The 56,409-nt window shown below is 71.3% G+C and carries 48 protein-coding genes, 1 tRNA gene and 1 pseudogene (2 of these 50 cut by a window edge); 20 read left to right on the forward strand and 30 right to left on the reverse strand.

Going from position 1 to position 56,409, the window contains the following annotated elements; translation table 11 throughout:
- From ACFQ6X_RS19035 to ACFQ6X_RS19060, 6 genes are all read left to right on the forward strand, one after another.
- Positions 1 to 1,442: the 3' portion of a phosphatidylglycerol lysyltransferase domain-containing protein gene (locus ACFQ6X_RS19035; RefSeq protein ID WP_383182870.1), read on the forward strand. It extends 394 nt beyond the left edge of the window; only the last 1,442 of its 1,836 coding nucleotides appear in the window; its start codon lies off the left edge, out of view; the stop codon is at positions 1,440 to 1,442.
- Between the two features lie 93 nt (positions 1,443 to 1,535).
- Positions 1,536 to 2,333, forward strand: coding sequence for a dihydropteroate synthase (gene folP / locus ACFQ6X_RS19040; protein ID WP_383183018.1), 798 nt, complete (start codon positions 1,536 to 1,538; stop codon positions 2,331 to 2,333).
- Positions 2,330 to 2,812: a nuclear transport factor 2 family protein gene (locus ACFQ6X_RS19045; protein ID WP_383182872.1), complete on the forward strand. Its 483-nt coding sequence runs from the start codon at positions 2,330 to 2,332 to the stop codon at positions 2,810 to 2,812. Before folP ends, ACFQ6X_RS19045 begins: the two co-directional genes overlap by 4 nt.
- Before the next feature lie 240 nt (positions 2,813 to 3,052).
- Positions 3,053 to 3,412: a dihydroneopterin aldolase gene (gene folB, locus ACFQ6X_RS19050; RefSeq protein WP_329209760.1), complete on the forward strand. Its 360-nt coding sequence runs from the start codon at positions 3,053 to 3,055 to the stop codon at positions 3,410 to 3,412.
- Positions 3,409 to 4,020 (forward strand): 2-amino-4-hydroxy-6-hydroxymethyldihydropteridine diphosphokinase, encoded by a 612-nt coding sequence (folK, locus tag ACFQ6X_RS19055; protein WP_329209758.1) that lies wholly within the window; start codon positions 3,409 to 3,411, stop codon positions 4,018 to 4,020. The genes folB and folK overlap by 4 nt, the downstream gene beginning before the upstream one ends.
- Positions 4,021 to 4,096: 76 nt before the next feature.
- A complete protein-coding gene (locus tag ACFQ6X_RS19060; protein ID WP_383182874.1) occupies positions 4,097 to 4,579 on the forward strand; it encodes a DUF3180 domain-containing protein in 483 nt (160 codons plus the stop codon).
- Positions 4,580 to 4,599: 20 nt separating this feature from the next.
- Here the strand turns inward: ACFQ6X_RS19060 and ACFQ6X_RS19065 are convergent, their stop codons facing one another.
- The 7 genes from ACFQ6X_RS19065 to dacB all read right to left on the reverse strand — a co-directional run bounded on the left by ACFQ6X_RS19065 (position 4,600) and on the right by dacB (position 12,763).
- Positions 4,600 to 4,956 (reverse strand): VOC family protein, encoded by a 357-nt coding sequence (locus ACFQ6X_RS19065; protein WP_383182876.1) that lies wholly within the window; start codon positions 4,954 to 4,956, stop codon positions 4,600 to 4,602.
- A 125-nt stretch (positions 4,957 to 5,081) separates the two neighbouring features.
- On the reverse strand, positions 5,082 to 5,687 hold the full coding sequence (folE, locus tag ACFQ6X_RS19070) for a GTP cyclohydrolase I FolE (protein ID WP_329209752.1): 606 nt from the start codon (positions 5,685 to 5,687) through the stop codon (positions 5,082 to 5,084).
- A 185-nt stretch (positions 5,688 to 5,872) separates the two neighbouring features.
- On the reverse strand, positions 5,873 to 7,933 hold the full coding sequence (gene ftsH / locus ACFQ6X_RS19075; RefSeq protein ID WP_383182878.1) for an ATP-dependent zinc metalloprotease FtsH: 2,061 nt from the start codon (positions 7,931 to 7,933) through the stop codon (positions 5,873 to 5,875).
- A 254-nt stretch (positions 7,934 to 8,187) separates the two neighbouring features.
- Positions 8,188 to 8,727 carry a hypoxanthine phosphoribosyltransferase gene (gene hpt / locus ACFQ6X_RS19080; protein ID WP_329215242.1) on the reverse strand — a complete coding sequence of 180 codons (540 nt, stop codon included), beginning with the start codon at positions 8,725 to 8,727 and terminating at the stop codon, positions 8,188 to 8,190.
- Positions 8,728 to 8,826: 99 nt separating this feature from the next.
- The gene (gene tilS / locus ACFQ6X_RS19085; RefSeq protein ID WP_383182880.1) at positions 8,827 to 9,900 is read right to left on the reverse strand and encodes a tRNA lysidine(34) synthetase TilS; all 1,074 of its coding nucleotides are present in this window, start codon (positions 9,898 to 9,900) and stop codon (positions 8,827 to 8,829) included.
- 190 nt (positions 9,901 to 10,090) lie between these two features.
- Complete coding sequence (locus ACFQ6X_RS19090) at positions 10,091 to 11,230, reverse strand: zinc-dependent metalloprotease (RefSeq protein ID WP_383182882.1); 1,140 nt, start codon at positions 11,228 to 11,230, stop codon at positions 10,091 to 10,093.
- Between the two features lie 48 nt (positions 11,231 to 11,278).
- Entirely contained in the window at positions 11,279 to 12,763 is a 1,485-nt protein-coding gene (gene dacB, locus ACFQ6X_RS19095; protein WP_383182884.1) for a D-alanyl-D-alanine carboxypeptidase/D-alanyl-D-alanine-endopeptidase, read from the reverse strand.
- Between the two features lie 86 nt (positions 12,764 to 12,849).
- Here dacB and ACFQ6X_RS19100 point away from each other — a divergent pair, with 86 nt between their 5' ends.
- Complete coding sequence (locus ACFQ6X_RS19100) at positions 12,850 to 13,344, forward strand: inorganic diphosphatase (RefSeq protein WP_014155500.1); 495 nt, start codon at positions 12,850 to 12,852, stop codon at positions 13,342 to 13,344.
- 200 nt (positions 13,345 to 13,544) lie between these two features.
- Positions 13,545 to 15,260 (forward strand): threonine/serine exporter ThrE family protein, encoded by a 1,716-nt coding sequence (locus tag ACFQ6X_RS19105; protein ID WP_383182886.1) that lies wholly within the window; start codon positions 13,545 to 13,547, stop codon positions 15,258 to 15,260.
- A gap of 319 nt (positions 15,261 to 15,579) precedes the next feature.
- Here ACFQ6X_RS19105 and ACFQ6X_RS19110 read toward each other — a convergent pair.
- Positions 15,580 to 16,269: pseudogene (locus ACFQ6X_RS19110) on the reverse strand (DedA family protein); the annotation flags it as partial.
- Between the two features lie 147 nt (positions 16,270 to 16,416).
- Between ACFQ6X_RS19110 and ACFQ6X_RS19115 the strand changes: the two are divergent.
- Genes ACFQ6X_RS19115 through ACFQ6X_RS19125 form a run of 3 tightly spaced genes read left to right on the forward strand, consistent with a single transcriptional unit; the run spans position 16,417 to position 18,895 of the window.
- The gene (locus ACFQ6X_RS19115) at positions 16,417 to 16,782 is read left to right on the forward strand and encodes a YbjQ family protein (RefSeq protein ID WP_329209740.1); all 366 of its coding nucleotides are present in this window, start codon (positions 16,417 to 16,419) and stop codon (positions 16,780 to 16,782) included.
- A 52-nt stretch (positions 16,783 to 16,834) separates the two neighbouring features.
- Positions 16,835 to 17,458, forward strand: a complete 624-nt coding sequence (gene wrbA / locus ACFQ6X_RS19120; protein ID WP_383182889.1) for an NAD(P)H:quinone oxidoreductase — start codon at positions 16,835 to 16,837, stop codon at positions 17,456 to 17,458.
- A gap of 15 nt (positions 17,459 to 17,473) precedes the next feature.
- Positions 17,474 to 18,895, forward strand: coding sequence for a glutamate decarboxylase (locus ACFQ6X_RS19125; RefSeq protein WP_383182891.1), 1,422 nt, complete (start codon positions 17,474 to 17,476; stop codon positions 18,893 to 18,895).
- A 12-nt stretch (positions 18,896 to 18,907) separates the two neighbouring features.
- Here the strand turns inward: ACFQ6X_RS19125 and ACFQ6X_RS19130 are convergent, their stop codons facing one another.
- From ACFQ6X_RS19130 to ACFQ6X_RS19155, 6 genes are all read right to left on the reverse strand, one after another.
- A complete protein-coding gene (locus ACFQ6X_RS19130) occupies positions 18,908 to 19,714 on the reverse strand; it encodes an ABC transporter permease (protein ID WP_329209733.1) in 807 nt (268 codons plus the stop codon).
- Complete coding sequence (locus ACFQ6X_RS19135; protein WP_383182894.1) at positions 19,711 to 20,673, reverse strand: ATP-binding cassette domain-containing protein; 963 nt, start codon at positions 20,671 to 20,673, stop codon at positions 19,711 to 19,713. The genes ACFQ6X_RS19130 and ACFQ6X_RS19135 overlap by 4 nt, the downstream gene beginning before the upstream one ends.
- Positions 20,674 to 20,757: 84 nt before the next feature.
- Positions 20,758 to 21,399, reverse strand: a complete 642-nt coding sequence (locus ACFQ6X_RS19140; protein WP_383182896.1) for a PadR family transcriptional regulator — start codon at positions 21,397 to 21,399, stop codon at positions 20,758 to 20,760.
- A gap of 18 nt (positions 21,400 to 21,417) precedes the next feature.
- A complete protein-coding gene (locus ACFQ6X_RS19145; protein ID WP_383182898.1) occupies positions 21,418 to 21,969 on the reverse strand; it encodes a DinB family protein in 552 nt (183 codons plus the stop codon).
- An 89-nt stretch (positions 21,970 to 22,058) separates the two neighbouring features.
- The gene (locus tag ACFQ6X_RS19150; protein WP_383182900.1) at positions 22,059 to 23,516 is read right to left on the reverse strand and encodes an aldehyde dehydrogenase family protein; all 1,458 of its coding nucleotides are present in this window, start codon (positions 23,514 to 23,516) and stop codon (positions 22,059 to 22,061) included.
- A 54-nt stretch (positions 23,517 to 23,570) separates the two neighbouring features.
- Complete coding sequence (locus ACFQ6X_RS19155; protein WP_383182902.1) at positions 23,571 to 24,452, reverse strand: helix-turn-helix domain-containing protein; 882 nt, start codon at positions 24,450 to 24,452, stop codon at positions 23,571 to 23,573.
- 321 nt (positions 24,453 to 24,773) lie between these two features.
- Here ACFQ6X_RS19155 and ACFQ6X_RS19160 point away from each other — a divergent pair, with 321 nt between their 5' ends.
- Positions 24,774 to 25,367, forward strand: coding sequence for an ATP-binding protein (locus ACFQ6X_RS19160; protein ID WP_383182904.1), 594 nt, complete (start codon positions 24,774 to 24,776; stop codon positions 25,365 to 25,367).
- 24 nt (positions 25,368 to 25,391) lie between these two features.
- Here the strand turns inward: ACFQ6X_RS19160 and ACFQ6X_RS19165 are convergent, their stop codons facing one another.
- Positions 25,392 to 25,634, reverse strand: a complete 243-nt coding sequence (locus ACFQ6X_RS19165) for a DUF397 domain-containing protein (RefSeq protein ID WP_056793446.1) — start codon at positions 25,632 to 25,634, stop codon at positions 25,392 to 25,394.
- Positions 25,635 to 25,889: 255 nt separating this feature from the next.
- Here ACFQ6X_RS19165 and ACFQ6X_RS19170 point away from each other — a divergent pair, with 255 nt between their 5' ends.
- Positions 25,890 to 26,378, forward strand: coding sequence for a hypothetical protein (locus tag ACFQ6X_RS19170; protein ID WP_383182906.1), 489 nt, complete (start codon positions 25,890 to 25,892; stop codon positions 26,376 to 26,378).
- A 68-nt stretch (positions 26,379 to 26,446) separates the two neighbouring features.
- On the opposite strand, the gene ACFQ6X_RS19175 is transcribed toward ACFQ6X_RS19170, so the two are convergent.
- The 3 genes from ACFQ6X_RS19175 to ACFQ6X_RS19185 are packed head-to-tail and all read right to left on the reverse strand — an operon-like array spanning position 26,447 to position 30,771.
- On the reverse strand, positions 26,447 to 28,543 hold the full coding sequence (locus tag ACFQ6X_RS19175; protein WP_383182908.1) for an FUSC family protein: 2,097 nt from the start codon (positions 28,541 to 28,543) through the stop codon (positions 26,447 to 26,449).
- A gap of 56 nt (positions 28,544 to 28,599) precedes the next feature.
- A complete protein-coding gene (locus tag ACFQ6X_RS19180; protein WP_383182910.1) occupies positions 28,600 to 29,781 on the reverse strand; it encodes a DUF2786 domain-containing protein in 1,182 nt (393 codons plus the stop codon).
- A 60-nt stretch (positions 29,782 to 29,841) separates the two neighbouring features.
- Entirely contained in the window at positions 29,842 to 30,771 is a 930-nt protein-coding gene (locus ACFQ6X_RS19185) for an NADP-dependent oxidoreductase (protein ID WP_383182912.1), read from the reverse strand.
- Between the two features lie 143 nt (positions 30,772 to 30,914).
- Between ACFQ6X_RS19185 and ACFQ6X_RS19190 the strand changes: the two genes are divergently transcribed.
- Positions 30,915 to 32,621, forward strand: coding sequence for a bifunctional 3'-5' exonuclease/DNA polymerase (locus ACFQ6X_RS19190; protein WP_383182914.1), 1,707 nt, complete (start codon positions 30,915 to 30,917; stop codon positions 32,619 to 32,621).
- A 90-nt stretch (positions 32,622 to 32,711) separates the two neighbouring features.
- Here ACFQ6X_RS19190 and ACFQ6X_RS19195 read toward each other — a convergent pair whose 3' ends face one another.
- The gene (locus tag ACFQ6X_RS19195) at positions 32,712 to 33,551 is read right to left on the reverse strand and encodes a carbohydrate-binding protein (protein WP_383182916.1); all 840 of its coding nucleotides are present in this window, start codon (positions 33,549 to 33,551) and stop codon (positions 32,712 to 32,714) included.
- A 77-nt stretch (positions 33,552 to 33,628) separates the two neighbouring features.
- Entirely contained in the window at positions 33,629 to 35,002 is a 1,374-nt protein-coding gene (locus tag ACFQ6X_RS19200) for an alpha-lytic protease prodomain-containing protein (protein ID WP_383182918.1), read from the reverse strand.
- Between the two features lie 197 nt (positions 35,003 to 35,199).
- On the opposite strand from ACFQ6X_RS19200, the gene ACFQ6X_RS19205 reads away from it, so the two are divergent.
- Together ACFQ6X_RS19205 and ACFQ6X_RS19210 are read left to right on the forward strand one after the other, a co-directional pair.
- Entirely contained in the window at positions 35,200 to 36,273 is a 1,074-nt protein-coding gene (locus tag ACFQ6X_RS19205) for a DUF2804 domain-containing protein (RefSeq protein WP_383182920.1), read from the forward strand.
- A gap of 36 nt (positions 36,274 to 36,309) precedes the next feature.
- Positions 36,310 to 36,990, forward strand: a complete 681-nt coding sequence (locus ACFQ6X_RS19210) for a phosphotransferase (protein WP_383182922.1) — start codon at positions 36,310 to 36,312, stop codon at positions 36,988 to 36,990.
- Positions 36,991 to 37,096: 106 nt separating this feature from the next.
- Here the strand turns inward: ACFQ6X_RS19210 and ACFQ6X_RS19215 are convergent, their stop codons facing one another.
- Entirely contained in the window at positions 37,097 to 37,747 is a 651-nt protein-coding gene (locus ACFQ6X_RS19215) for a response regulator (protein WP_383182923.1), read from the reverse strand.
- A gap of 7 nt (positions 37,748 to 37,754) precedes the next feature.
- Positions 37,755 to 39,044: a sensor histidine kinase gene (locus ACFQ6X_RS19220; RefSeq protein WP_383182925.1), complete on the reverse strand. Its 1,290-nt coding sequence runs from the start codon at positions 39,042 to 39,044 to the stop codon at positions 37,755 to 37,757.
- Between the two features lie 133 nt (positions 39,045 to 39,177).
- Here ACFQ6X_RS19220 and ACFQ6X_RS19225 point away from each other — a divergent pair, with 133 nt between their 5' ends.
- The gene (locus tag ACFQ6X_RS19225; RefSeq protein WP_383182927.1) at positions 39,178 to 39,918 is read left to right on the forward strand and encodes an ABC transporter ATP-binding protein; all 741 of its coding nucleotides are present in this window, start codon (positions 39,178 to 39,180) and stop codon (positions 39,916 to 39,918) included.
- A complete protein-coding gene (locus ACFQ6X_RS19230; RefSeq protein ID WP_383182929.1) occupies positions 39,912 to 42,377 on the forward strand; it encodes an ABC transporter permease in 2,466 nt (821 codons plus the stop codon). The genes ACFQ6X_RS19225 and ACFQ6X_RS19230 overlap by 7 nt, the downstream gene beginning before the upstream one ends.
- 12 nt (positions 42,378 to 42,389) lie before the next feature.
- On the opposite strand, the gene ACFQ6X_RS19235 is transcribed toward ACFQ6X_RS19230, so the two are convergent.
- From ACFQ6X_RS19235 to ACFQ6X_RS19245, 3 genes are all read right to left on the reverse strand, one after another.
- Positions 42,390 to 42,737 (reverse strand): hypothetical protein, encoded by a 348-nt coding sequence (locus tag ACFQ6X_RS19235; RefSeq protein ID WP_383182931.1) that lies wholly within the window; start codon positions 42,735 to 42,737, stop codon positions 42,390 to 42,392.
- A 145-nt stretch (positions 42,738 to 42,882) separates the two neighbouring features.
- Positions 42,883 to 43,803: a sulfurtransferase gene (locus ACFQ6X_RS19240; RefSeq protein WP_383182932.1), complete on the reverse strand. Its 921-nt coding sequence runs from the start codon at positions 43,801 to 43,803 to the stop codon at positions 42,883 to 42,885.
- A gap of 27 nt (positions 43,804 to 43,830) precedes the next feature.
- Positions 43,831 to 44,439 carry a hypothetical protein gene (locus ACFQ6X_RS19245; RefSeq protein WP_383182934.1) on the reverse strand — a complete coding sequence of 203 codons (609 nt, stop codon included), beginning with the start codon at positions 44,437 to 44,439 and terminating at the stop codon, positions 43,831 to 43,833.
- A gap of 278 nt (positions 44,440 to 44,717) precedes the next feature.
- On the opposite strand from ACFQ6X_RS19245, the gene ACFQ6X_RS19250 reads away from it, so the two are divergent.
- Entirely contained in the window at positions 44,718 to 45,992 is a 1,275-nt protein-coding gene (locus ACFQ6X_RS19250; protein ID WP_383182936.1) for a family 16 glycosylhydrolase, read from the forward strand.
- A 117-nt stretch (positions 45,993 to 46,109) separates the two neighbouring features.
- Positions 46,110 to 47,330, forward strand: coding sequence for a beta-1,3-glucanase family protein (locus tag ACFQ6X_RS19255; RefSeq protein WP_383182937.1), 1,221 nt, complete (start codon positions 46,110 to 46,112; stop codon positions 47,328 to 47,330).
- A gap of 173 nt (positions 47,331 to 47,503) precedes the next feature.
- Here ACFQ6X_RS19255 and ACFQ6X_RS19260 read toward each other — a convergent pair.
- From ACFQ6X_RS19260 to topA, 5 genes are all read right to left on the reverse strand, one after another.
- Positions 47,504 to 47,577: transfer RNA gene (locus tag ACFQ6X_RS19260), tRNA-Thr, on the reverse strand.
- A gap of 99 nt (positions 47,578 to 47,676) precedes the next feature.
- Positions 47,677 to 49,206, reverse strand: coding sequence for an alpha/beta hydrolase (locus tag ACFQ6X_RS19265; protein ID WP_383182939.1), 1,530 nt, complete (start codon positions 49,204 to 49,206; stop codon positions 47,677 to 47,679).
- An 85-nt stretch (positions 49,207 to 49,291) separates the two neighbouring features.
- Entirely contained in the window at positions 49,292 to 50,497 is a 1,206-nt protein-coding gene (locus tag ACFQ6X_RS19270) for a DNA polymerase III subunit delta' (RefSeq protein WP_383182941.1), read from the reverse strand.
- A 220-nt stretch (positions 50,498 to 50,717) separates the two neighbouring features.
- On the reverse strand, positions 50,718 to 53,825 hold the full coding sequence (gene tmk / locus ACFQ6X_RS19275; protein WP_383182943.1) for a dTMP kinase: 3,108 nt from the start codon (positions 53,823 to 53,825) through the stop codon (positions 50,718 to 50,720).
- A 220-nt stretch (positions 53,826 to 54,045) separates the two neighbouring features.
- Positions 54,046 to 56,409 carry the 3' portion of a type I DNA topoisomerase gene (gene topA / locus ACFQ6X_RS19280; RefSeq protein WP_383182945.1) on the reverse strand. It continues 486 nt past the right edge of the window, so the window shows 2,364 of its 2,850 coding nt (coding positions 487-2,850); its start codon lies beyond the right edge, outside the window; it ends in the stop codon at positions 54,046 to 54,048.

Genomic DNA, 56,409 nt, shown 5'->3' on the forward strand with positions numbered 1-56,409 from the left:
GCTTCCTGCTGGTACGGCACCGGAGCCAGTTCGCCGCCCTGCCCGACCCGAGGAGCCGCTGGAGGGCGCTGGCCAACTTCGTCCTGCTCGGTGCGGGTTCGCTCGCGCTCGGCCTGGTCGTCGTCAGCGTGCATCCCGGCCGGGTCGTGGGGAACCCGTCCATCGCCGACCGGCTCCAGCACGTGCTCTACGGCCTGTTCGGCCTGGAGGGGCCCGTGGACTACGCCGGGACGACCTCCTGGACGGTGGCGTACTCCCTGGGCGCTCTCGGCCTGCTGACCGCCGTCACCACGATCTACTTCGCCTTCCGCCCCGAGCATCCGGCCGCCCGCCTCAGCGAGGACGACGAGGCCCGGCTGCGTGCCCTGCTGGCCAAGCACGGGGGCCGCGACTCGCTGGGGCACTTCGCGCTCCGCCGTGACAAGGGCGTCGTGTTCTCCCCCAGCGGCAAGGCCGCCGTCTGCTACCGCGTGGTCTCCGGGGTGATGCTCGCCGGGGGCGACCCGATCGGCGACGTGGAGGCCTGGCCGGGTGCCATCGAGCGCTTCATGGACGAGGCCCGGGCGCATTCATGGACCCCTGCGGTGATGGGCTGCAGCGAGACCGGCGGCGAGGTGTGGACCCGGGAGACCGGGCTGACCGCTCTGGAGCTCGGCGACGAGGCGGTGGTGGATGTCGCGGATTTCTCCCTCGCCGGGCGTGCGATGCGCAACGTACGCCAGATGGTGAAACGCATCGAGCGCAACGGTTACGAGACTCGCGTCCGGCGCGTCCGCGACATCGGTGACACCGAACTCGAACGCATCCGCAGGGCCGCCGCCGACTGGCGCGGCACCGACACCGAGCGCGGCTTCTCCATGGCGCTGGGCCGGATCGGCGACCGGGCGGACGGCGACTGCGTCATCGCCACCGCCCATCTGGCGGAAACCGGTGCGGGGGAATCGCCGTACGGCGATCTGAAGGCGGTACTCCACTTCGTGCCGTGGGGCGGGGACGGTCTGTCCCTGGAGCTGATGCGACGCGACCGCTCGGCCGACCCCGGCATGAACGAACTCCTGATCGTCGCCTCCCTGCAGGCCGCCCCCAGGCTGTCCGTCGCACGCGTCTCGCTGAACTTCGCCATGTTCCGCTCCGCCCTCGCCCGCGGCGAGCGGCTGGGGGCAGGGCCCGTGCTGCGCTGCTGGCGCGGCCTGTTGATCTTCCTGTCCCGCTGGTTCCAGATCGAATCGCTGTACAGGTTCAATGCGAAGTTCCAGCCCCGCTGGGAGCCCCGTTTCGTGGTCTTCCGCACCAGCCGCGACCTCCCCCGGATCGGCCTCGCCGCCCTGCAGGCCGAGGGCTTCCTGAGCCTCGCCCTGCCCCGCCCGTTCCGCTCCCGCCGCCCCCGCCCCTGCGGCCACCGGCCCGAGCAGGGCGCGGAGCGCGGCGTCCGTGCGGCCTGACGGACCGCTTCCCGGGCCTAGGCTGGTCGTATGAGTACGTTGCGAGGACGGGGCACAGTGCAGGGACTGCCGGAGTGGGACCGCTGCGCGGTCATGGGGGTCGTCAACGTGACGCCCGACTCCTTCTCCGACGGGGGCCACTGGTTCGACACCACAGCGGCGATCAAGCACGGCCTCGCACTGGTGGCCGAAGGCGCCGACCTGATCGACGTCGGCGGTGAGTCGACCCGCCCCGGCGCGAGCCGGGTGGACGAGTCGGAGGAGCTCCGTCGGGTGATCCCGGTCGTGCGGGAGCTGGCCTCCGAGGGCGTCACGATCTCCGTGGACACCATGCGGGCCCGCGTCGCCGAGCAGGCCGTCGCCGCCGGCGCGGCCCTGGTCAACGATGTGAGCGGCGGCCTCGCCGACCCGGACATGGTCCCGGTCGTCGCCGGGGCCGGTGTGCCCTTCGTCGTCATGCACTGGCGCGGTTTCAGCGAGTCGATGAACAGCAGGGCGGTGTACGAGGACGTCGTCGCCGAAGTGCTCGCGGAACTGCGCACGCGCATGGATGCCGTGATCGCGGGCGGCGTCGCCCCGGAGAAGCTCGTGATCGACCCCGGCCTCGGCTTCGCCAAGGACGCCTCCCACGACCTCTCACTCATGGCGCACCTCGGCGAGCTGCGCGATCTGGGCCGGCCGGTACTCGTCGCCGCCTCCCGCAAACGCTTCCTCGGGCACGTCCTGGCCGGTGAGGGCGCGGCCCCACCGCCCGCCCGAGAGCGCGACGCCGCCACGGCCGCGATCTCCGCCCTCTCCGCCCGTGCGGGCGCCTGGGCGGTCCGGGTGCACGAGGTACGCGCCACGGCCGACGCCGTGCGCGTCGCCCGCGCCGTCGAGGGGGCGGCGTGACCAACCCCCGCGAGGAGCACGAAGAGGCCGCCGCCGACATCGAGTCCGTCGAGCAGGCCAACACGGCGTTCTACGAGGCGATGGAGCGAGGCGACTTCGACGAGCTCTCCGCCCTCTGGCTGCCGGGCGAGGACCTCACCATCTCCTGCGTCCATCCGGGCTGGCCGGTGCTCACCGGGCGCGGCGAGGTGCTGCGCAGCTACGCGCTGATCATGGCGAACACCGAGTACATCCAGTTCTTCCTGACCGACGTCGGGGTCGCGATGACCGGCGACACGGCGCTGGTGACCTGCACCGAGAACATCCTCAGCGGCGGCCCGGCCGAGGAGGGCAACTCGCTCGGCCCGCTCGTCGGCCAGCTCGTCGTCGCCACGAATGTGTTCCGGCGCACGCCGGAAGGCTGGAAGCTCTGGTCCCACCACGGCTCACCGGTGCTGGCCGAAACCGGTGAGGAGGACGACGAGGAGTCGTCCTCCTGAGCGGGTACGCCTCCTCGATGCGGCCTTCTCAAGGCAGCCTCCCGGTGGTCACGTGATCGAGTTCAATTGATTGGGCCCCCGGATCTCGGGGTATACGCGGCTACCGACCTCTGTGCGGTCCGGCCCGCATCCCCCGCGGGCGGGCGCTGTCCGTGCTCGCAGGTAGATTCGAAAGAAGGCACTTCGCCGCCCGCACGCGGCCGGGTGCCCCTAAGACCAACAACAGCAGGAGTGATTCGCGTGGATCGTGTCGCGCTGCGCGGCCTCAAGGCCCGTGGGCACCACGGCGTCTTCCCCCGGGAACGGGAAGAGGGCCAGACCTTCATCGTGGACCTGGTGCTGGGCCTCGACACCCGCCCCGCGGCAGCTGCCGACGACCTGACCAAGACCGTGCACTACGGCGTGGTCGCGGAAGAGGTCGTCGACATCGTCAAGGGTGAGCCGGTCGACCTGATCGAGACCCTCGCTGAACGCATCGCGCAGCAGTGCCTCAAGCACGACGGGGTTCAGGAGGTCGAGGTCGTCGTCCACAAGCCGGACGCCCCAATCACCGTGCCCTTCGACGACGTGACCATCACCATCACCCGGAGCCGAACGTGACTGCATTTTCCACCGAGGGGCAGAGCGATCCGACCGTCCAGCCGGTTCCCGCCGCCGTGGTCGAGCAGGTGGACGCAGCGGACATCACCCTCTCCAATCCCAAACGGGCCGTGATCTCCCTGGGCTCCAACCTCGGCAACCGGCTGGAGACGCTCCAGGGCGCCATCGACGCCCTGGAGGACACTCCGGGCCTGCGGGTCAAGGCGGTCTCCCCCGTGTACGAGACGGAGCCCTGGGGTGTGGACCCCGGCTCCCAGCCGTCGTACTTCAACGCGGTGGTCGTCGTGAAGACCACGCTGCCCCCGTCCTCCCTGCTGGAGCGCGGCCAGGCCATCGAGGAGGCCTTCGACCGGGTCCGCGAGGAGCGCTGGGGACCGCGCACCATCGACGTCGACATCGTGGCGTACGCCGACGTGGTGTCCGACGACCCGCTGCTCACCCTCCCCCACCCGCGCGCCCACGAGCGGGCGTTCGTCCTCGCCCCCTGGCACGACGTGGATCCCGACGCCCAACTTCCCGGCTCCGGCCCGGTCGCCGATCTGCTCGCCGGTGTGGGACGCGACAGCGTGCTTCCCCGGGCCGACCTGGAACTCCGGCTGCCCGAGTAGTCGTTAGGCTCAACGCATACGGACAACCGGTACGGGCGTCCGACAGGGGCAACGGCGGCGAAGGGCGGCACTCTCGGTGAAGCAACTACGGCTCGGGCTACTGGCCGGACTCTTCGCCGGGGCCGGCGTGCTGTCCTGGGGCGCGGCGCGCCTCTGGGACGCCCTGGGGACCTTGCCGAGCGTGCCCCTCGCCGCACCCATCGTGCTCGCGGTGATCGCCGTCGTCCTGCTCGCCACGGCTCTGTCGATCCGTGCGCGCCTGCGGGCGCAGCGGGAGCGCCGCCCCGGCGCGAAGGGCGTCGAACCCTTGATGGCCGCACGCGCGGTGGTCTTCGGCCAGGCGAGCGCACTCGTGGCAGCCCTGGTCTGCGGGCTGTACGGCGGCGTGGGCGTCTTCCTGCTCGGCTCCCTCGACGTCCCGCCCCGCCGCGACCAGGCCATCTACGCGGGCTTCGCGGTCCTGGCCGGCGTGGCCGTCGTCGCTGCCGCCGTCTTCCTGGAGCGCGTCTGCAAGCTCCCGGAGGACGGGGACGACAGCAAGAAGACCGCAGCCGCCTGACGGGCAGGCCTAGGGCCGGGCTACGGCATCCGGGCCACCGGGTTCTCGATCAGGGTGATCCGGTTGCCGTCGGGGTCGTGGACCGCCGCGAACCGCACACTCCCGGAACCCGGCTGCACGTCCCCCGAGGTGATTCCGCGGCCGGCGAGGTCCGACAGTGCCTTGTCCAGGTCGTCGACGACGAGGTTCACCAGCGACCCGCCGGCGTGCTCGGGCGACTGGAAGACCTGGAGCCAGGCGTCCGCCGAGATGTGCCAGTCGGCCAGCCCGTCCATCGGCCTGGTGTCGGCCGGCCGGCCCAGCAGCCGCTCGTACCACTCGACCGCCGGCTCGATGGCCGTCACCGGCGCTACGGCGAGCACGTGTGTGAATGACATGGGGGCGTCCTCTCAGCGCGGATCCGGCCGTATGGCCGCTTCCACTCCTGTCGACTCCGCCCAGGCCGCAAACTCATCGCGAAGCCGCCCCGCCCGTCAGTGCCCCGCCCGTCAGCTCTGAACGCTCAGCGCGCCATGATGAGGCTCATCGCCTCCGCACGGGTCGCCGGATCCCGCAGCTGGCCGCGGACCGCCGAGGTGATCGTCTTGGCGCCGGGCTTGCGGATGCCCCGCATCGACATGCACATGTGCTCGCACTCGACGACCACGATGACCCCGCGCGGCTCCAGGATCGCCATCAGGGAATCGGCGACCTGCGTGGTGAGCCGCTCCTGGACCTGGGGACGCCGGGCATAGACATCGACGAGCCGGGCCAGCTTGGACAGCCCCGTGATCTTGCCGCTGGTCGCCGGGATGTACCCGACGTGGGCAACACCGCGGAAGGGCACCAGGTGGTGCTCACAGGTGCTGAACACCTCGATGTCCTTGACCAGCACCATCTCGTCGTGACCGAGGTCGAACGTCGTCGTCAGGACGTCCTCGGGCTCCTGGTGCAGCCCGGCGAATATCTCCTTGTACGCGCGCGCCACCCGCCCCGGTGTCTCGCGCAGCCCTTCGCGGTCAGGGTCCTCCCCGACGGCGATGAGGAGCTCGCGTACGGCGGACTCGGCCCGCTTCTCGTCGAAAATGCCGATCGAGCCCTGCCCGTCCAGCGTCACCGGGTCGGTCATCTGTGCCTCGTTCCTCTGTGCTGTCGCAAGCGCATGGTCGCCCCGACATCGCAGGCGTGGCCCGGCCATGTCGCAGGCATACGGAAAAGCCGCGCCCCCACAGGCTAGAACCTGGGGGGCACGGCTTCCATTCCGGGCCTGGTGGTGCGTCCGTGACAGGGGCCACACCGGGTCGGACAGGGGTACTAACTTTCGGGACGCTCCTCCGGAACAGCTTCCGTGGAGGTACCGAAGTCCTTCGACGTGATGTCCTTCGGGGCGATCTCCGCCGGGGTGGCCGAACCGTTGGCAGTGCTCGTGCCGTTGGTCAGTGCCAGCTCCTTGGGAGACAGGACCGGCGGACGCGTCGACGGGGTGCGCCGGGCGGAACCGGTCCACGCCGGGCGGGCCGGACGCCTCACGATCGGGGCGAAGATCTCGGCGATCTGGTCCTTGCCGAGCGTCTCCTTCTCGAGAAGCTCGAGAACCAGTGCGTCGAGGATGTCGCGATTCTCTACGAGGATCTCCCACGCGTCGTTGTGCGCGGTCTCGATGAGCTTCTTGACCTCTTCGTCGACGAGCGCCGCGACCTCTTCCGAGTAGTCGCGCTGGTGGCCCATCTCGCGGCCCACGAAGGGCTCGGTGTTGTCTCCGCCGAACTTGATCGCGCCGAGACGCTCCGTCATGCCGTACTGCGTGACCATCGCGCGGGCCGTGGCAGTGGCCTTCTCGATGTCGTTCGCAGCGCCGGTGGTCGGGTCGTGGAAGACCAGCTCCTCGGCCGCGCGCCCGCCCAGCATGTATGCCAGCTGGTCGAGCATCTCGTTGCGCGTCGTGGAGTACTTGTCCTCTTCCGGGAGCACCATCGTGTAACCGAGGGCGCGGCCGCGGGAGAGAATCGTGATCTTGTGGACCGGGTCCGACTGGGGGGAAGCCGCCGCAACCAGGGCGTGGCCGCCCTCGTGGTACGCGGTGATCTTCTTTTCCTTCTCGGACATGATCCGGGTCCGCTTCTGCGGACCCGCCACGACGCGGTCGATGGCCTCGTCGAGCATCTCGTTGTCGATCAGCTTCCTGTTGCTGCGCGCCGTGAGGAGCGCCGCTTCGTTCAGCACGTTCGACAGATCGGCACCGGTGAAGCCGGGCGTACGACGGGCGACCGCGTTGAGATCGACGTCGGGGGCGACCGGCTTGCCCTTCTGGTGCACCTTGAGGATCTCGAGGCGGCCCTGCATGTCGGGCCGGTCGACGGCGATCTGCCGGTCGAACCGTCCCGGGCGCAGGAGCGCCGGGTCCAGGATGTCCGGCCGGTTCGTGGCGGCGATCAGGATGACGCCGCCCTTCACGTCGAAGCCGTCCATCTCGACGAGCAGCTGGTTGAGCGTCTGCTCGCGCTCGTCGTGCCCGCCGCCCATACCGGCACCGCGGTGCCGGCCGACAGCGTCGATCTCGTCGACGAAGACGATCGCCGGAGCGTTCGCCTTGGCCTGCTCGAAGAGGTCACGCACTCGGGAGGCACCGACACCGACGAACATCTCGACGAAGTCGGAACCCGAGATCGAGTAGAACGGCACGCCCGCCTCGCCCGCGACTGCGCGAGCGAGCAGCGTCTTGCCCGTACCGGGCGGCCCGTACAGCAGGACGCCCTTGGGGATCTTGGCGCCGACGGCCTGGAACTTCGCCGGCTCCTGGAGGAATTCCTTGATCTCGTACAGTTCCTCGACGGCCTCGTCCGACCCCGCCACATCGGCGAAGGTCGTCTTCGGCGTGTCCTTGGTGATGAGCTTGGCCTTGGACTTGCCGAACTGCATGACCTTGGAACCGCCGCCCTGCATCTGATTCATCAGAAACAGGAAGACGACGACGATCAGGACGAAGGGCAGCAGCGAGAGAAGGATCGAGACGAACGGGGACTGCTTCGACGGCGAGACGGTGTAACCCTTCTCGATGTCACCGCTCTCGAACTTCTGCTGCAGCGTGTCGGCCAGCTCGACGCCCTGGTTGCCGATATAGCTCGCCTGGAACTTGCTGCCGGACTCACCCTGGAGCTTCTGGCCGTCCTTCAGCTCGATCTTGAGAATCTGTTCGTCACCGGTGGTCAGCTTGGCCTGCTCCACCTGGTCCTTGCTGATCGCCTGGATCACCTTGCCGGTGTCCACCGTCTTGTAGCCGCCGGACGAGCCGACGACCTGCATCAACACGACCACGGCGAGGACGGCCAGCACGATCCACATGACCGGCCCACGGAAGTATCGCTTCACGTCCATCCATACGGAGCGAAGACGCCCCGTCCCTCCTGCCCGTAGGTAAATGCTGCTGTGAGAAAAGACTGTTCTTCGGACGGTACCCCAGCATTGTCACCCGCGACCGCAGGGGACGTCTGACAAACCCGCCTTCGAAGGCTCCAACGGCGGGAAAGCGATGAGGGTTCCCAGGAGTCCGGCCGGGTTCGGCAGGATCCTTGCGCCGCGTCCGTACGACGGGTCGGCACGCCGCCGGTACGCAGCGTCCGGACGGGGACTCAGCCGCCGTAGACGTGCGGGGCGAGCGTGCCGACGAAGGGAAGGTTGCGGTACTTCTCCGCGTAGTCCAGCCCGTAGCCGACGACGAACTCGTTGGGGATGTCGAAGCCGACCCACTTCACGTCGATCGCGACCTTGGCGGCGTCCGGCTTGCGGAGCAGGGTGCAGACCTCCAGGCTCGCCGGTTCGCGCGAGCCGAGGTTGGTCAGCAGCCAGGACAGCGTCAGGCCGGAGTCGATGATGTCCTCGACGATCAGGACGTGCTTGCCCTTGATGTCGGTGTCGAGGTCCTTGAGGATCCGGACGACGCCCGAGGACTGCGTGCCCGCTCCGTACGAGGAGACGGCCATCCAGTCCATGGTGATCGGGGTGGACAGCGCGCGGGCCAGGTCCGCCATCACCATCACCGCGCCCTTGAGCACGCCGACGATGAGCAGGTCCTTGCCCGCGTACTCCGCGTCGATCTTCGCGGCCAGCTCGACGAGCTTCGCGTCGATCTCTTCCTTGGTGAGGAGCACCGACTGAAGGTCGGTGCCCATGTCCTTCTCGTTCACCCGCGTCTCTTTCTTTGCCTTCCGGACCCGGGCTGTTCCCCGGGCCGGACCGGCCGTTTCGCCTGCACTTCAGCCGCTTGCGCTTCAGCTCTGCCGAATCACCAGTCTGCCACCCTGCCGCAGCGCTTCGATGCGGCCGGGCAGGTTGATGGCCCCCTGGCCGCGCCAGCCGGTGATGAGCCGGTCGACTTCCTCGATGTGGCGGGCGAAGAGCGAACCGGCCGGGGATCCGGCGTCGATCACGGCTCGGCGCAGCACCCGGCGGCGCACCGCGGGCGGCAGGACGGAGAGCTTGGCGCAGTCCAGGCGTCCGTCGTCGTCGCGCACCGACCGGTCGGCCTCGGCGGCCCAGGTGTCCAGGGCGTCGGCATCGTCGCGCGAGAGCTGCGCCGTACGGGCGAGGGCTTCGACGACGCCTTTGCCCAGCGCCTTCTCCAGGGCGGGCAGGCCCTCGTGACGCAGCCGGGAGCGGGTGTAGGCGGGGTCGACGTTGTGGGGGTCGTCCCAGACGGGGATCGACTGGACCAGGCAGGCCTTTCGGGCGGTCTGCCGGTCGAGCTGGAGGAAGGGGCGGCGGTAGCGGCCCGCGGGGCCGGACGCGGCGGCCATCCCGGAGAGCGAACGGATGCCGGATCCACGGGCGAGGCCGAGGAGAACGGTCTCGGCCTGGTCGTCGCGGGTGTGGCCGAGGAGGACGGCGGCGGCGCCGAGGCGCTCTGCGGCGGCGTCCAGTGCGGAGTAGCGGGCATCACGGGCGGCGGCCTCGGGTCCGCCGTCGCGGCCGACGTGAACGGCGACGGCCTCGACCGGGTCGAGCTGCATCTCGGCGAGGCGGGTGACGACCTCGGTGGCGCGGAGTCCGGAGCCCGGCTGGAGGTTGTGGTCGACGGTGATGCCGCCGGCCCTGACGGGAAGCTTGCGCGACTCGAAGGCGAGGGCGGAGGCGAGCGCCATCGAATCGGCGCCCCCGGAGCATGCGACGAGCACCAGCGGGGTATCGGGCCGTTCGGGAAGCGCGGCCCGTCGCGGACCCGCTCCGGCTTCGGCGAACTCGGCTCGGCCGGCCTGTTCGGTGTGGCGGTTGTAGTCGGTGACGACGTCGTGGAGTACGCGGCGGACCGCCAGGCGTATCGCCGCGACCGCAGGATGGGGACCCATGTCCGGTGCCCTTCGGTGAGGTTCTGGGAGGGTGCCTCGGAGCGCCGGGACGCAGAGATCCCGTTACTCAGAGTGCGTCGATGGTGACAGAGCCAAGCTGTCCATCGAGCATTGCACGCCTTCCCATGCCCCTATGGTCCCTCGGATGGGTGATTGGAGGGGCAATCTCATGCCATCGGGCGGGCCATGATCACGAATCTGCCTTACGGTGCACCCTCGCGACCCAGTCCGCCGGCTTGGCGATCTCGGCCTTGGTGGGGAGGGTGTTGGGCGAGGTCCAGACGCGGTTGAAACCGTCCATACCGACCTCGTCGACCACGGCCCGGACGAACTTCTCGCCGTCGCGGTACTGCCGCAGCTTGGCGTCGAGGCCCAGGAGCTTGCGCAGCGCCAGGTCCAGACGGCTCGCACCCCGCGCCCTGCGCTGCTGGAACTTCTCCCGGATCTCCGCGACGGAGCCCACCACTTCGGGCCCCACCCCGTCCATCACGAAGTCCGCATGCCCTTCGAGCAGGGACATCACCGCGGTGAGGCGGCCGAGGATCTCGCGCTGGGCGGGCGTCTGGACGATCTCGACGAGGCTGCGCCCGCCTTCGTCCTCCCCCTGCTCGCCCTCGGGGCGACTGCTGCCCGAGAAGGACTGGGCGGCCTCACGGAGGCGCTCCAGAACGGTCATCGGGTCGACGTCGGTCTCGTCGAGGAACGACTGGATCTCGCCCTGCAGATGATCGCGGAGCCAGGGCACCCCGGTGAACTGCGTGCGATGGGTCTCCTCGTGGAGCGCCACCCAGAGCCTGAAGTCGTGCGGGTCGACATCGAGTTCGCGTTCGACGTGGACGATGTTGGGGGCCACGAGCAGCAGCCTGCCGCCGCCCTTGGCGGAGGCGGGCAGCTCCCGGGTGGCGGGCGCGAACGTCTCGTACTGGCCGAGCACCCGGGAGGCAAGGAACGACAGCAGCATGCCGAGTTCGACACCGGTCACCTTGCCGCCGACGGCGCCGAGCACGGCACCGCCCGGGCCGCTGCCACGCCTCTCCTGCATCTTCCCCAGCAGGGGACGCAGCAGTTCACGGAAGCCGGCGACGTTGGCCCTGATCCAGCCCGCCCGGTCGACGACCAGGACCGGGGTGTCCTCGGGTTCGTGCCCCTCCGGGATCATCCGGGTGAACGAACGGACGTGCTCCTCCGACGCCTTGGCATGTCGGCGGAGTTCCGCGACGACGGCGCGGGCCTCCTCGCGACTGATCTCGGGACCCGGCCGCACAAGCCGGGTCGCAGTCGCGACCGCGAGATTCCAGTCGACCATCTCGGCACCACCGATGCTCGTCATGCGTCAACCGTACGTGAGACGGCCCCCCGGTGGTGGGGTGTCAGCCGCTCAACGGGTGCCTTTGGTGAGGGTGGTGGCCAGGGCGTCGAGAGAGGATTCCGCCTCGCGCGGGGACGTGGTGCCCGATGCCAGGAAGGCGAAGGCGAGCAGCCGGCCCTGTGCGTCGACCGCAGTTCCCGCGAGGGCGTTCACCCCGGTGAGCGTGCCCGTCTTGGCCCGGACCAGGCCGGTGCCTCGGGAGGTCGCGGGGTAGCGGCTGCCGAGCGTTCCGCTGAAGCCTGCGATCGGCAGGCCGGTGAGGACGGGCCTCAGTTCGGGGTGGTCCGGGTCGGCGGCGAGTGCCACCAGGGCCGCGAGCAGGCCGGCCGTCACCTTGTCACCGCGGTCCAGGCCGCTGCCGTCGGCCAGATTCGCACCGGCCAGCGGCAGGCCCAGCTTCTTCAGCCGGTCGGTGACGGCACGCCTGCTTCCCGCGAAGGACGCCGGTCGGCCCGCCTTCAGGGCGGTCTGGCGGACGAGGGCCTCGGCGATGTCGTTGTCGCTGTTGGTCAGCGCCCGTTCGACGAGGGCGGAGAGCGGCTTCGAGAGGTGCGTGGCCACGGTCCTGGACCCGGTTCCGGCCCGCCCGGAGGAGGGGGCGGACCGCGTGCCGACACCCGCCTCGTCGAGCAGGTCCGCGAAGGTGCGGGCGGCGTCACCGGCGGGGTCGGAGGTACGCGGGGCGGGGCCGCGGTCGCTGCTGTCGAGCCGGCCCTCGTCGACCATGAGCGCGCTGACGGGCGCGATGTTCTCGTTGGGGCCGATGGGGTGCAGGGCGGGGCCCGAGTAGCGGGACGTGTCGTACGTCAGCTCGACGGCCGTGGTGCCGCCGTCGCGCAGGGCGCGCGCGGTGTCGGCGGCCAGGCCCCGCAGCGCGGCCTTGTCGAGGGTGGGGTCGCCGCCGCCGACAAGGGTGACCGTGCGGGAGTCCGCGGACACCCGGACCGTCGTGGCGATGCGGTGGCCCGGACCGAGGGCGGACAGCGCGGCGACGGTGGAAGCGATCTTCACGGTGGAGGCGGGGGTCATGGGGGTGGCCGCGCCACGCGCGTACAGCTGTTCGCCGGTGGCCGTGTCGACGACGACCGCGGTGCGTACGGTGCCGAGCGCGGGCGCGTCCAGCAGGGGCGTGAGGGCGGCCTTCAGACCGCTCGCGCCCGCCGGGGCCGTCAGTCCGGCCGTGGCACCCAGGGGGGTGAGTACGGCGAGGGCGCTGGGGGCGGGCTCCGGCAGGGCGGGCGTGGTCCGCCCGTGATGTGCGCCACCTGCGCGCTCCTGGGCAACCGCCCGGTCCTGCTCGGCCTTACGCTGACCGGAGTCCCAGGGACCGGCGGCCAGCACGGCTCCGGCGGCGACCACCAGGCCGAGCACCGCGGAGCCTGCGACGAACCGCCAGTCGTTCGGCCCGGTCCCTCGTTTCAGGTACTTCGATTCTTTCCACTTGCCCCACCTGTTCAACGGTTCGTTCGACGGTCTTTCCACCGGCTCGGCCACCGTTGACCAGCCCCTTTCGCGAGCACTCGTCTGCGTGAGGGACACTTAACCACCAGTCGTATGTGTTGATCATGGAGGAGCCACCCGTGGAGTTCGACGTCGTTATCGAGATCCCGAAGGGTTCGCGGAACAAGTACGAGGTGGATCACGAGACCGGCCGGATCCGCCTGGACCGTCGACTCTTCACCTCGACCAGCTACCCGGCGGACTACGGTTTCGTCGAGAACACCCTCGGCGAGGACGGCGACCCGCTGGACGCGCTGGTCATCCTGGAGGAGCCGACCTTCCCCGGCTGCCTCATCAAGTGCCGCGCGATCGGCATGTTCCGGATGACCGACGAGGCCGGCGGCGACGACAAGCTGCTGTGCGTCCCGGCCTCCGACCCCCGGGTGGAGCACCTGCGCGACATCCACCACGTGTCGGAGTTCGACCGCCTGGAGATCCAGCACTTCTTCGAGGTCTACAAGGACCTGGAGCCCGGCAAGTCCGTCGAGGGCGCCGACTGGGTCGGCCGCACCGAGGCCGAGGCCGAGATCGAGGCCTCCTACAAGCGCCTCGAGGCGCAGGGCGGCGCGCACTGACGTGATCCTTCCGGTTCCGCTTCCGGGCGGAGCCGAACGGATCGCGGCGCATCGGGCCGAGCGGCCCCGCTGACCGTACGAGGAATGGGCGGCGCACCTTTCACCGGTGCGCCGCCCTTTCGCGTGGCAGCCCATGTCCGTGCCCATACTGGGCAGAAGCGCAGCCGAGGACACGCGCAGCCGAGGAGGAACGAGGTCGAGTGGTGGCGGAACAGGGCGGTCCGGAGGACCAGAAGCCCCAGTCCGACGAGGCGCGCAGCGCCTTCGTCCCACCTGCCGGGGTGGAGCAGCCTTCGCCCCCGTCGGAGGACGACCACCCCACATCGGAATTCGCCCTTCCGGCCGGTCTGCACACCGATCCGTCGGCGACCCAGGGACCGGGCCAGGGTTCCGCTTCCGGCCAGGGCGGGAGCGCGGCCGCCGAGGCCCTGAGCTCCGCCTTCGTCCCGCCGAGCGGGTACAACGCGCAGCATCAGCCGCCCGCCTTCACCCCGGCGCACGGCATCCCGATGGTCCGGCTGACCAAGGAAGCCCCTTGGCAGGACCGGATGCGCACGATGCTGCGGATGCCCGTGACGGAGCGTCCGGCACCCGAGAGCGTGCAGAGGACCGACGACTCGGGCCCCGCGGTCCCCCGTGTGCTCGACCTGACGCTGCGTATCGGGGAGCTGCTCCTCGCGGGCGGCGAGGGTGCCGAGGACGTCGAGGCGGCCATGTTCGCGGTGACGCGCTCGTACGGGCTCGACCGGTGCGAGCCGACGGTCACCTTCACCCTGCTGTCCATCTCGCACCAGCCGTCGCTGGTCGAGGACCCCGTGACGGCGAGCCGTACCGTGCGCCGCCGGGGTACCGACTACACCCGGCTGGCCGCCGTCTTCCAGCTGATCGACGACATCACCACCGCGGAACACGTCGAGGTCTCGCTGGAGGAGGCCTACCGGCGCCTCGCCGAGATCCGCCGTAACCGGCACCCTTACTCGGGCTGGGTGCTGACGGCCTCGGCCGGCCTGCTCGCCGGTTCGGCATCGGTGCTGGTCGGCGGTGGTGTGCTGGTCTTCATCGTGGCAGCGGCCGGGGCGATGCTCGGGGACCGGCTGGCCTGGCTCTGCGCCGGCCGCGGGCTGCCCGAGTTCTACCAGTTCATGGCCGCGGCCATGCCGCCCGCCGCGATGGGCATCGCGCTGACCCTCACCCATTCGACCGATGTCCGTCCGTCCGCGGTGATCACCGGTGGGCTGTTCGCACTGCTGCCGGGGCGTGCCCTGGTGGCGGGTGTGCAGGACGGCCTGACCGGCTACTACATCACCGCGGGTGCCCGGCTGCTCGAAGTCATGTACTTCTTCATCGGCATCGTCGCCGGGGTGCTGCTGATGCTCTATCTGGGTGTCCAGCTCGGTGCCGAGCTGAACCCGGAAGCGCAGTTCGTGCCCAACGACCGGCCGGTGCTGCAGATCCTGGCCTCGATGGCCCTCAGCCTGGCCTTCGCCATCCTGCTCCAGCAGGAGCGCTCGACGGTGCTCGCCGTGACCCTCAACGGTGGCGTGGCCTGGATCATCTACGGGGCGATGGCCCGTACCGGCGGCATCTCGCCGGTGGCGGCGACAGCGGTGGCGGCCGGTCTGGTCGGACTGTTCGGCCAGCTGTTCTCCCGCTACCGGTACACGTCGTCGTTGCCGTTCATCACGGCGGCGATCGGCCCGCTGCTGCCGGGCTCCGCGACGTACTTCGGGCTGCTGGGTGTGGCCCAGAACGAGCTGGACACCGGGCTCGCCTCGCTCTCCACCGCGGTGGCGACGGCGCTGGCCATCGCCATCGGGGTGAATCTCGGGGGCGAGATCTCCCGGCTCTTCATGCGGGTGCCCGGAGCGGTCGAGGGGCCGACCCGCCGGGCGGCCAAGCGGACACGCGGCTTCTGATACGCGAACGGCGCCCTGGTCCCGTGACGGGACCAGGGCGCCGTGTGCCTCGCCGGACGCGCGGTCAGCGCTTGGCGTGCCGTCCGCGCTGGCCGGAAGCGCCACCCTGCCCGTTGCCCGGACCGTTGCCAGGGCCGTTGTCGTACGGACCCGCGCCCGGGCCACCGTTGTACGGGCCGTTGCCCGGGCCGCTGTACGGGCCCGCACCGGGGCCGCCGCGGTAGGGGCCGTTGTCCGGTCCGCCGCGGTAGGGACCGTTGTCCGGTCCGCCGCCGTACGGTCCGTTGTCCGGTCCGCCGCCGTACGGGCCGTTGCCGTAGGGGTCCGCGCCGGGGCCGTCGTCGCTGGGGCCCCGCTCCTCGCGCCGGGCCTCCGCCGCGGCCTCCTTCTTGGACCTGCTGCGGGCGCGCAGGAACTCGACCGCGATCGGCACCACCGAGATCAGCACGATCAGGATGAGGATCAACTCGATGTGCTCGTGCACGAAGTCGATCTTGCCGAGAGCGGCGCCGAGCACCGTGACCCCGACGCCCCAGAGGATGCCGCCGATGATGTTGAACGTGATGAACGAGCGGTAGTTCATCCGGCTCACACCGGCGATGATCGGCGTGAAGGTCCGGACGACGGGGACGAAGCGGGCCAGCACCAGCGACTTCGGTCCGTACTTCTCGAAGAACTCGTGGGCCTTCTCCACGTTCTCCTGCTTGAAGAGACGGGAGTCCGGGCGTCTGAAGAGGGCCGGGCCCACCTTGCGGCCGAAGAGGTAGCCGACCTGGTCACCGATGATCGCCGCCAGGGCGACCAGGGTGCACACCAGCCAGAGCGGGTACTTCAGGTCACCGGTGGTCACCAGCAGACCCGTGGTGAACAGCAGGGAGTCGCCCGGCAGGAAGAAGCCGATCAGCAGCCCGGACTCGGCGAAGACGATGAGCAGGAGGCCGGGAAGCCCGAACGTGTTGAGCAGGTAATCCGGGTCCAGCCAGCTCGGGCCGAGCGCAAGCGTATTCAAGGGTCCGGGCTCCAGGATCGATCGATGGCGGCTGCGTGGCCGTTCCAAAGCTACCAACGCTGCGGGACGCCTCTGGGTTCCAGTGGCGTAAGCAGGGATGCGTGCGGTACGAACCGGGGCAAAGCTGTCCTCAGGAGGTGCCACCCCATGGGCATTGAGGACTACGGCGGCGGACAGACGGCTCAGGCGGACGTGCTCGTCGTCACCACGAATGACGTACCCGGCCACCAGGTGACGCAAGTCATCGGCGAGGTCTTCGGACTCACCGTCCGCTCCCGCCATCTCGGCAGCCAGATCGGCGCGGGCCTGAAGTCGATGATCGGCGGGGAGCTGAAAGGGCTGACCAAGACCCTGGTCGAGACCCGCAACCAGGCGATGGAGCGGCTCGTCGAGCAGGCCAGGGCGCGCGGCGCCAACGCGGTGCTGATGATGCGGTTCGACGTGAGCGAGGCGGCCGACGTGGGCACGGAGGTCTGCGCCTACGGAACCGCGGCCGTGATCAGCAAAACCTGACCGCCGCCCCACGCCCCCGCTCTCTCCCGACCCGCTTCCCGGAGGTTCCCGCATGCCCACGTCGGTCAACGTCGCCGTCGTCTACTACTCCTCGACCGGCACCGTCGCAGCGATCGCCCAGGCCATCGCCAAGGACGCCGAGAACGCCGGCGCCCAGGTACGGCTGCGCAGAGCCGCCGAGCTCGCCCCGCAGGCCGCCATCGACTCCAACCCGGCGTGGGCCGCGAACGCCGAGGCGACGGCAGACATCCCCGAGGTCGCGCCGGACGACATGATCTGGGCGGACGCGGTGATCCTCGGCACACCCACCCGGTACGGCAACGTCACCGCCCAGCTCAAGCAGTTCCTCGACACCCTGGGCGGCCTGTGGCAGGCGGGAAAGCTCGCCGACAAGGTCTACAGCGGCTTCACCTCCACCAGCACGGCCCACGGCGGCCAGGAGTCCACGCTTCTCGCGCTCTACAACACGGTCCACCACTTCGGCGGCATCCTCGTCACCCCGGGCTACACGGACCCGTCGAAGTTCGTCGACGGCAATCCGTACGGCACCTCGCACGTCGCGGGGCAGGGCGACATCCCGGTCGGTGAGCAGACCCTGACCGCGGCCAGGGTCCAGGCCGAACGCGTCGTGAAGTTCACCCGGGCCCTCAAGGCCGGACTCGCGGCCGAGAACTGAGAGGGATTTCCGCAGATGGCTCTCCACAAGGGTTCCCAGGACAAGGTCCCGTCCGACAAGCAGCGCAGGCTCGCCCTCAACCCCTTCTTCGGGGAGGCGGACCCGACCGCGCCGATGGACACCGCGCCGCCCAGGCACCAGCTGCCGGACGGTCCGCTGCCGCCGTCGACCGCGTACCGGCTCGTCCACGACGAGCTGATGCTCGACGGCAACTCCCGGCTGAACCTCGCCACGTTCGTCACCACCTGGATGGAACCCCAGGCCGATGTGCTGATGAGCGAGTGCCGCGACAAGAACATGATCGACAAGGACGAGTACCCCCGCACCGCCGAACTGGAACGGCGCTGCGTGGCGATGCTCGCGGACCTCTGGCACGCCCCGGACCCGGCGACCGCCGTGGGCTGCTCGACCACCGGTTCCAGCGAGGCCTGCATGCTGGCAGGGATGGCGCTCAAGCGGCGCTGGGCGGCAAGGAACAAGGACCGCTACCCGGCGACCGCACGGCCCAATCTGGTGATGGGCGTCAACGTGCAGGTCTGCTGGGACAAATTCTGTACGTTCTGGGAGGTCGAGCCCCGCCAGGTCCCCATGGAGGGCGAGCGCTTCCACCTGGACCCGCAGGCGGCCGCCGATCTCTGCGACGAGAACACCATCGGCGTGGTGGGCATCCTCGGCTCCACCTTCGACGGCTCGTACGAGCCGATCGCCGAGCTCTGTGCCGCACTGGACGAGCTCCAGGAGCGCACCGGCCTCGACATCCCCGTCCATGTGGACGGGGCGTCCGGAGGAATGGTGGCGCCCTTCCTCGACGAGGACCTGGTGTGGGACTTCCGCCTGCCCCGGGTCTCCTCGATCAACACCTCCGGGCACAAGTACGGTCTGGTCTACCCGGGGGTCGGCTGGGCCCTGTGGCGCTCGCCGGCCGAACTGCCCGAGGACCTCGTCTTCCGGGTCAACTATCTGGGCGGCGACATGCCGACCTTCGCCCTGAACTTCTCCCGGCCCGGCGCGCAGGTGGTGGCCCAGTACTACACGTTCCTGCGGCTGGGCCGGGAGGGCTACCGGGCGGTTCAGCAGGCGTCCCGGGATGTGGCACGCGGGCTGGCCAAGGAGTTCGAGGCACTGGACGGCCTCCGCCTCCTCACCCGGGGCGACGAACTGCCGGTGTTCACGGTGACGACGGAGCCCGGCGTGGACGCGTACGACGTCTTCGACGTGTCGAGGCGGCTGCGTGAGAACGGCTGGCTGGTGCCCGCGTACACCTTCCCCGCCAACCGCCAGGACCTGTCGGTGCTGCGGGTGGTGTGCCGCAACGGGTTCTCCTCGGACCTCGCGGAGCTGCTCCTGGAGGACATGCGCAGACTCCTGCCCGAACTCCGCAGCCAGTCAGGCCCGCTGAGCCGCAAGCACGGGCCGCAGACCGGCTTCCACCACTGAGGGCGGCGCCGGTCAGCGGCTGAGCCGGGCGAACTTCCCTACGGCCAGCGGGAGGAACAGCGCGGTCAGTGCCACCGGCCAGACCACCGCGAGCAGTTCGGCGTGTTCGGCAGCCCAGGATCCCCCGGCCCCGCCCGGGTTGCCGAACAGGTCGCGCACGGCCGTCGCCGTGGCCGACATCGGGTTCCACTCGACGACCGCGCCCAGCCAGCCCGGCATCGACTCCGGCGACGCGAAGACGTTGGAGAGGAAGCCGATCGGCCAGACCAGGATCTGCACCGCCTGCACCATCTCCGGCTTCCCCGCGACCATCGCCAGGTGGATGCCGATCCACAGCATCGCGAACCGCAGGAGGAGCAGCAGTCCCACCGCTCCCAGCGCGGCGGCCGGCCCGTTGTGCCAGCGCCAGCCGACCGCGTAGCCCACACCGATCATCACGGCGAGCGCGGCCACCGACTGGAGCATGTCCGCGACGCTCCGACCGACCAGGACCGTGCCGGAGACCATCGGCATGGAGCGGAACCGGTCGATGACCCCCTTGTTGAGGTCCTGGGTGACGGCGAGCATCGTCCCCTCCAGGCCGAAGGCCATGGTGAGCGCGAGCATGCCGGGCACCAGGAACTCGGTGTTGTCCCCGTTGACGCCCTGGCCGCCGCCGACCAGGTAGTTGAACATCAGGAGCAGCATCACCGGGAAGACCAGGCCGACGACCATCTGCACCGGCTGCCGGGCCCAGTGCGCCAGTTCGCGCCGGGTCATCGTCCAGGAGTCGGTCAGCGCCCAGCCGATGGCGCTCCCTCCCGCCGTTGCCGTACTCATACCGCCACCGCCGCATCCGTTGCCATGTGCACCGCTTCGTCCGTCCCGGTGAGGGACAGGAACACCTCGTCGAGCGTCGGGCGGCGCACCGCGATGTCCTCCGCCTCGATGCCCGCCTCCTCCAGCGCCCGCACCGTCCGGGTCAGGGCCGCCATCCGGTCCGGGGCCGGGGCGCTGAGCAGCCGCCGGTCCGCGTCCACGCTCACGCCCTCCCCCAGGAGTCGCGCGGCGGCACCGAGCAGGGTCACGTCGTGGACGACCACATCGATACGGTCGCCGCCGACCATCGCCTTGAGCTGGTCGGCCGTCCCTTCCGCGATGGCCCTGCCCTTGTCGATCACCGAGATCCGGTCGGCCAGCTGGTCCGCCTCCTCCAGGTACTGCGTGGTCAGCAGGACGGTCGTGCCGCCCGCGGCCAGCGAGCGCACGGCGCTCCACACCTCGGTCCGGCCGCGCGGGTCGAGTCCGGTCGTGGGCTCGTCCAGGAAGAGCACTTCCGGATCCGTGATCAGGGACGCGGCCAGGTCGAGGCGGCGGCGCATGCCTCCGCTGTACTGCTTGACCGCCTTGCGTCCGGTGTCCGCGAGCCCGAACCGCTCGAGGAGCTCGTCGGCCCGCACGCCCGCGCGGCGTGCGCCCAGGTGGTAGAGCCGGCCGAACATCTCCAGGTTCTGCCGACCGCCGAGCTCCTCGTCGACGGCGGCGCTCTGCCCGAGCAGTCCGATCCTCCGGCGGATCTCGGCGGCCTTGTCCCGCACGTCGAACCCCGCCACCTCGGCCCGGCCCTCGTCGGGCCTCAGCAGGGTCGACAGGATGCGAACGGCGGTGGTCTTGCCCGCCCCGTTGGGGCCGAGCACTCCGTGTACGGCGCCGCTGCGGACGGTGAGGTCCAGTCCGTCCAGCGCCCGCTTCTCCCCGTATCGCTTGTGAAGTCCTTCGACGACGATCGCGTCGCTCACGATCCCACCAGCCCTCCGGATCACGTAGTCAAACTTGACTAGCTCGTCGAAGGTAAGCCATCCGGCCACATTCGTCAAACTTGATTAGACGGAGTCCCCCGGGTCGGGAACCCCTGTCGCGTACGGGTTCTCCTGCCCCTCGGACAGCACCCCGACGAAGGGCTCCCCCTCACCCGCGAAGGTGTACGCCCCGCCCTCGATCCGCTCGATCAGACCGCGGGTCCACTCGGCTCCCGCGTCCGCCGAGTGGATCCACAGATGCATGATCTCGCCGATGTGCCCGAGCGACTCGGGGCCGTCCGCCGGCGTGTAGTACTCCGTGACCGAGGTCCGCCAGCCCTCGATGGCGGCGATGCGCTCACGCAGCAGAGCGACCGCCTCGGACCGTTCGAGGTCGACGATGAAGCCGATGCCCGCCGAGAGCACGTCCATGCCCTGGTCGTACGACGTGAGCGCCGCGCGCAGCAGGGAAAGGAACTCCTCGGTGCCCTGCTCGGTGATCTCGTACTCGGTACGGGGCGGGCCGCCGGCCGTGGAGGGGGCGGTCTCGTGCGCGAGGAGCAGGCCTTGCTTCGCCATCTGCTTCAGCGCGTGGTAGATCGAACCCGGCTTGGCGTTGGACCACTCGTGCGCGCCCCAGTACTCGAGGTCGTTGCGGACCTGATAGCCGTGCGCGCGGCCGTGCTGACGTACCGCACCGAGGACCAGCAGCCGGATCGCGGACATACCACCCACCCTTTGTATTCAACTTTGACTAGGGTAGCCCGCCTCCTCGGCGACCAGCTGGAGGGCGGTCCTGCCGTCCAGCGATTCGCGGATGATGTCGGCGTGCCCCGCATGCCGTGCGATCTCCTCGACGAGATGGACCAGCAGCCAGCGCATGGAGCAGCGCTCGTTCTTCGGGTACCAGGGCGCCTCGGGAAGCGGAAAGGTGTCGTTCATGCTGTCGACCCCGTGGATGAAGGCCTCGGTCTCGGCAGCGACCTTCGCCCAGAACTCGACCACTTGCGGAACGGTCTCGTCACCCACGAGGCGGAAGCTGTCGGCCCAGGTCTCCGCGTCGCGCTGCCGCTCGTTCGGCAGCTGCTGGGCCATCCGCAGCCAGTTCAGCTCCGTCTCGGCCACGTGCTTGACCAGCCCGGACAGGGAGAGCTCACTGACACTGGGCCGGCGTGCCGCCTGCTCCTCGGTGAGCCCCAGAACGGAGCGCCGGACCGCGCCGCGCTGCGCCTCGACGAAGGCCAGGAGCGCGCCGCGCTCGTCGCCGGGGGCCTCTGAGGGAACGTGAGTGACCATGATGTCTGCCTTCGGTGGTACGTGACGGTATTGCCTACCCCGTCAACGTACGGACCCGTCAGGCCGGCCCCTGTCCCTGACCGCGGGTGTCAGAAGGGAAAAACCGTTCGCCCGTACTGGATCGAGATCCACCTCTGGGTGGTGAAGGCCTCCACGGCAGCCTCCCCGTTCAGCCGCCCCATGCCGGACATCTTCTCGCCCCCGAACGCGACCAGCGGATCGTCCTGCACGGTGGCGTCGTTGACATGGAACATCCCGCTCGTGATGCGTCGGGCGAACCGCACCCCGCGCTCCGCGTCCGCCGTGTGCACCGCGCCGCTCAGCCCGTAGGGACTGTCGTTGGCGATCCGTACGGCCTCGTCCTCGCCGTCGAACGGCACGAGCAGCGCGACCGGGCCGAATATCTCCTGCTCGAGCAGCGGCGAGTCGTCCGGCAGGCCGGACAGCACGGTGGGCTCGACGAGACTGCCGCGGGTGCGGCCCCGTACGAGCGCGGTCGCTCCCGCCGCGAGCGCCTCGTCGACCAGCGTCTTGAGCGCCTCGGCCTGGAACTCGCTGATGACCGGGCCGATCCTGGTGTCCGGGTCGCGCGGGTCGCCCGTCGTGAGCGCGGCGACCGCCGCGGTGAACCGCTCGGTGAACTCCCGCTCGACCGACCGGTCGACCAGGATGCGGTTGGCGGCCATGCTGACCTGCCCCTGGTACAGGAAGCGGCTGAAGACGGCCGCCCGGACCGCGTAGTCGATGTCCGCGTCCTCCAGCACCACCAGGGCGCTGTTGCCGCTCAGTTCGAGGATCGTCTTCTTGAAGAGTCCGGCGGCGGTGGCCGCGACATGGCGCCCGACCCGGTCCGAGCCGGTGAACGAGATCACCTTGGGCACGGGGTGCTCGATGAACGCGTCGCCGATCTCCGCGCTGTCGGTGATCACGATGTTGAGCAGCCCGGCCGGCAGCCCGGCGTCCTCGAAGATCTTGGCGACCAGCCCCCCGCCGACGATCGGGGCGTTCTGGTGGGGCTTCACCACCACCGCGTTACCGAGCGCGAGAGCGGGGGCGACCGTCTTCATCGTCACCAGGAAGGGGAAGTTGAAGGCGCTGATCACGCCTATGACTCCGACAGGCAGCCGGTAGACCCGGTTCTCCTTGCTGTCGGCGACCGAGGGCAGCAGCCGCGCCGAGGGGCGGAGCGTCTGCCGGACCGCCTCGCGCAGGAACTCCTGGGCGGCATCGGCCTCGTACTCGGCCTTGAACCGCGTGCCGCCGAGCTCGTCGATGATCGCCTCGACGATGTCGTTCCGGCGCTCACCCATCAGGCGTACGGCGTTTTCGAGAACGGCCCTGCGCTCGTACGCCGTGGCCGCCGCCCAGGTCGTCTGGGCGCGCTCGGCAGCCCGGTAGGCCCGGTCGACCTCCGCCGCGGTGGCCACCGTGATGGCACCGAGCTTTTCGCCGTTGTAGGGATTGAAATCAATGATGTCCCACGAGCCGCTGCCGGTCAGCCACTCGCCGTCGATGTACTGGTGGGCCAGTTCATTGAAGAAGGACATGCAATCCCTTACTGCAGGCGCAGACTCCTGTCGGTAGCTCATCGTACGTGTGAATCACGTCAGTTGAAGGAGACCGCGAAGGAGATCCCGGCTCTCTTCGGGCCCCGGGCTCTCCGCGTGCAGCCGGGCCATGGCCTTTTCGTACTGGGCGACTTCCTCGGCCTTGTCCAGATAGAGCGCACTTGTCAGCTGCTCCAAATAGACAATGTCCGACAGATCGGATTCCGGAAAGCTCAGCATGGTGAATGCGCCGCTCTCACCCGCATGGCCGCCGAAACTGAAGGGCATCACCTGAAGGGTGATGTTCGGCTGTTCCGACATGTCGATGAGATGCCGCAACTGGGCACGCATCACGTCGCGCTCACCGTAGGGACGGCGCAGCGCCGCCTCGTCGAGCACGGCGTGGAAGCGGGGCGCCCGCTCGGAGACGAGCACCTTCTGGCGTGCCAGCCGCAGCGCGACCCGCCGGTCGATCTCCGCCGGGGGAGCTCCGCGCATGCCGCGCGAGACGACGGCATGGGCGTACGCCTCGGTCTGCAACAGGCCGTGGACGAACTGGACTTCGTAGATCCGGATGAGCGAGGCCGCCCCCTCCAGACCGATATACGTCTGGAACCAGCCGGGCAGCACATCGCCGTAACTGTGCCACCAGCCCGCCACATTGGCCTCACGGGCCAGACCGAGGAGGGAGTCCCGCTCCGCCTCGTCCGTGACTCCGTACAGCGTGAGCAGGTCCTCGACGTCCCTGGCCTTGAAGCTCACCCGTCCCAACTCCATGCGGCTGATCTTCGATTCGGAGGCGCGGATGGAGTAGCCGGCCGCCTCACGGGTGATGCCGCGCGACTCGCGCAGGCGCCTGAGCTGTGAGCCCAGCAGGATGCGCCGCACCACAGATCCACTCGACTCGCCTGCCGGCACTGGTCCAACCCTCCCCATCGCTTCCCGGACTCCGGGGTCCCCCCGAACCCCGGAGCCGGATTCTGCCACCAAAACGCTTCAGCCCGTACTCATTCGATTACGGAAATGGCAAGAGTTCGGGAAAGCTCCGAAACTTGATGCCGGAAGAAATGAGTAAGAACCGGCACGCTACCGGGCAGGTCCGGCGCGTGCACGTGCATCTGCCCTTGCATCTGCCGTGCGCATTCGGAACCATGGTCCTCGCGCACCTGCGTGCTCGTTCGTGTTGTGCCGCTGTACCCCGCAGTACCGCTACAACCAGCAGTGCCGCTACAGCCGCGAATCCCGGGAGTGCCTCGCATGGGGACGAATGGATCGACGATGCTCGAGCCGTTACGGCAGGGGCTTCCACCCATCGACCCCTCGGCGGTCGCGGGTTCGGCCTCCTGCGCGTTGCCGGCCCGGTTCGAAGCGGTGGGCGGCGCGCGGAAGTTCACCCGTACGACTCTGACCTCGTGGGATCTCGGCGACCGCTTCGACGATGTCGCCCTGGTCGTCTCCGAGCTGGTCACCAACGCGCTGCGGCACGCCCTTCCCGCCGACCTCGCGTGCGAGCGCCAGGACACGTCCGTACGGCTGCATCTGATGCGCTGGACCTCACGGCTGGTGTGCGCGGTGCGCGATCCCAGTGACAAGAGCCCGGTGGCGGGCGAAGCCGCGGACTCGGCCGAATCGGGCCGTGGTCTCTTCCTGGTGGAGTCGTTCAGCGACGGCTGGGGCTGGCACCCCTCCCCCGTGCTGGCCGGCGAGCAGCAGACGGCCGGCGCGCGCCGCGGCAAGGTGGTCTGGGCACTGTTCCGGCTGTCGGACAGGTCCGCGGCGGACGGTGCGGTTCCGGAGCGCCCGCTCCGCGACAGCGCGGTGCCGGCCGAGGCAATTCCCGACAGCGTGTAGGGCAGGGCGGCGGAAGCGACGCTTTCAGCCGCCCGTCGCCAGATGGTCGAACTCCCCGTCCTTGACGCCCAGCAGCAGCGCCTCTATCTCGGCCGGCGTATAGACGAGGGCGGGCCCGTCGGGGTGGCGCGAGTTGCGCATCGCCACATTCCCTCCGGGCAGTTTCGCGAACTCCACGCAGGACCCCTGGGAGTTGCTGTGTCTGCTCTTCTGCCAGACGACTCCGCGAAGCTCTGTGGCCGCCATGCCGTTGTACACGTGGTGCACAGGACGCTCCCCGAGTTGCAAGGTGCAAGTGTCAACTAGCTCGGATCATAGCTGTGTTCATATGCCAATGCATGAGCAGATGCACGTGCACAGGGGGTATGCGCGCGATTACAGCTTTCCCGGCCGACCGGGGCACCCCGCTCTGGGAGAGACGAACGGCACGCCTATTTGGCTCCCTCTTCCGGAAGTTGTTCTGTTCTCCCCTGGTAGCTTGGCGCGGACTTTTGACCGCGAATCAACAAGGGGGAACTCCACATGGACAGGCTCGTACGTTCCGGCGCCGTCCTGGCCGCCGGGCTCGTCGCCGCTCTCACGCTCACCGCGTGCGGCAGCGGGGACGACAGCGGCAAGGGGAAGGAATCCGGCACGGGATCCGATGCCGGGCAGAGCGCCACACCCGGCGCCGGCAGCGAGGACAGCGGCACCCCGGGCGCCGAGGCGGCCGCGCTGGACGGCACGTGGGCGGGCCTGTCCGACGGCAAGGCCGTCGCCCTTTCCGTCGCCTCGGGCAAGGTGGCGCTCGTCGCCGACCAGCACGTCTGCCAGGGCGATGTGAAGGACATGGGCGAGGTGATGCTCGCGCTGAAGTGCACCGACGGCAACACCGACCGCACCATGGGATCCATCGTGTCCAACGACGGCACCACGCTCGTCGTCTCCTGGGACGCCGGCGGCAAGGACACCCTGACGAAGACCGAGGCCGGCAAGCTGCCGACCGGCCTGCCGGACGTCCCCGCCCCCTGACGCACCGCCGGCCCCGGATCCCGCCGGGCGGCCTTCGGTCGCCCGGTCGGACGTCGCCCGGCCGGCTCTCACACCCTGCGCTTGCCCTTGGGGAGGTCCAGGCCCCGCGCGAACTCCTCCAGGGCGTCGAGCAGCATGGCGGCTCCGCTGCGCACGAAGGCGTTGGGCGGGGGCACCGCCTCCGGGTGGCCCTCCGGCCTGTCCCAGCCCGCGAGTACCTGGCGCACCGGTTCCCAGTCCGGCACACGGCGCTCCCGCACCGCCTTCGCGCCCTGTTCGGAGACCCGCCGCAGCGTGGCCGCCAGGTCCGCCGCCCCCGGCACAGGGGTGGCCGTACCGGCCGGCAGATGAGCCTCCATCAGCATCGTGACCCTGCCGAACTGGGCAAGGGCGTGCTGGGCCTCGTCGGCGGAGAGGCGGGAGATGCCGCGGTGGCGTACGGGTTCGTGCCGGGCGGTCGCCAACGCCTCCTGCCAGGCGACGCGCGCCTCACGGGTGGCGAGCAGCGCGTTCCGCACATCGGAGTCGTTCCGGGCCGCCGGCTCCGCGTACCCGTCGAGGACGGTCGCCGCGTACCGCGCGTCCGTGATCAGCCAGCGGGCCAGCCGGTTGCGCAGCCGCGGGGTCTCCCAGGCCGGGTAGACGGCGTACGAGACCATCGCGAGCATGCCTCCGGCGAGCGTGAGGACCACCCGCTCGGTGACGGTCTGCGACCAGTCCTCCCCCGCCATTCCGAGCAGGAAGACGACGTAGGCGGAGACGCAGGCCTGGGCGACCGCGTATCCGCTGCGCATCAGCAGGTACATCAGCCACGCACAGATCACCGCGAGGACGGCGGCGAGCGTCACGCCCGGCTCGACCGCCTGGACGAGGCCTGTGGCGAGGGCCACTCCGACGACGGTGCCGCCGAACCGGGCGACGGACCGTGAGTACGTCTGCGAGAAGTCCGGGCGCATCGCCATCACCGCTGCCATCGGCGCCCAGTAGCCGTGCCCGAAGGGCAGTGCGGCGCCCAGCAGGAAGCCGAGGGTGGCGACCGCCGAGAGCCTGACGGCGTGCCGCAGGATCGGCGACTCCCTGCGCAGCTCGCGACGCATCGCCGTCAGCGCCACCGGGACGAGCCGCAGCAGGCTCTGCCGGCGCCGGGTGTCCGCGGCGTGCCCGGCCGGCTCACGGGTGCCGGCGCCCTCGGCGATCTCGATGACGTCCGCGAGGAGTGCGTCGAGCCGGTCGGCGGCGCGGCGCGGCGGCCCGGCCAGGATCACCTCGTTGTCGGGGGTACCCAGGACCCCCAGGTCGGTGGCGGCGAGGTGGACGGGCTCCCCGTGCCGGACCGCTTGGGCCGCCGCGTCCAGTACGGATCCGGCCGCGCCGAGCAGCTCCCGCACCCAGACCCGCTCCAGCCCGTCGCCGGGTACTCCCAGTGCCGGATCCGCCAGTGAGGCGAGGACCGGCCGCAGCCGCTCGGCGACGCCCCGGGCGCCGTGCAGTTCGACGGGGAGCCGGCGGGCCTCACGGGGGGTGATGGCGGCGGCGCTGCGGGCGGTCATCAGCGGTACGGGGTCGAAGGGCGCGACCGGGTCGTGGCGCAGCCTGCGGGCGTAGTCGGCCTCGGCGGCCAGCGCGTCGGCGAGCGCGTCGCGCTGGGCGCCCCATCTGCGTACCGGGAACAGCACGATCAGGGCCGCCTGGACCAGCCCCCCGAACGCCATCATCGCGGCGTGCGCGGCGGCTTCGGCGACGGAGCCGGGAAGGGTGATCGTGACCAGCATGATCGCGACGTTGGATGCCGCGAGGATGCCGGCCGTGGGGCCCACGGCCCAGGTCATCCCCGCGGCGAACGTCCAGAGCGCCAGCAGGACCAGGAACACGGCGGGCTGGGTGATGCTGACGTAGCCGACGAAGGTCGACACAGCCAGGCTGCTGCCGGAGATCAGGGCGAGCACGGGCCGGGGTCGCCAGCTTCGCTCGAAGGTGGCGATCGCCGCCTGGAAGGCCCCGAAGGCGGAACTGGCCGCGATCACCGGGCCGAAGAGGGCGAGGGACAGCCCGACGACGAGGGCGAGGCCCGCGGCACCGCGCAGAGCGATCAGCGGTTCGAGACGCTGTCGCTCGATGCTCAGCCCCGAGCGAGCGGTCTCCTTCAGCGCCCGGAGCCAGCTCATGAGGGCGAGCCTAACCGCATTCCACCGCAAGCCCGACTTATGCCGCTCCCTCGGCGCTATCTGTCGATTTCCGGTCCTCTGCCGCCCATCCTGGCCCGGTCCGCGGCGGCTGTGCCGTGGGTCCAGCCCTCGGCGTCCGTGACGCCGCGCACCCGGGAGGTGGTGGTCCGCGGGAACATCCGCTCCGCCGCGTCCGTGACCGCGACGTCCCGGGCCGCGAGGACGGGCAGCAGACCACCGCCGGGGGCGTCGCCGGGTTCACCCGGCGATCGGCTGCCGGCGTCGGCCGCCGCCGTGACGCGTGCGGTGTCGTCGGCGAGGCGGCTGCCCAGACGCTGGGCGTACGCCATCAGGAAGGACTGCCGGAAGGTCTTCGTCCGCTTGCGCCCGCCGGCCCTCTGCCCGGCCTCCGCCTTCGTCATCGCTGCCGTGCCCTGCACCAGCAGGGAGGTGAAGAGAAGCTCCACGGCTTCCAGGTCCGGTTCGAAGCCGACGACCGTGGTGAAGCCGAGATCGCTGTTCCACACGGCCCGGCAGCGGTTCGCGGATGCGATCGAGTCGAGCAGGATCGCCTTCGCGCTCTCGTACGGGGCATCGACCCCGATCCTGCAGGCTCCCGGCGTACCGGAGCCGTGGGTACGGGCGGCGAGCAGCGCCTCGTCGATGCTGTGCCGGGCCATCAGTTCCTGCGCCTTGGTGGTGAGCGCCTCCGCCTCCTCCGGGAAACCGGTCGCCTCCGCCTTGGCGAGCAGGGCACGGATCCGGGTGAGCATCCGGGGTTCGCCGTGGGCGGGCGGCCGGTGGAGGTCGTCGGCAGCGGTGCCGGGCGGCGGGCCGACCGGCTCGATCACCGGCAGCCGCAGGAGGAGGCGGTACAGCTCAAGCAGCCCGGAGGCGTACGTGAAGCGGTCGGGCCGGTTGCGCGGCGCCGGGGCGGGCAGACCCGCGAGCTGGTCCGCCCAGCGCGGTGGGAGCTGTCCGTAGCGCGCCGCCTCCGCGGTGATCAGCGCGGCTGCGAGCCCGGCCCCGGCCTCGTCCAGCTCGCGCCGGACGATCCGTACGACATCGGCGGGCTGCCAGCCGCGCGCCCAGGCACGCCGCAGGAAGTCCTCGCCGCGCAGGTGCAGCGCGTCGTCGGCCGACGGATCGGCGGCGAGGAGGGAGGCCCCGGTGTCCAGTCCGGCGTCACCGTCCGAGTAGAGGGCCGCCGCGCATGCCTGGTCGATCACCGATTCCATCAGGTCAGGGTAGGCGGGACGGGGCGGCCGGGACCGGTCGGCCCGGGGACGCCGTGCCTCTTAGTGCGCCCCGGGAAGCAGCACGAGCTTTCCGCGTACGTGCCCCGCCTCGCTCAGCTCGTGCGCCCTCGCCGCGTCACGGAGCGCGAACGTCTGCGCGACCGGAATCCGCAGCTCGCCGACCGCGGCCAGTGCCGCGTACTCCGCGAGACGTTCGGCCTCGTCCTGACGTTCGCCGCCGCCCGCCGAGAAGGCCACGCCGTACTTCGCCGCGTCCGCGTCCGCGATGGTGACGATCCGGTCGGCCGTACCCCCGCGCAGCTCGACCGAGGCGGCCAGCGCGCCCTTGCCCGCGGCGTCGAACACCGCGTCCACGCCCTGCGGCGCCAGCGCGCGGACCCGTTCCACGAGCCCGTCCCCGTACTCCACCGGGATCGCGCCGAGCACCCGCAGGTAGTCGTGGTTGGCCGGCGATGCCGTCCCGATGACCGTGGCGCCCCGGGACGCCGCCAGCTGGACCCCGGCGGAACCCACCGCTCCGGCCGCTCCGTGCACCAGCAGGGTGTCGCCCTCGGTCACCGCCAGCTCATCCAGCACCCGGGCGGCTGTCGCCGTCGCCACCGGCAGGGCCGCGGCCTCCTCCCAGCCCAGCTCCTGCGGCTTGGGCGCCACGGCGTCCGCGTCGGCCAGGGCGTGGGCGGCGTACGCGCCGGTGGCGCTCCGGCCGAGGACCTCGTCGCCGACCGAGAACCCCGTGACTCCCTCCCCCGTCTCGTCGACGACGCCGGCGAACTCACTGCCGGGTGTGGCGGGCAGCGGGGTGGGGAAGGCCGCCTCCATCCAGCCGTTGCGGATCTTGTAGTCGACCGGGTTGACCCCGGCGGCCCTGACCGCCACCCGGATCTGCCCGGGTCCTGCGTGGACGTCGTCGGTCCGGACGAGGCGCAGTACCTCGGGGCCGCCGAACTCCTCGTACACGATCGCTTCCATCACCTGTCTCCTCCGCCCTTCGCCGCGCACCGGGACACGCAGCGCGTCCCTCACCGATACTCGCGGCTGCCCCGCCCGCCCGCCCGGCGAGCCGCGCCCGCCACACCCCTGTCGATGTCAGTGCCGGGTGCCAGACTCGGCCCATGACCGAACGTTGGGCTCTGGCCACCGCGGAGGCGGGTGCCGCACTCCTGGTGCCGCTGGGGCGCGACGGCCTGCCCGCCGGACCGGTCGTTTCCGAGCCCGACCTCGTCGAGGCCGTCCGCTCCCGCCCCGACGTGTTCCGGTGGGTCTGGCGGTCGACCGCGGAGATCTACCCGAGGCTGCTCGCGGCGGGCGTGCGCGTCGAGCGCTGTTACGACATGGAGTGTGCCGAGCTGCTCCTGCTCGGCCACGAGGGGCGGCTCGGGGAGCCCCGCTCCGCCGCGGCCGCCTGGGCCCGCCTGCGGAACGCCGCGGTGCCGCCGGACCCGCCGGCCCGCTCCGCGGAGCCCGGTTCCCAGTCCTCCCTCTTCGAGCCGCAGTCCGGTACGGACGTGCCGTTCGAGGCGCTGCTCCAGGTGTACGCGGAGCAGCTGCGCCGCCACGACGCGACGGAGCATCCCGACAGGATGCGGCTGCTCACGGCGTCCGAGTCGGCCGGCATGCTGGTCGCCGCCGAGATGAACAGGTCCGGGCTCCCCTGGCGGGCCGACGTGCACCGGGAGGTGCTCAACGGCCTGCTCGGCGAGCGCTACGCGGGCGGCGGCGAGCCCCGCAGGCTGGCCGAGCTGGCGGAAGAGGTGTCGGCCGCGTTCGGCAGACGGGTGCGCCCCGATCTGCCCGCCGATGTGGTGAAGGCCTTCGCGCAGGCCGGGATCAAGGTGAAGTCGACCCGGCGCTGGGAGCTGGAGGAGCTGGACCACCCGGCGGTCGACCCGCTGATCCAGTACAAGAAGCTGTACCGCATCTGGACGGCCCACGGCTGGAGCTGGCTCCAGGACTGGGTCCGCGAGGGCCGCTTCCGCCCCGAGTACCAGCCGGGCGGCAGCGTCAGCGGGCGCTGGACGACCAACGGCGGCGGCGCCCTGCAGATCCCCAAGGTGATACGGCAGGCGGTCGTCGCCGACGAGGGCTGGCGCCTGGTCGTGGCGGACGCCGATCAGATGGAGCCGCGGGTGCTGGCCGCGATCTCCCGCGACCCGGGGCTGATGGAGGTGGCCGGCCACGACGGCGACCTCTACAAGGCCCTGTCCGACCGGGCGTTCCAGGGCGACCGCGAGCACGCCAAGCTCGCGCTGCTGAGCGCCGTCTACGGTCAGACCTCCGGCGACGGCCTCAAGAACCTGGCGGCGCTGAGGCGACGGTTCCCGCACGCGGTCGCCTATGTCGACGACGCCGCGAAGGCGGGTGAGGAGGGCCGCCTCGTCCGTACGTGGCTGGGCCGGACGAGCCCGCCGGCGGCGGGGGCCGGCGAGGACGAGGAGGCGGGCATCCCCCAGGAGAGCGAGGAACCGCCGGCCGGGGAGAGCTCCGGCGAGTACGGGTTCGTCCCGGGGTACGCGTCGTCGAACACCCGGGCCCGTGGCCGCTTCACGCGCAATTTCGTCGTCCAGGGCAGCGCCGCGGACTGGGCGCTGCTGCTCCTGGCGGCGTTGCGGCAGACGCTGGCCACCGGTCATATGCGGGCCGAGCTGGTGTTCTTCCAGCACGACGAGGTGATCGTGCACTGCCCTGCCGACGAGGCGCCCACGGTGGTGGACGCGATCCGGGCGGCCGGGGAGCTGGCCGGACGGATCGCGTTCGGTGAGACGCCGGTGCGGTTCCCGTTCACGACGGCAGTCGTCGAGCGGTACTCCGACGCCAAGTAGCGGCCGTTCCTGCCGGGCCGGTGGCCGTTTTCCCCCGCGGACAGCCGGAAGGCCAGGACCGGGATCCCGGTCCTGGCCCCTGCCGCGTATCTACCCGCGTTCCCACAGCGCGGGGACCCGCGGCGGTTCCCACCCGGCCAGGGCCGAGTGTGCCTGGAGGCAGCGATAGGCCACACCGTCGTAGGTGACACCGTCCCCGGCACGGTAGGAGGCCCCGACGGCCCACGTACCGCCCGGGGAACCGGTCGGCGGATCGGTCGGCGGACCGGTCGGATCCGGCTGCTGGTCGACGTCGAGCACGAAGTCGAACGTGCCCTGTTTCCCGGATCCGACGGTGCGGACGTTCATCAGCAGCGCCGGATCGTAGAGGGGATCCGTGCTGTTGCGCGGCTCACCGGGGAAGTACAGCTGGGTGGTCAGCACGGGCCGGCCGGGTGCCTGGGCCTTCACGTGGATGTGCCGGGTACGCCCCGGATACAGGCCCGCCACCACGGTGGTGAGCGTGAAGGAGCCGTCCGCACCGGTGAACTGGTGGCCGCGAAAGGCGAACCCCCGCATGTCGTACGCGCCGTTGGCGTCGGCCTGCCAGAAATCGAGGAGCACTCCGGCGATCGGCCTGCAGGCCCGGCCGAAGACGTAGCCGCTCACCGTGAGCGGGGTACCCGGGGTGCTCGGTGTCACCAGGACGGTACGGAGCGGTGAGGCGGGCTTGAAGTACGGGCCCTCCATTTGCGGCGGGGTCGGGTCGTCCCCGTCGTCGCAGGCGGGAGTGGGGGCCGAAGGGCTCCCTGCGGAACCGGTGTCACGGGCGAGAGCGACACCGCCGCCCGCGATCAGTGGGGCCGCGCTCGCGGCAACGGCCGCTTTCAGGAGGCTCTTGCGGCTGATCCGGCGGTCGCCGGGAGTGCCGTCGGGGGCTTCTGGAGTCATGGCTGATTCCTCGGAGTTCCTCTGAACGGGGAAGCGGAACGGGGAAGGCGCGAGGCCGGGCGTGTGGTGGCGCCTGATCAGAGGCGCTGCCAGAGGGCCGGCACGTTCGGCGGCTGCCAGCCCGCCTGGGCCTGGTGGCCCTGCAGGCAGCGGTAGCCGGCACCGCCGTACGTGACCGTGGCGCCGGCCGCGTAGGTGGTGCCTGCCGCCCAGGTGCCGCCCGGCTCGGTCGGCGGGTCCGTCGGGTCGGTGGGCGGGTCCGTCGGCGTACCGCTGGTCATCAGGGTCAGCCCGTAGACCTGGAGCGCGGCGTTGACCGGCTGGAAGTACGTCGTGCCGCCCGAGGAACAGTTGCCCGAGCCGCCGGACGTGACCCCCTGGGCCTGGCTGCCGGAGATGAACGAGCCGCCCGAGTCGCCGGGTTCGGCGCACACACTGGTCCGGGTCACCGGGGAGATGGTCCCCTCGGGATAGGTGACGCTGGTGTTGCGCTGCTGGATCGTGCCGCAGTGCCAGCCGGTCGTCGATCCGGAGCGGCAGACCGAGGAGCCTTCGAGCATCTCGGTGGAACCGGCCACGGCCACGTCTCCCCGGCCGTATCCGTTGACGAGGGCGCGCGGGGTCCAGTTGGCGTTGGTGGCGACCCAGGCGTAGTCCCGGCCGGGGAAGGTGGAGGCCTGGAAGGAGCCCTGGGCCTGCTGGTTGACGCCGTTGGTCGTCGTTCCGGCCCTGCCGCAGTGCCCGGCGGTGACGAAGCCGTTCTGTGTGCCGCGCTTGACCGGGAAGCCTATGGAGCAGCGGCCCGAGCCGTTCATGTAGTACGCGTCGCCGCCCCGCAGGTCCGCGAGGGCGCGGGGCCGCTCGCCGGACCGGTTGACCTTCACCACCGAACGGGAGACCCCCGCGGCGGCGAGGAAGGTGTCCGCCGCGGAGGCGTCGGCCGCGTTGACGACGACCCGGTTGGTGCGCACGTCGACGTACCAGGAGGGCACGCCCCTGGGGGTGGTGTTCCGGGCCGCCTCGTCGAGGGCGGTCTTGGCTGCTTCGAGCCGGTCCAGGCTGTGGCCCACGACCTCGGCATCGGCGCCGGCCCCGGTGATCCGGGCGGCTTCGGAGGCGTCGGTGGTGGCGACGGTGAGAGCCGCGCCGTCACCGCTCACCCGGGCTCCGGCGAAGCTGGCGCCGAGAGCCTTCTCCAGCCCTGCGGCGATGGCGGCCGCCCGGTACTCGTTGCCCGTCCGGGCGGCTGCCTCGGCGGCGTCGAGGCCGAGGTCCCGCTGCAGGGCCTTGATCAGCCCGGGCGGGAGGGTGCCGGGTGCCTCGGCCCGGGCGGTGGTGCCGGCCGGGTCCGCCGATGCGACGCCGGTCAGGCCTGCGAGGGCGAGCGCGCCCACCGCCAGGGCGGCGGTACCTGCGGTGAGGGCGCGTCTGCGGAGCACGGTTCTCTCCACGTAACTCTCCTTGGGGTAGGGGGTGTCGAGCCCTCGGGTACAGGGCGCTGTGGGGGTGGGGAACTGCCGGAAACGTAGCCGCGTCACACGTCTGCCGAGGAGATCCCGTCCGCCCCCTCCCATCGCGTTATGGGGTGCCCCGAGCGCGCCCCGAGCCGTACCGGAGCACGCTCCGGCGCCCGCTATAGGCTCCGCCCATGGCGACGCACGAGCACGAGATCACCGAGCCCGTCGACCTCTGCCTGCCCGACGGCAGGCTGAATCCGGCAGCGGTCGGCTGGTCCAGGCAGCCGCTGCACCGGGCCAATCTGCGCGGCTGGGGCCGGACCAAGCGGTGGGAGTACTGGTGCGTGACCACGCCCACCCACCTGGTGGCGCTGACCGTGAGCGACCTCGACTTCCTGGCGCTGAACGCGGTCTACGTCCTGGAGTACGGGCCACGTGGCCGCGAGTTCGAGTGTTCCTCGATCGTCCCCGCCGGCCGTGGGGTGCATCTGCCGGACACCGTCGCGGGGGCACCGGGCTCCGAGGACGTGGTCGTCGGACCCGCCCGGCCGAGCGGCGGCAAGGTGCGGATCGAGATCCGCGACGAGAACGCCGGCACCCGGCTGCGGGCCCGCTGCCTGACCCGCGACCGGCTGCCGCTGGAGGCCGACATCCTCGTCTCGCGGCCGGCGGGGCACGAATCGCTCTCCGTCGTCGTGCCGTGGAGCGAACAGCGCTTCCAGTACACCTCCAAGCACACCGCCCTCCCCGCCGCGGGCCGGGTCCGTATCGGCTCCGAGATCCTGGAGTTCGGCGCGTCCCGGACGAAGAACGCGGCCGACAGCGACACCTGGGCCGTCCTGGACCACGGCCGGGGGCGCTGGCCGCGCGCGGTCGACTGGAACTGGGGTGCCGCGTCCGGCCGTACGGACGGGCGCACGCTGGGCCTCCAGTTCGGCGGCCGCTGGACGGCGGGGACGGTGTCCACCGAGAACGGCCTGTGCGTGGACGGCCGGCTCACCAAGATCGGCGAGGAGCTGGACTGGCAGTGGTCCGCCTCCGATCCCCTCGCCCCCTGGACCGTCCGTACGGCGTCGTCAGGCCAGGTGGATCTGACGTTCACCCCGTTCCACAACCGGTCCACCCACACGGACGTCGGACTGATCGCCAACCGCACCGACCAGTGCTTCGGCCACTACAACGGCCGGGTCCGGACCGACGACGGCACCGAGATCGCCGTGACGCAGCTCCTCGGCTGGGCCGAGGATGTCCGTATGCGCTGGTGACTCCCCCTCGCGCAGCGGCCCGGGTAGGTTTCCCCCATGCACATAGGCCATCTTCTGGGCTCAGGACGCACCGCCGATGTGTACGCACTCGACGAGTCCTGGGTCCTTCGCCGCTACCGCGACGGCGCCGACGCCACCGCGGAGCTGGCCGTGATGTCGTACCTCTCGGCCTCCGGGTTCCCCGTCCCGCGCATCGGCCCGCCGTCCGGGACGGCACTGCCCACGGACCTGGTCATGCAGCGGCTGACCGGGCCGACCATGGCCGAGGCACTGCTGGCGGGCACCCTCACCGAGGCCGAGGGGGGCGAGCTGCTGGCCCGGCTCCTGCGGGACCTGCACGCGATCCCGCCCCGGCTCTCCCAGGACCCGGAGGACCGGATCCTCCACCTGGAACTGCAGCCGGAGAACGTGATGCTGACTCCGCAGGGTGCCGTGGTGATCGACTGGAGCACGGCCGGCGAGGGGCCGCCCGCCCTGGACCGGGCGATGTCCTCGCTCATCCTGGCCCAGACCGCGCTCGACCCCTCGTTCGCCGCCGGTGGGCGCGTCCGGGGCATGCTCGCGACGATGCTGTCCCGGCTCGCGGGCGACGGCGGTGTCCCCTCCTGCGCCCTGGCCCGCGCCACCGCACGGCGAGCGGCGGATCCTCGGCTCACCGCACGGGAGTCGGCGGTGCTGGACGAGGCGGCGGAACTGGTCTCGGCGCTCGCGGGCTGACGGGAACTCGCCGCGGCCCGTCGCCGCCGGGATCCGGAACGAGAGGTTCTAGCGCCTTTCGTCGGGATCGGACCCCGCGAGCCCGGCCTGATCCGAACGAGAGGCCCTAAGGGCTGTCCCGGAGATAGGCCAGCACGGCCAGTACGCGGCGGTTCGTCGCGTCCGTCAGTGAGAGATCGAGCTTCGTGAGGATCGAGCCGAAGTGCTTGCTGACCGTGCCCTCGCTGACGGTCAGCGCCTCGGCGACCGAGGCGTTCGACCGGCCCTCGGCCATCAGTGCCAGCACCTCCTGCTCCCGCGCGGTGAGCCTGGACAGCGGGTCACGGCGGTGCCTGAGCAACTGACGCACCACTTCCGGGTCGACGACGGTGCCGCCGTCCGCGACCCGCTGGAGGGTATCGACGAACTCCTCGACGTTCCCGACGCGTTCCTTCAGCAGATAGCCCACGCCCCGGCCGTCGCAGGAGTCGAGCAGTTCTTCGGCGTAGGCCCGCTGGACGTACTGGCTGAGGACGAGGACGGGCAGCTCCGGGCGGGCCTCGCGCAGGGCGACCGCGGCCCGGAGTCCCTCGTCCGTGAAGCCCGGCGGCATCCGCACATCCGTCACCACGATGTCGGGGGCGTGCGCGGTGACGGCTTCGACGAGCTCGTCGGCGCTGCCTGCACCCGCCACCACCTGGTGGCCGAACCGCTCCAGCAGGCCGATGAGGCCCTCTCTCAGGAGCACACTGTCCTCGGCCAGCACGATACGCAGCATCAGACCCTCATTCGACCAGGTGGGCGGGGGTGCAGGGGACGTCCAGCCGGAACACTGTCGGCCCGCCGGGCGGGCTGGAGATTAGCAGGTGGCCGCCCACCACGGAGATGCGGTCGGCCACGCCCTGAAGGCCGCTGCCCCCCGCGGTCCGGGCCCCACCCGATCCGTCGTCCCGGACCTCGACGGTCAGCTGTTCCCCGTCGGTCCGGCCCGTCACCTGTGCCCGGCTCGCCCCGCTGTGCTTGGCGACATTCGCCAGCGCCTCGCAGACCGCGAAGTACACGGCGGTCTCCACCGCTTGCGGAAGCCTGCCCGGAATCTCGAAGTCCACATCGACCGGCACGGCCGAGCGGTCGGCGATGTCCTCGACCGCGGCGGCCAGGCCCCGGTCGGTGAGCACCTGGGGGTGGATGCCCCGGATGAGTTCCCTGATCTCCACGAGAGCCACCCCGGCTTCCGCATGCGCCTTGGCCAGCAGGCTGCCCAGCGGCTCGGCGGGAGCTTCGAGCCTGGCCAGTCCGAGCGTCATCGAGAGGGCGACGAGCCGCTGCTGAGCACCGTCGTGCAGATCGCGTTCGATCCGGCGGCGCTCCGCCTCGAAGGCGTCGACGAGCCGCATCCGGGAGCGCCCCAGCTCCTCCAGCCGGCTGTCGAGTCCATCGGGCCCTGCGGACAGCAGCGCCCGGGTCAGCGCCGCGCGCGCCACGGCCGCCCACCCCAGCGGATAGGCGAACAGCGGCAGCAGCACCAGCCCGAGGAGCGCCAGCGCGAACGCCTGCGGATACGAGTCGGCCAGCCACAGCTTCAGGACCCGCACCTCCTCCCCGCCGGTGACGGTGGCCATGACGACGGGCGTCGCCAACAGCCCTCCGCAGACGGCCAGTACGGTGCCGACCACCAGCCCTTCCAGGGGCCACAGCACGAAGGCGAACAGCAGCACGTATCCGAACTCCCGCCAGGTGGCCTGCTCCCGGAGCCTGGTGCGCAGCCAGGCCGCCAGACCGGTGCGCCCGGGCACCCGGTGCGGATCGCCTAGGGGAACGGGGTCGATGAGCCGCAGCCTGCGCCGTTCCACCGCGGCCACCGGAATGCCGCTGAGGGCGAGCATCAGCAGGAGCAGGATGCCGACGAGTACGAGGGTCAGCGCGCTGCCCACCACGGCGAGCAGCACGACCGACACGAGGAGGGCCGCACCGATCGGGACGCTGCTCAGCAGGTAGAGAGCCGCGCGCCAGGGCCGGCTGCCCAGAAGGTAGCGGGGCTGCCGAAGGGCCTGCCGGAGGGTGAGGGAGCTCATGAGCGCACGGTAGACAGCGCGGGCCGGACGCCACCACCCACCTGGCGGGTGGCCGGAGGTGGAGCTGGCTCCACCCCGCAGACTCCTCCTCGCTCCGATGTGTGCGCCGAGCGCCGCCGGTTGACTTGGACGCATGACGAACCAGCCACCTGCCGTCAGGCTCGACTCGGTCACCCGGTCCTTCGGGAAGCCTTCCGACGCGGTCACCGCCCTCGACGCTGTCAGCCTGACCATCCCCCGGGGCACCTTCACCGCGATCATGGGCCCGTCCGGCTCCGGGAAGTCGACACTCCTCCAGTGCACGGCCGGACTCGACCGTCCGACGGCCGGCCGGGTGTTCCTCGGCGACACGGACCTGACAGGACTGAGCGAGCGGAAACTGACGCTGCTGCGCCGCCAACGGATCGGATTCGTCTTCCAGGCCTTCAACCTGCTGCCCGCGCTCACCGCGGAGCAGAATGTGGCGCTCCCGCTCCGGCTGGCGGGCCGCAGGCCCGAGCGGTCCGAGATGCGCGCGGTCCTGGAGCGGGTCGGTCTGGGCGACCGGGCGCGGCACCGGCCCGGCGAGTTGTCCGGCGGGCAGCAACAACGTGTGGCGCTGGCCAGGGCGTTGGTCACCCGCCCCGAGGTGCTCTTCGGTGACGAGCCGACGGGCGCGCTCGACTCGCAGACCGGCCGCGAGGTCCTGACGCTGCTGCGGGCCATGGCCGACGGCGGCCAGACCGTGATCATGGTGACGCACGATCCGGTGGCCGCTTCCTACGCGGACCGGGTGGTGTTCCTGGCCGACGGTTCGATCCGGGACGAGCTGGACGACCCGGCGGCCGAACAGGTCGCCGCCCGGATGACCGCCCTGGCGGTGGTCCCGTGCTGATCCTGGCACTGCGCTCGATGCGGGCCCGCTGGGTCACGTTCGTCGGTTCCTTCGTCGCACTCGCCCTGGGCGTCGGGCTGATCGCCATGACAGGCCTGGCGCTGGCGGCCACGTTCGACGCCCCGGAGCGCTCCCCGGAACGGTTCGCCGCCGCCCCCGTGGTGGTGCGCGCCTCGGAGACCCTGCGGGTCGCCACGCCCGTCGGGGACCGTACCGCCCGGCTCTCCGACCCCCGGCCCGTGCCGGGGAGTCTCGCCGCCGCGCTCACCGGGCTGGGGCGTACGGTCGAGGACCGGACCTTCCCGGTGCGGCTCGCCGGGAAGGACCTGGCCGGCCACCCGTGGTCCATCGCCGCCGCCACCCCGTACCGCCTCACCACGGGCCGCGCTCCCCGGACGGCCGACGAGATCGTCGTGACGGCGGGCGGCGCCACGGTCCCGCGAGTCGGCGAACGCGTCCGGGTCACCGCGCCGGGCCACATCCGGGTACGGACGGTTGTCGGCACGGTGGCGGACGCGGGCTTCGAGACCGCGGTGTTCTTCAGCGATGCCGAGGCCGCCCGTATCCACCCGGGTGTCGACGCCGTCGTGGTGCACGCCGACGCCGGCGCCGTACGTGAGCTGACCGGTTCCGTTCCCGGCATGAGCGTCCTCACCGGCGACGACCGGCGCCGGGCCGACCCCGATCCCGACCGGGACAGCGAGGCGCTGACCGCCGTCAACGCGATGCTCGGCACGGCGGCAGGCATCACCGGCTTCGTCTCGGTCTTCGTCGTCGCCTCGACGTTCTCCTTCGCGGTGGCCCAGCGCAGAAGGGAGTTCGGGCTGCTCCGCACCGCGGGAGCAACCCCAGGGCAGGTGCGGCGCATGGTCGTCGCCGAGGCATGCGTGATCGGTGTCCTGGCCGCTGCCGCCGGCTGCCTGCTGGGCGAGGCAGCCGCGCCGCGGCTGGCCGCGTGGCTCGTCGACGAGGGTCTCGCGCCCGCGTGGTTCGCCATCGGGGAAGCCAACTGGCCGCTGCACACCGCGTTCTGGACGGGGCTCGGCGTGGCACTCGCCGGAGTGGTCGTCTCCTCGTACCGGGCAGGGCGGATCCGGCCCGTGGAAGCACTCCGCGAATCCGCTGTGGACAGCGGGCCCATGCCGCCGAGCCGCCTGCTGCTGGGGGCGGCGGTCCTGCTGACCGGCCTGGGACTGCTCCTCTGGTCCCTGCTGACCGACCCGGGGGACGTACTGAAGCGGAAGACGTACATCCTGCAGCCGCTGTGGCTCATCGTGGGCTTCGCCCTGCTCGCCCCCCTGTTCCTGCGCCCGCTGACCCGCCTGCTCACCTGGCTGCCCGCCCGGCTCCCCGGCGCCACGGGCCTGCTCGTCCGGCAGAACGCCTCCACCTCGATCCGCCGCACCGCGGCGGTCGCCGCACCCGTCCTCGTCACCGTCGCCCTGGCCGCCTCGCTGTTGGGCACCGTTGCCACGATCAACGAGGCCAAGGCCGCCGAGACGGCGGCGCAGACGCGCGCCGACTACGTGGCCGGCGGGGACGGTCCGCTGGACCCGCGCTTCGTGCAGCGGGTACGGAGCCTCCCCGAAGCCGTGAGCAGTGCGTCCCGTTCCACGTCCGTCACCGTCCTGGAGGAAGGCACGGCGCTCATCAGGTCGGACGCCCGAGCGGTCGATCCGGCCGCCCTGGCCGCGACCGCGGACCTCCCCCTCGTCTCGGGCCGCATCGGCGACCTCGACGACAACTCCATCGTCGTCAACGAGGAATGGGCGGCCCGGACCGTCGGCCACCGGGTGAGCGTCTGGCTGGGCGACGGCAGAAAGGTGTCGCTGCGTATCGCGGCGGTGCTGCGGGTCGGCACGGGGAGCAACGGCGTGTACGTGACCCCGAAGAACGCGGCGGGCGCAGCCGTCGACCGTGTCGACATCAAGATCCGTGACGGAGCGGACCGTTCGGCTGTCGGCGCCCTGCTCGGGCGGGCCGGCCGGGCCACCGGCACCCCGGTCCTCACGAAGGACGCCTGGATGGCTGCGCACCACCCGGGCACCAGCGGGAACACCCGCGCGGGCCTGCTGCTGATCCTGGGAATCGCCCTGCTGTACACGGGCATCGCCCTGGCGAACACCCTGGTCATGGCCACCTCCGACCGGCTTCGCGATCTGGCGGCGCTCCGGCTGACCGGCGCCACGAAGGCACAGGCCGTCGGCCTTGTCGCGGCCGAGGCGCTGATGGTGGTGGCGGTGGGCGCCGTCCTGGGGGGCGCGGTGGCCGGGCTGAACCTGCTGGGCGTCAAAGGCGCACTGGAACTGCTCTCCGTGAGCTCCCCGGTGGTCGTGCCCTGGGCGGGCCTGGGAGCGGTGGCGGCCGCGAGCGCCGTCCTGGCGACGGTCTGCGCCGTACTGCCCGCGCTCGCCGCGATGCGCACCCGGCCGGTCGAGGCGGCGGGCGCCCGCGAGTGACCCGGTGCCGGTTCAGCTGTTGAGCGCGTACGCCAGGGTGATCACCGGGAACGGCCACACCACGGCGCCGAGCAGGGCCAGCCGTCCCATCGGGGTCATGCGGCGCAGCGGAGGGGAGCGGTACAGGCCGGTCAGTACGGCGGCCCCCGCGGCGAGCACACCGGCCGCACCCAGCAGGAACGACGCGGGGGACTCACCGGAGGCCGCGCCCCAGAGCGCCACCATCAGCACCAGGAATCCCAACATGCCCAGGGCGGCGAGGGGTACGCACCAGATCAGGGCGACCAGGACGACCTGCCGGGTAGGTGCGGGGCGGGGGCGCGCCACGGGAGGAGCGGGGGCGGGGGGTGCGGGGAACATGCGCGGCTGCCCTTCAGCGCTGCGGAGGCGGAGTACGTGCGTCCACTGTGCGGGGGACGGCCCCACCGCAGCATGCGCGCACGTACTCAGCCGCGCGGGTCCACGGCACTCATTCCCCGCCCCTCACGCCCCCGGCGGGGCAGCTCTACTCGCCTGTCACGACCGGCAGTTCCGACGGCAGGCCCCACTCGCTCCACGAACCGTCGTACACGGACACCTCGCGGTATCCGGCGAGTTCGGCACCCAGCGCCAGGACGCAGGCGGTGACGCCCGATCCGCAGCTGACGACGAGTCGCTCCCGCTCCCCCGCCAACGCACCGAAGGAAGCGCGCAGTTCGTGGGCCGGAAGCATCCTGCCGTCGCGCTGGATCTCCCCGAACGGCAGGTTCAGCGACCCCGGCATATGGCCCGGCCGGAGCCCCGGCCGCGGCTCGGGCCCCGTACCGGCGAACCGGTCCCGGGAACGCGCGTCGAGGACGGCGGAACGCGGGTCCGCCAGGGCGGCGGCCACCGCACCGCTGCCGACCAGCATTCCGTCGCGCGGGAGGGCGGTGAAGTCACCGGCTCGCTCGGCACCTCCGGGCTCGGCACCTCCGGGCTCACAGCCTTCCGCCTTCTCCGCCTTCTCCGCCTTGTCAACCGGCAGCCCGGCCGCGGTCCATGCGGGCAGGCCACCGTCGAGCACCGCGACCCGGTCGAAACCCATGGCCCGCAGCATCCACCAGGCGCGGGCGCTGGAGTAGATCCCGGCAGCGTCGTAGACGACCACGGTGTCCGTGTCGTTGACCCCCAGGGCGCGCATCTCCTCGGTGAAGCGGCGGGCACCGGGCATCGTGTGCGGCAGCGGCTCGGCGTCGTCCGACATCACCCCGTCGATATCGAAGCGCCGCGCCCCGGGAATCCGCAGCCCCGCCTCGCGGTACGCACCCACCGAGGCGTCGAGGACCACGAGGCCCGCGGCCGCGAGCCGCGCCGCGAGCCAGTCGGCGCCGACGAGCGGCCCCGGCAGGCTTCCGAAGTCACCGGCCGTTGCCGCGCCATCCGTCGTTCCCGTGTCGTCGGTCATGCCCGTTCTCCCCCTGGTCGTCCGTGGTCAGTTGCCGTCCGCCATACGTATCAGCCTCACCACGCGCAGCAGGTCCCGGTGATGAAAGTACGTGGCCGCGTCATCCCGGTAGGCGGGCGGCTCCATGCCCCGCTCCAGGGCCTCGGCGCAGGCGGCCAGTCGAGCCCGCTGCCGCTCCCCCGTCGCCCCGTCCGCCTCCAGGCAGTCGGCGGCACAGAGGTCCACGGCGCGGCTCAGCTCGTCGGTGAACCCCGCGTTCCGCAGCCGTACGCGCCAGTGGCCGACGGCGTGCAGCGCCGCCTCGCGCCGCGCGCCGTACCAGTACTCCGGACGGTTCGGATTGGGCTCGCAAGGGCGCGGGGAGCGGAGCCCGCGCCGTTTCGCCTCTGTCCGCTCCTCCGCGTACGCCCTCAACTCCAGCTGCCACGCGGCCCTGCTTGCCTCGATCACGCCCAGAGCGCGCAGCAGGGCGTCCTCGTCCGTGCGGAAGGGGCCGGCCCTGTGCGCGAGATAGCTCACCGTCGCCTCGAAGCCGATCGGCCGGTACAGCTGCACGCAGGAGCGGAGCGAGACCACCCGGTGCCCGTACGGCAGGGAGGAGTCGCGAACCTTGCGTGCGAAGTTGGTGAAGCCCATCCACGGGAGGCTAACCGGGCCTTCGGACTTAAGACCGAATTAAAGGCGCCTTAAGCGATCCGGACGTTATGACGCTCTCTCAAGTAACGCCAGGTCAGGGCGATTTCATCGTTGAAACCACAGTTGGCCGAGCCGAGACATCTGCGTACCATCGGGCTCCGTCGGCGGCGGACACCGCAGGACGAGAGCGCTCTCAGAACACGCTCCCGCACGCGCTTCCGCACGTCCCCCCGCCGGCTCCGCGTCCTGCTCTTCCCCACAGAAAAGGTACGTAGCCCATGGCCGCTCACCGCGCACGCAGATGGTCACTAGGCGGGCTGGTTCTCCTGCTCTCCGCCACGCTCGCCGCCGCCTTCCTGATCACCACGACCGGGCCCGCCACCACGCGGGCCAACGCCGCCTCCGCCGCCGCGCAGACGTGGTCCGACGAGTTCAACGGCGCCGCGGGCAGCGCGCCGGACGCCTCGAAGTGGACCCTGGAGACCGGAGGTTCGGGCAACGGCAACAACGAGCTGCAGTACTACACCAACAGCACCCAGAACGCGTCCCTGGACGGCAACGGGAACCTGGTCATCACCGCTCGCAAGAGCAGCGGCTCCGGCCTCCAGTGCTGGTACGGGGCCTGCCAGTACACCTCGGCCCGCCTGAACACCGCGAGGACCTTCACGCAGGCCTACGGCCGCTACGAGGCCCGGATCAAGATCCCGCGCGGCCAGGGCATCTGGCCCGCCTTCTGGATGCTCGGCGACAACCTCGGCAGTGCGGGATGGCCGAACAGCGGCGAGATCGACATCATGGAGAACGTCGGCTACGAGCCCAATACCGTCCACGGCACCATCCACGGCCCGGGCTACTCCGGCGGTGCCGGCATCGGTGCCTCGTACAGCCTGCCGGGCGGCAGGGCCTTCGCGGACGACTTCCACACCTTCGCGGTCGACTGGAGCCCGAACGCCCTCGTCTGGTCGGTGGACGGTCAGACCTACCAGACCCGCACACCCGCCGATCTGAACGGCAACAAGTGGGTGTTCGACCACCCCTTCTTCATCATCCTGAACCTGGCCGTCGGCGGTAACTGGCCCGGCAGCCCTGACGGTTCCACCGCCTTCCCGCAGACCATGACCGTCGACTACGTACGCGTCTCCACCTCCGACGGCTCCGGCGGCGGCACCGGCAGCACCGGCCCGATCAAGGGAATCGGCGGCATGTGCGTCGACGTGGCGGGCGCCTCGAACGCCGACGGCACCCCGATCCAGCTGCACGGCTGCAACGGCGTCGACGCCCAGAAGTGGACCCTGGGCACCGACGGAACGGTGCGCGCGCTGGGCAAGTGCCTGGATGTGCAGGGTGGTTCCACCGCGGACGGTGCGGTCGTCCAGCTCTACACCTGCAACGGCACAGGGGCCCAGAAGTGGGTCCACACCCAGGCCGGCGACCTGACCAACACCGGGGCGAACAAGTGCCTCGACGCCACGGGCGGTTCCTCGGCCGACGGCACCCGGCTCCAGATCTGGACGTGCACCGGGGCAGCCAACCAGAAGTGGACCGTCGGCTGACCCTCGAAGTCCCGGCTGCCCCCGCACACCCCCGGAGACCGGCCCCCCGCGCACCCGCCGGGGGCCGGGCCCCACACAGCTCCCCACACGCACCCGCACGAAGGCGAGAACCCTCACATGACCCCCCGCCACCAGCGCAACGTCTCCCGCCGCAAGCTGCTCACCGCTCTTGCCGGAGCCGCCGTGGCCGTCCCCGCCATCGCCGTGATCGCCCCGCACGCCCTCGCCACGGTCGACTCCGACGACGCGGCCGACAGCGGCACGAAGGCCGCGGCAGCCGGCGCCCTCCCGCTGACGATCGTCAACAACTCCGGTTCGTTCGCCAACTCCTCGGTGTTCGTCTACATCGTGGGCAACCAGGACGGCAAGCAGGTCCGGGTCACGCCCGAGGGCACCCTGGCTCCGATATCCCTCTCGGACAACGGCGCGGACGGCTTCACCGACTACGCCATCGCCCTGTCCGGAAGCGGCGAGACGAAGCTGTCGCTGCCCTACATGTCCGGCCGCATCTACGTCGCCCTGGGCGACAAGCTGAAGTTCAAAGCGGTCGCGGACGGCAACGGCAACGCCGCCCTCCAGTACCCCGCGGGCTGGGTGACCTCCGACCCCAACTACTCGGTGCTGCACGACTGCGCTGAGTTCACGTACAACTCCTCCGGGATGTTCTGCAACACCACCATGGTCGACATGTTCAGCGTCCCCATGAGCATCGGTCTGACCGGCGCCAAGGACCAGACGACCGGCACCCTGCGCGACGGCGGACGCGCACAGGCCTTCGCCGCCGTCAGCGCGATCCCCGAGTTCGCGCCCCTGGTCGTCGCCGACCGGCGCATCATCGCCCCCGGGCACGGTCTGGACGCGGGGATCTTCGCCAAGGACTACTTCGCCCCGTACATCGACGAGGTGTGGAGCACCTACACGGGCAAGGACCTCACCGTGACCACCAACGCGGGAGCCTTCACCGGCCGGGTCCGCGGCGACAAGTTCGTCTTCGGCGGCCCGGCATCGGTCTCGTTCAGCCGGCCGACCACCCGCGACGTGCTCTTCTGCGACGGCAACCTGGCGGCCCCCAACGACGGCACCACCGGCCCCGTCGCCGCCGTCCTCGGCGCGGGCTTCAACCGCTCCACCCTGATCAGCAACCCGTCCCAGCCCACCACGGACCCAGCCGCCTTCTACCGGTCCTCGCCGCTGACCAACCACTACTCGGCGGCCATCCACGCGGCGACCCAGGACGGCAAGGCGTACGGCTTCGCCTTCGACGACGTGGCCGACTTCGCCTCGTACATCCAGGACACCGCACCCACGGGGGCACGGCTGACGCTGACACCGTTCTAGCCGACTGACGCCGTTCCGGACGGCGCCCGGTGTCCGCGCCTGCCCGGGCGCACGGAAAGCCCCAGGTCACAGGGGGACCTGGGGCTTTCGGACGTCCGCGCCCGGCGTCGTCACCGCATCCGGAAAAAGCAAAAGCCCCAGGTCACGGCGAGTGAGTCCTGAGGCTTCTACAGAGCCGCCTTCGGGATTCGAACCCGAGACCTACGCATTACGAGTGCGTTGCTCTGGCCAACTGAGCTAAGGCGGCACCGCTCTGTCGCACCATGGTGCGGTCAGCAGCGACGCTAAGTCTACACAGTTTCGAAGGGTGCTCCGCACCGCCCGCCCCCGCGGCCTTGTCCGCAGGTCAGGAGCACTTCTTGCCGTCCTTGGGCGGGGTGCCTTCGAGCAGGTACGTGTTGATCGCCGTGTCGATGCAGTCGCTTCCCCGGCCGTACGCCGTGTGCCCGTCACCGTCGTAGGTCAGCAGGGTCGCCGAGGAGAGCTGGTCCGCGAGGGACTCGGCCCACTTGTACGGGGTGGCGGGGTCGCGTGTGGTGCCGACCACAACGATCGGGGCGGCCCCCTTCGCCTCGGTGCTGTGGGGGGTACCGGTGGCGTCGACCGGCCAGGAACCGCAGTTCAGGGCGGCCCAGGCGAAGCCCCTGCCGAAGACCGGGGAGGCCTTCTCGAAGGCGGGGAGGGCTTCCTCGACGGCGCCGGGGCCGGAGAAGGCGGGGGGCAGGTCGAGGCAGTTCACGGCGGCGTTGGCGAACATCAGATTCGCGTACTTGCCGCTCGGGTCCCGCTCGTAATAGCTGTCGGCCAGGGCGAGGAGCCCGGAGCCGTCACCGCGCTGGGCCCCGGCGAGTGCCTCGCGGAGCTGCGGCCAGGCCGCCTCGTCGTACATGGCGGCGATCACACCGGTGGTCGCCAGGGACTCGCCCAGCTGCCGGGTCTCACCGGTCGGCACGGGCTTCGCGTCGAGGTCGGCGAAGAGCTTCTTCAGGGCGGTCGCCGCGCCCGCGGCGGACGTGGTGCCCAGGGGGCAGTCCGGCTGCTTCACGCAGTCGGCGGCGAACGACTGGAACGCCGCCTCGAAGCCGGCGGTCTGGTCGCGGTTGATGTCGACCGCGGGGAGCGAGGGATCCATCGCCCCGTCCAGGACGAGGCGGCCCACCCGGTCGGGGTACAGCTCCGCGTAGGTCGCGCCCAGGAACGTGCCGTACGAGGCGCCCACGTAGTTCAGCTTCTCGTCGCCGAGCAGGGTGCGCAGGATGTCCATGTCGCGTGCCGTCTCGACGGTGGAGACATGCGGGAGGACCTCACCGGAGTTCTTCTCGCAGCCGTCCGCGAACGCGTCGAAGGCCTTGTTCAGCTTCGCGATCTCGGCGGCGTCGTCAGGTGTCTGGTCCACCTGCGTGTAGGCGTCCATCTCCTTGCCCGTCAGGCACGTGACCGGCTCGCTCCGGGCCACCCCGCGCGGGTCGATCGCGACCATGTCGTACCGGGCACGGACCGGGGCCGGGTAGCCGATGGCCGCGTACCCCTGGAGGTAGTCGACGGCCGAGCCGCCGGGGCCGCCCGGGTTCACCAGGAGCGATCCGATCCGCTTGCCGGGCCCGGTCGCCTTCTTCCGGGAGACGGCCAGCTTGATGTCTCCGTCATCGGGCTTCTCGTAGTCCAGCGGCGCCTTCATCGTGGTGCACTGGAAGCCCTCCACCCCGCAGTCCCGCCAGCGCAGCTTCTGCCCGTAGTACGGCTCGAGGTCCTCCGGAACAGCCGAACCGGTGGCCGACGCGCTGGGCGCCGAACTTCCGCTGCTGCAACCGGAGACGAGGAGGCCGGCAGTGCCGAGCGCAGTGGCGAAGATGCGGAGCAGGCGCCTGGTGTCCATCCCCGGAGCGTAACCGCAGGGTGATGACTCAACCGATTCCCTGCTCATACGGGTGAATTAGCGCAACTCCGGCCGCCCGCGGGTGTCAGCCCGCCCGGAGCGCCATCGTCATCGCCTCCACCGCGAGCAGCGGAGCCACGTTACGGTCCAGGGCCTGGCGGCAGGCGATCACGGCCTCTATCCGGCGCAAGGTGCGCTCGGGGCCCGAGGACTCGGCGATCCGCTCGAGGGCGTCCCGTACATCGGTGTTGGAGAGGGCGATCTGCGAACCGAGCTGGAGCGCCAGCACATCGCGGTAGAAGCCGGTGAGGTCGGTGAGCGCGAGATCGAGGCTGTCGCGCTGTGTGCGCGTCCTGCGGCGCTTCTGCTTGTCCTCCAGCTCCTTCATCACCCCCGCCGTGCCTCGGGGCATCCGGCCCCCGGCGACGCCGCCGAGCGCGGCCTTCATGTCCTCGGTCTCCTTGACGTCGACCTCCTCGGCCACCTGCTTGGCGTCGTCGGTGGCCGTGTCGATCAGCTCCTGGGCCGCTTTGAGGCAGCCGCCGACGTCATGGACGCGGAGCGGGAGCTTGAGAACGGCGGCGCGGCGGGCGCGGGCCCGCTCGTCCGTCGCGAGGCGGCGCGCCCGGCCGATGTGGCCCTGCGTGGCACGGGCCGCCGCGGCAGCCCGCTCGGGGTCGATGCCGTCACGCCGGATCAGCACATCGGCGACGGCATCGACCGGCGGCGTACGGAGCGTGAGGTGGCGGCAGCGGGAGCGGATCGTGGGCAGCACGTCCTCGAGCGAGGGCGCGCAGAGCAGCCATACCGTGCGGGGTGCGGGCTCCTCCACCGCCTTCAGCAGGACGTTGCCCGCGCCTTCGGTGAGGCGGTCGGCGTCCTCCATGACGATGACCTGCCAGCGGCCGACGGCCGGGGAGAGCTGGGCGCGACGGACCAGCTCACGGGTCTCCTTCACGCCGATGGAGAGCAGGTCCGTGCGGATCACGTCCACGTCCGCGTGCGTACCGATCAGCGAGGTGTGGCAGCCGTCGCAGAACCCGCAGCCCGGCGCCCCGCCCAGCGCCCGGTCCGGGCTGGTGCACTGGAGGGCGGCGGCGAAGGCACGGGCGGCGGTGGACCGTCCCGAGCCCGGCGGCCCGGTGAACAGCCAGGCGTGGGTCATCCTCGACCCCGGGGGCACCGGCTCCCCCGCCGAGTTGGCGGTGACCAGCGCATCGGCGTCCCGGGCGGCGGCACCGAGCTGCTCCTGCACTCGGTCCTGTCCGACCAGGTCGTCCCATACGGTCATGGGTCACCGCCCTTCCGGTGGTGTGGTGCTGGGAAAGCCGGATTCCCATTGTGCGGGAAGGGTCTGACAATCCTGACTTTCCGGCTTCCGGGCATTGACGGCTCCGGGGCCCGGACGGCCCGGAACCCCGACGGCCGGGGCCCGGGGCCCGGGCGCCTCACGGCTCCCCGGCTCCCGGGCTTCACGGTCTCGCGGTTCCGGTTTCGGCCCCGCCCTCCCGTCAGCGGCGCGGTCGGCGCCCGTCCCGCCCGGAGGTGCCCGGGTCGTCGTCCTGGCCGCCGAGCAGTTCGTCGGCGAGGGACGGCAGATCGTCGAGCGGTGTCTCCTCCGCCCAGTCGGAACGAGGACGCTTCTTGGCACCCGCGCGGCCCTGAGCAGCACGCCCGGCCTGCGGGTCGTCGCTGACCTGGGGCAGTTCGCGGGTGCGCTCGTTCTCGTTCTCGCCGGGCGCGGCACGGCGCTCGTCACGGAAGACGCCCGGCGGCACGCGGTCCGCAGGGTCCTCGTCCCGCACGGGCGGCAGGACGGCGGTCTCGTCCGCGTCACGGGCCGGACGGGCCGGACGGGCTGCCGGGCGGTCCGACGGCTGGGCGAGCGGGACCGGCTGCGTGATCTCGTTCGGGTTCACGACCGGGGTCGGAACCGTGAGCTCGTTGTCCGGTGCGGACGGTGCGGACGGTGCAGACGGCGCGGACCGCTTCCTCGCGGCCTCGTCCGCCTCGGCCCGGGCAGCCTCGGCCTCCGCACGGGCAGCCGCCTCGGCCTCGGCACGGCGGCGGGCCTCCTCGGCCCGTACCAGTGCCTCCTCCGCCTTGCGCTGCTTCTCCAGGCGCAGTTCCTCCGCCTCCTGGCGCAGCCTGGCCTCCTCCTGGGCCTGCCTGCTCAGCCGCGCCTGCTCGGCCTCGCGGACCCGCTCCTCGGCTTCGAGGCGGGACCGCTCCTCCTCCGCACGGCGGCGGGCGTCCTCCGCACGCAGACGGGCTTCCTCGGCCTGCCGCTCGGCCTCGCGCTGTCGCGCGTCCTCCTCCTCGCAGCGCCTGCGCTCCTCCTCCTCGGCGCGGAGCTTGGCGAGCTGCGCCTGCCGCTCGCGCTCCAGCCGCTCCTCCTCCGCCTTACGGGCGGCCTCTTCCTCCGCCTTGCGCCTGGCCTCCTCCTCGGCTGCCCTGCGCGCCTCCTCCTGAGCCCTGACCTCGGCCTCGGAGAGCGGGAGGAGCTGGTCGAGCCGGTGGCGTACGACGGTGGTGATCGTCTCCGGCTCCTGGCCGGCGTCCACCACCAGGTACCGGGACGGGTCGGCCGCGGCAAGAGTGAGGAAGCCGGACCGTACCCGGGTGTGGAACTCGGCAGGCTCGGACTCGAGCCGGTCCGGTGCCTCCGTGAAACGTTCCCGCGCGGTCTCCGGGTCGACGTCGAGGAGCACCGTCAGATGCGGTACGAGGCCGCTCGTCGCCCACCGCGAGATCCGGGCGATCTCGGTCGGGGAGAGGTCCCGGCCCGCGCCCTGGTAGGCGACGGACGAGTCGATGTAGCGGTCCGAGATGACGATCGCGCCGCGCTCAAGCGCCGGGCGGACGACCGAGTCGACGTGCTCGGCGCGGTCTGCGGCGTACAGCAGGGCTTCGGCCCGGTTCGACAGCCCGGCCGACGACACGTCGAGCAGGATCGAACGCAGCCGCTTGCCGACCGGGGTGGCCCCCGGCTCGCGCGTCACGACGACCTCGTGGCCCTTGGCCCGGATCCACTCGGCGAGCGCTTCGACCTGGGTCGACTTCCCGGCGCCGTCGCCGCCCTCCAGAGCGAGGAAGAAACCGTTCGCGGCAGGCGCGACAGCCGGGTCGCCGCCACGCAGCGCCTCCCGCAGATCACGGCGCAGGGGTACCCCGGCGCGGTCGTCGGTCTTGGCGAGGACGATCACGGCGACGGGCAGCAGCAGGGCGCCGATGAGCATCAGTGCGAACGCGGCTCCGCCGTGGGCGAAGACGAAGTCGCCGGAGCCCAGCCGGTGCCGGCCGATGGCGGCGGCGAGCAGCGGACCGCCCACCGCGCCGAGCGCGACGAGCACCCGGACGACGGCCTGGAGGTGCTCGGTGCTCCTGGCCTGCCGGAACTCCTCGGTCTCCTGCTCGACGATGACGTGACCGATGTGCGCGGCGACACCCGCCGAGTAGCCGGCGAGCAGGGCGATCAGCAGCCCGGTCGCCGTGTCCGGCACCAGGCCGAGCGCGAGGAGCGCGATGCCGGTGACGGCCGTGGACAGGGCCAGCAGCCTGCGCCGCGACAGGGCGGGCAGCACCTTCTGCGCCGTACGGATCCCGAGCGCGGTGCCGCCGGTCAGGACGAGGATCAGCAGCGCGAAGGTGGCGGGTCCGCCGCCCAGGTCTGCCGCCTGCAGTACGGAGACGGCCGCGGCGGCCGAGATGGCTCCGGCGACCGCCGCGCACGCGGCGACGACGAGCGGCGCCGTGCCCGTGCGGCCCTTGTCGGGCCCCGTTCCGGTGGTCGGCCTGCGCAGGCCCTCCAGCGGGGAGCGCGGGCGGGGCGTCGGAATGCCCGGCAGCTCGAGGAAGTACAGGGTCGAGATCGAGGCCGAGAAGAGGCCGGCCGCGACGTACGAGCCGAGGGCGGCCTGGTGGAAGGAGAACCAGTCGAGTCCCGAGCCGAGCAGATTGCCGACCAGCGTCGCGACCACGAGAACGGCGGCGGCTGCGGGGATCGCAAGGAAGTTCGTCCGCAGGGAGAGCCTGCGGAGTGCGTCGAGGTGGTCGGGCAGGGGGCGCACCGTGGCGCCCTCGGGGGGCGGGGCGGGGAGCAGTGCGGGGGCCGCGCTCTCCTTCGCCACCGTCCACAGACGCTCTCCGACACCGGTCACGAAGACGGTGATCAGGATCATCATGAGCGCCTTGTCCGGCATCCAGTCGATCCACAGCGGCGCGACGACCAGCAGCGCGAGCCGCAGCCCGTCCGCCCCGATCATCAGCCAGCGGCGGTCCACCGGACCGCCGGGCGCCGTGAGCGCCGTCAACGGCCCCAGGAGTACGGCTCCGAAGAGCACGGTGGAAATAATCCGGGCACCGAACACGGCGGCGACGGCAAAGGCCGCCCCGCGGTATCCGGCTCCGAATGAGCCCTCAAGGACCGCCGCCTGCAGCGACAACAGCACAAGCACAAGAACGGCGAGTGAATCGCCGATACTGCCGACGAGCTGGGCGCTCCACAACCGCCTGAGCGGGGGAACACCCAAAAGGGCTCGTACGGCGCGCTCGCGTGAGTCTGCGGCAAGTGTGTCGGAGGTGGGGCTCACGACCGGTGGCTGCTCGGCTCGCGTCATCCGCCCAGCCTATCGGGAGCGGTGCGGTGCTCGGGGGCCGCGTCCGAACATACGGCCGCCGACTGCGAGCCGGGGTGCCTCGGTGGGCTCGGCTCGCAGGTGGGCTCGGCTCGCGGTGGGCCTGCCCGCCTGTCTGACCCGCGTCCGCTCTTCGTCACGCCCCGGACGCCGTGAACCCCAGGGGCTGGGTCTCCAGCCCCTGGGGTTCAGGAAGCGCGAATCAGTCGTCCGAGGACGACGACGCCGGGGCGGTCTTCTTGGCCGGAGCCTTCTTCGCCGTGGCCTTCTTCGCCGTCGTCTTCTTCACAGCCGTCGTCTTCTTGGCGGCTGTCGTCTTCGTCGCGGTCGCCTTCTTCGCGGGCGCCTTCTTGGCAGGGGCCTTCTTCGCCGTCTTCTTCTTGGCGGGTCCCTTGGCGCGCTTCTCCGCGAGGAGCTCGTAGCCGCGCTCCGGTGTGATGTCCTCGACGCTGTCGTCGGTCCGCAGCGTCGCATTCGTCTCGCCGTCGGTGACGTACGCGCCGAAGCGCCCGTCCTTGACGACGACCGGAGCACCGCTCACCGGGTCCGTGCCCAGTTCCTTCAGCGGCGGCTTGGCGGCGGCCCGCCCGCGCTGCTTCGGCTGGGCGTAGATCGCGAGGGCCTCGTCGAGCGTGATGTCGAAGAGCTGGTCCTCGGACGTGAGCGAGCGCGAGTCCGTCCCCTTCTTGAGGTACGGACCGTAGCGGCCGTTCTGCGCGGTGATCTCCACGCCCTCGGCGTCCTCACCGACGACCCGGGGCAGCGACATCAGCTTGAGCGCGTCGGCCAGCGTCACCGTGTCCAGGGACATGGACTTGAAGAGGGAGGCGGTCCGCGGCTTCACCGCGTTCTTGCCGGTCTTCGGGGTGCCCTCGGGCAGTACCTCGGTGACGTACGGGCCGTAGCGCCCGTCCTTGGCGATGATCTGGTTCCCGGTCACCGGGTCCGCACCGAGCTCGAAGTCGCCGCTCGGCTTGGCCAGCAGCTCCTCCGCGTACTCCACGGACAGCTCGTCGGGTGCCAGGTCCTCCTGCACATCGGCGCGCTGGTGCCCCTCGGAGTCCTTCTCGCCCCGCTCGATGTACGGGCCGTACCGGCCGACCCGGAGCTTGATGTCGTTGCCGACGGGGAAGGAGGAGATCTCCCTGGCGTCGATCGCACCGAGGTCGGTGACGAGCTCCTTCAGGCCGCCGAGGTGGTCGCCGTCGCCGTTGCCCGCGTCGGAGGCCGCACCCGCACCGGCCGCTCCTTCGGCACCGGCGCCGAAGTAGAAGCGCCGCAGCCACGGCACGGACTGGGCCTCACCCCGCGCGATGCGGTCGAGGTCGTCCTCCATGCGTGCGGTGAAGTCGTAGTCGACGAGCCGGCCGAAGTGCTTCTCCAGCAGGTTGACCACGGCGAACGAGAGGAACGACGGCACCAGGGCCGTGCCCTTCTTGAACACGTAGCCGCGGTCCAGGATGGTCCCGATGATCGAGGCGTACGTCGACGGGCGGCCGATCTCGCGCTCTTCGAGCTCCTTGACCAGCGAGGCCTCGGTGTAGCGGGCCGGCGGCTTGGTGGCGTGGCCGTCGACCGTGACCTCGTCGGCGGTCAGCGCGTCGCCCTCGGCGACCTGCGGCAGGCGCCGCTCGCGGTCGTCGAGCTCGGCGTTGGGGTCGTCCGCGCCTTCGACGTAGGCCTTCATGAAGCCGTGGAAGGTGATCGTCTTGCCGGACGCGGAGAACTCGGCGTCCCGGCCGTCGCTCGCCCGGCCGCCGATCTTGACGGTGACGGAGTTACCGACGGCGTCCTTCATCTGGGAGGCGACGGTCCGCTTCCAGATCAGCTCGTACAGCCGGAACTGGTCGCCGGTGAGGCCGGTCTCGGCCGGGGTGCGGAAGCGGTCGCCGGAGGGGCGGATCGCCTCGTGCGCCTCCTGGGCGTTCTTGACCTTCCCCGCGTAGACGCGGGGCTTCTCCGGGAGGTAGTTCGCCCCGTACAACTGCGTGACCTGCGCCCGGGCCGCGGAGATCGCGGTGCCCGAGAGCGTCGTGGAGTCGGTACGCATGTAGGTGATGAAGCCGTTCTCGTACAGCTTCTGCGCGACCTGCATCGTGGCCTTGGCCCCGAAGCCCAGCTTGCGGCTCGCCTCCTGCTGGAGGGTCGTCGTACGGAAGGGCGCGTACGGCGAGCGGCGGTACGGCTTCGACTCGACGGACCGTACGGCGAACGTGGAGTCGGCGAGCGCGGCGGCCAGGGCGCGGGCGTTCGTCTCGTCCAGGTGCAGCGTCTGGGCGGCACCGGACTTGAGCTGCCCGTCCGGACCGAAGTCGCGGCCCTGGGCGATACGGCGCCCGTCGACCGCGCTGAGGCGGGCCGTGAGCGTCGAGGGGTCGGACGCGTCACCGGTGCGGCCGGTGGCGAACGTGCCGGTGAGGTCCCAGTACTCGGCGGAACGGAAGGCGATGCGCTCGCGCTCCCGCTCGACGACGAGGCGGGTGGCGACGGACTGGACGCGGCCCGCGGAGAGCCGCGGCATGACCTTCTTCCACAGGACCGGCGAGACCTCGTAGCCGTAGAGGCG

Origin of the sequence: Streptomyces sp. NPDC056452, assembly GCF_042796085.1 — a bacterium.
GTDB lineage: Bacteria > Actinomycetota > Actinomycetes > Streptomycetales > Streptomycetaceae > Streptomyces.

Bases quoted from the DNA above. Each gene is read 5' to 3' on its own strand.
- ACFQ6X_RS19115 (WP_329209740.1), top strand. From the start codon at position 16,417: ATGGGCATTGAGGACTACGGCGGCGGACAGACGGCTCAGGCGGACGTG.
- ACFQ6X_RS19185 (WP_383182912.1), bottom strand. From the start codon at position 30,771: ATGGAAGCGATCGTGTACGAGGAGTTCGGCGGCCCCGAGGTACTGCGC.
- ACFQ6X_RS19270 (WP_383182941.1), bottom strand. From the start codon at position 50,497: ATGACCGTATGGGACGACCTGGTCGGACAGGACCGAGTGCAGGAGCAG.
- ftsH (WP_383182878.1), bottom strand. From the start codon at position 7,933: ATGGACGTGAAGCGATACTTCCGTGGGCCGGTCATGTGGATCGTGCTG.
- ACFQ6X_RS19130 (WP_329209733.1), bottom strand. From the start codon at position 19,714: ATGAGTACGGCAACGGCGGGAGGGAGCGCCATCGGCTGGGCGCTGACC.
- ACFQ6X_RS19210 (WP_383182922.1), top strand. From the start codon at position 36,310: ATGCACATAGGCCATCTTCTGGGCTCAGGACGCACCGCCGATGTGTAC.
- ACFQ6X_RS19160 (WP_383182904.1), top strand. From the start codon at position 24,774: ATGGGGACGAATGGATCGACGATGCTCGAGCCGTTACGGCAGGGGCTT.
- ACFQ6X_RS19205 (WP_383182920.1), top strand. From the start codon at position 35,200: ATGGCGACGCACGAGCACGAGATCACCGAGCCCGTCGACCTCTGCCTG.
- ACFQ6X_RS19220 (WP_383182925.1), bottom strand. From the start codon at position 39,044: ATGAGCTCCCTCACCCTCCGGCAGGCCCTTCGGCAGCCCCGCTACCTT.
- ACFQ6X_RS19240 (WP_383182932.1), bottom strand. From the start codon at position 43,803: ATGACCGACGACACGGGAACGACGGATGGCGCGGCAACGGCCGGTGAC.
- ACFQ6X_RS19155 (WP_383182902.1), bottom strand. From the start codon at position 24,452: ATGGGGAGGGTTGGACCAGTGCCGGCAGGCGAGTCGAGTGGATCTGTG.
- ACFQ6X_RS19170 (WP_383182906.1), top strand. From the start codon at position 25,890: ATGGACAGGCTCGTACGTTCCGGCGCCGTCCTGGCCGCCGGGCTCGTC.
- ACFQ6X_RS19250 (WP_383182936.1), top strand. From the start codon at position 44,718: ATGGCCGCTCACCGCGCACGCAGATGGTCACTAGGCGGGCTGGTTCTC.
- ACFQ6X_RS19065 (WP_383182876.1), bottom strand. From the start codon at position 4,956: ATGTCATTCACACACGTGCTCGCCGTAGCGCCGGTGACGGCCATCGAG.
- ACFQ6X_RS19150 (WP_383182900.1), bottom strand. From the start codon at position 23,516: ATGTCCTTCTTCAATGAACTGGCCCACCAGTACATCGACGGCGAGTGG.
- ACFQ6X_RS19180 (WP_383182910.1), bottom strand. From the start codon at position 29,781: ATGGAATCGGTGATCGACCAGGCATGCGCGGCGGCCCTCTACTCGGAC.
- wrbA (WP_383182889.1), top strand. From the start codon at position 16,835: ATGCCCACGTCGGTCAACGTCGCCGTCGTCTACTACTCCTCGACCGGC.
- ACFQ6X_RS19125 (WP_383182891.1), top strand. From the start codon at position 17,474: ATGGCTCTCCACAAGGGTTCCCAGGACAAGGTCCCGTCCGACAAGCAG.
- tmk (WP_383182943.1), bottom strand. From the start codon at position 53,825: ATGACGCGAGCCGAGCAGCCACCGGTCGTGAGCCCCACCTCCGACACA.
- hpt (WP_329215242.1), bottom strand. From the start codon at position 8,727: ATGGGCACCGACCTTCAGTCGGTGCTCCTCACCAAGGAAGAGATCGAC.
- ACFQ6X_RS19215 (WP_383182923.1), bottom strand. From the start codon at position 37,747: ATGCTGCGTATCGTGCTGGCCGAGGACAGTGTGCTCCTGAGAGAGGGC.
- tilS (WP_383182880.1), bottom strand. From the start codon at position 9,900: ATGGGTCCCCATCCTGCGGTCGCGGCGATACGCCTGGCGGTCCGCCGC.
- ACFQ6X_RS19245 (WP_383182934.1), bottom strand. From the start codon at position 44,439: ATGGGCTTCACCAACTTCGCACGCAAGGTTCGCGACTCCTCCCTGCCG.
- ACFQ6X_RS19235 (WP_383182931.1), bottom strand. From the start codon at position 42,737: ATGTTCCCCGCACCCCCCGCCCCCGCTCCTCCCGTGGCGCGCCCCCGC.
- ACFQ6X_RS19265 (WP_383182939.1), bottom strand. From the start codon at position 49,206: ATGGACACCAGGCGCCTGCTCCGCATCTTCGCCACTGCGCTCGGCACT.
- ACFQ6X_RS19255 (WP_383182937.1), top strand. From the start codon at position 46,110: ATGACCCCCCGCCACCAGCGCAACGTCTCCCGCCGCAAGCTGCTCACC.
- ACFQ6X_RS19175 (WP_383182908.1), bottom strand. From the start codon at position 28,543: ATGAGCTGGCTCCGGGCGCTGAAGGAGACCGCTCGCTCGGGGCTGAGC.
- ACFQ6X_RS19225 (WP_383182927.1), top strand. From the start codon at position 39,178: ATGACGAACCAGCCACCTGCCGTCAGGCTCGACTCGGTCACCCGGTCC.
- ACFQ6X_RS19140 (WP_383182896.1), bottom strand. From the start codon at position 21,399: ATGTCCGCGATCCGGCTGCTGGTCCTCGGTGCGGTACGTCAGCACGGC.
- ACFQ6X_RS19090 (WP_383182882.1), bottom strand. From the start codon at position 11,230: ATGACGAGCATCGGTGGTGCCGAGATGGTCGACTGGAATCTCGCGGTC.
- ACFQ6X_RS19195 (WP_383182916.1), bottom strand. From the start codon at position 33,551: ATGACTCCAGAAGCCCCCGACGGCACTCCCGGCGACCGCCGGATCAGC.
- ACFQ6X_RS19145 (WP_383182898.1), bottom strand. From the start codon at position 21,969: ATGGTCACTCACGTTCCCTCAGAGGCCCCCGGCGACGAGCGCGGCGCG.
- ACFQ6X_RS19190 (WP_383182914.1), top strand. From the start codon at position 30,915: ATGACCGAACGTTGGGCTCTGGCCACCGCGGAGGCGGGTGCCGCACTC.
- folP (WP_383183018.1), top strand. From the start codon at position 1,536: ATGGGGGTCGTCAACGTGACGCCCGACTCCTTCTCCGACGGGGGCCAC.
- folE (WP_329209752.1), bottom strand. From the start codon at position 5,687: ATGACCGACCCGGTGACGCTGGACGGGCAGGGCTCGATCGGCATTTTC.